Source organism: Stenotrophomonas sp. KH_029 (assembly GCF_057839765.1).
This window is the reverse complement of the sequence record NZ_CM174498.1, coordinates 2,914,687-2,971,144: the sequence shown is the minus strand read 5'-3', so window position 1 is coordinate 2,971,144 and position 56,458 is coordinate 2,914,687. Positions and strand designations below refer to the sequence as shown.

The following is a 56,458-nucleotide window of genomic DNA, read 5'->3' as shown; positions in this document are numbered from 1 at the left end:
GGGGATTGGGCCAGCCAGTGCAGCAGCACGGTCGAATCCAGCCCGCCACTGAAACCGACCAGGACCGGCGTGGGAGAAGCGGGGAAGGGCGGAAGCGGGCTGGTCATCGGGCCGGTAGGGAGGAGGGGGCGGGGAGTGCCGGCACTGGGCCGGCACCCGTTATCGCACCGACCCAGGGTCGGTGGCTACCCGCTGCCCGGGCGCCGCGGTCAGCGGGCGGCGGGGCTGCGTTCGAACGCGGCCGGCTTGGGCAGTTCCACCGGCACGCCCTTGGCATCGCAGGTGCCGGCCTGGCACAGGCGCTGGCGCAGGCGCGGGGTGGCCTGCACGATCAGGTGGTAGATCGCGTTCTGTTCCATGGTGCCACCGACCGCTTTGCTGCCCGGGCCGCGCGCCCAGATGCCGACGTCTTCGCCGCCATGGGTTTCACTCTTGCTCGGCACCAGCGCTTCCTGCATGTAGTCCTCGTCTTCGGTGTCGACGTGGCTCAGGTCCGGGCGGCCGGCGGCCGGGTCGAAGCTGCTGGGGTTGTGCGGGTAACGCTTGGGGCCGGCCGGCTGCTGGTTGCTGCTGCCGGTGTAACCGGGGCCGTTGGCGTAGGTCAGGGTGGTGTAAGGCAGGCCCAGGCCGTCGCGGGCCAGGTCCAGGGCGCCGGTGCCGTCTTCGCCGCCCTTGTCCTTGACCTTGCCCAGGATCGGGTTGCCGCGGGCCGGGTAGCCGACGAAGTTCAGGGTATGGGAGTGGTCGGCGGTTACGATGATCAGGGTGTCCTGGTCGGAGGTGGCCTCCACCGCGGCGCGCACCGCATCGGACAGCGCCACGGTATCGCTCAGCGCGCGGTAGGCGTTGCCGCTGTGGTTGGCATGGTCGATGCGGGCGCCTTCGACCATCAGCACGTAGCCTTCCTGGTGCCTGGCCAGGGTGCCGATCGCCGCACGGGTCAGCTCGGCCAGGCTGGGTTCGCCGGCCGGGTCGTCCTTGCGTTCGGCTTCGTAGCGCATGTGGTCCGGCTCGAACAGGCCCAGGATCGCCGGCGCATCGGCGGCGGCCTGCAGCTGTTTGGCGTTCCACACATAGGCGCCGCGCGGATGGGCCTGCTGCCATTCGCCGACCAGGTTGCGCCCGTCCAGGCGCTGGCCGACCTTGTCGTCGTACTCCGGATCGCGCTCCTGGACGGTGGTGAACTGGGCGCGGCCGCCGCCCAGGGCAACCAGCGGGCCGCGGCCGTAGCGCGAGGTGGACAGCAGCTGCTGGGCGATGTCCTTGCAGCCGGCGGCCTTGGCGGCCTCGGGCAGGTCGGCGTCGTTTTCCCAGTTGCGCTCGGGCGAGTGCGCATAGGTGGCCGCCGGGGTGGCGTGGGTCAGGCGCGCGGTGGAGACGATGCCGGTGGCCATGCCGGCGCTGTCGGCCAGCTGCAGCCAGGTCAGCAGTTCCTTGTTGAGGCTGTCGGCGCAGTCATTGCGGGTGCCGGCGCTGACGCCGATGGCGCCCATGTGGGTCTTCACGCCGGTGGTGATGGCGGTCATGGTCCCGGCCGAGTCGGGGGTCTGCGAATCGGTGTTGTAGGTCTTGCTGAATGCGGTAGCCGGGAAGCGTTCCCAGGACAGCAGGTTCTCTTCGCCGGGGTTGCCGTTGCGCTGGCCCTCGAAGATGCGGGCGGCGGCCACGGTGGTCAGGCTCATGCCGTCGCCGAGGAACAGGATGACGTTCTTTGCCTTGCCGTCCATGGCACCGTTGCCGGCGGCGCGGGCGGCGCCGCTGCGGTACCACCATTGCGGGGTTTCACCGGCCGGGTGGGCCACGGCGGGGACGTCGACCGCAACCGCGCCGGCGGCGCTGGGGGCGGGGGAAGTGCTGGCGCAGGCGCCCAGCAGCAGGGTGGTGGCGATGGCCGCCACCAGGGACGTGGTACGGGACATGGACAGGCATATCTCACAGGTGAAACGGGCGTTCATTATGCAGAAGGACGCAAGGCACGCCGATGACACGCTGATTTTCCGTGTGCGTCTCGTTCCGGGGGGCAAGGTTGGGCTAAGGTGCCTAGCTGTCGAATTCTCTCTGGAACGCTCATGAAGCTGGTCTCTGCCTGGTTGCGGATTCCGTTCTGGCAACGGGTGCTCGGCGGCTTCGTGCTGGGTGCGCTGGCCGGCTGGCTGCTCGGGCCGGCGGCGGAAACCTGGTTCGGTCCGCTCGGGGACCTGTACGTCACCCTGATCAAGATGATCGCGGTGCCGCTGGTGTTCTTCGCGGTGATCAATGCGATCTCCTCGCTGCACGGGCAGAAGTCGGTGGCCGCGCTGGGCGGGCGCACCTTCCTGTGGTTCATCATCACCGCCGCGCTGGCGGTCTGCGTGGGCCTGGCGGTGGGCACGCTGCTGCAGCCGGGCACCGGCAACCTGAGCCTGAGCATGGACCACGGCTACACGCCGCGCGAAGTGCCCAGCGTGATCAAGGTGCTGATGGATGTGGTGCCGTCCAACGTGTTCTATGCCTTGACCGGCATCGGTACCAAGCTCAACGCGGCCGGCGAGACGGTGCTGGTACCCGGGCGCGGTTCGATCCTGCCGGTGATCTTCTTTGCCGGGCTGCTGGGTTTTGCGATGGTCAAGCTGGGCGACAAGGTCGCCGAGGCGCGCAAGCTGACCGGGCAGCTGAGCGAGATCATGATCCAGGTCACCCGCTTCGTGCTGGAGATGACCCCGCTGGGTACCTTCGGCCTGATCGCCGGCCTGGTCGGCAGCTACGGCTTCGAGAAGCTGCTGCCGCTGGGCAGTTTCGTGCTGGCGCTGTACGTGGCATGCGCGTTCCACATCGTGGTGGTGTACGGCGGGCTGCTGTTGTCGCATGGCCTGAATCCGCTGAAGTTCTTCCGTGGCGCGGCGCCGGGCATGCAGGTGGCGTTCGTGAGTTCGTCGAGCTTTGCGGCGATGCCGGCGGCGATGCGTTCGATCACCCACAACCTGGGGGTGAACAAGGATTACGCTTCGTTCGCGGTGCCACTGGGCGCCAGCATCAAGATGGATGGCTGCGGTGCGATCTACCCGGCGCTGTGCGCGGTATTCATCGCCCAGTACACCGGCACGCCGCTCACCCCGGAGCAGTACATCGTGGTGTTGATCGCCTCGGTGCTGGGCAGTTTCGGCACGGCCGGCGTGCCGGGCACGGCGGTGGTGATGGCCACGGTGGTGTTGAGCGCGGCCAACCTGCCGCTGGAAACCATCGGCTACCTGTACGCGATCGACCGCATCCTGGACATGATGCGGACCATGACCAATGTCACCGGGCAGATGCTGGTGCCGGTGCTGGTGGCCAAGGAAACCGGGTTGCTGGATCAGTCGGTATACGACAATCCCTCGACCAACCTGGGGGTGGACGAGCTGGAGAAAAAAGCGTCCTGAGCGCAGCGGGTGCGCTCGATACCACGGGCCCGCCGATGCGGGCCTGTTCTGTATCCGGCAACCTGAGCAGGGGCTGTAACGGGTGTATCGACCGGTGCAACACCGGTGATACACCCCCCTGCCAGGCCAGCAAAAACGGGAGTGTGGCGGCAAGATGCGCTGGTTCAGCCGGCCGGTCGCCAACGGCGCTGTAACATCCCCGTTGCGCCATGAGCCCGGGCAGGCCCACCAAACCCGCGCCATTGCAGGGTTTGGCAGTTGGCACGATTGCTGCGTTACCCCTCGGCACGTTTCGAGGAGGGCGCCATGGACCGCATTGCCGCACATCGCACGACCCGCGCCGGCGTTTGCCTGCTGGCCGCGCTGGCGTTGCCGATGGCCGCGCAGGCCTCCGGCGCGCGCCAGGGGGTGAAGGCGCTGCCCGGTGAGATCGTGCTGCTGCGCGATGTCCCGGCACGGCCTGCCTACCGGCCGGCACCGCCGGGCATGGCGCTGATCGCCGATCCCTCGCCCAAGCGCGAAGTGGGGCAGGCGCTGGGTACCGCGACCGGTCTGGACGAACTCAGCGACGCCGACTACGCCGCGCTGGGCGCCAACCCCGGCGGCGGGGCCGGGCACGCCCCGACCACCATCGAACGCGCTACCGGTACCAACGTCACCGCCACCCTGGGCAAGGCCACCGATAACGGCATGCTGTCCGGCGGGCAACTGAGCAATGCGATCGGCGGGCCGATGGGCGCGGTGAGCGGGGCGACCCGCGGCATCGGCGACCAGGTGCGCGGCGCGCTGGCGCAGTTCCCGCTCGGCGCACCTGCGGGCGGGCCGGGCAAATGAAGCGCCTGCACCGACTGCTGCTGGCTACGGTCACGGCCATGGCATCGCCGCTGCCGCTGCAGGCGCAGCAGGCCGATGACTACTCCGGCATGCTGTCCTATCTCACTACCAGCCGCATCGACGGCCGCGCGCTGTCTGCGGCCGATGGCGCCATCACCGTCAACATGGCCGCCGGCGATCTGAACCAGCAGGCCAACCTGCTGGCCATCGCCAATGGCGGCAACGCGCATATCGCCATCAATGCCCGCCAGCAGCACCGCGCCAACCGGGTGCTGGGCGAGGGCGCGATGGATGCCAGCGCCAGTATCGGCGGGCAGGCACTGAACGGCGCCAGCGGCGTCGTCATGATCAACCAGGCCAGCGGCACCGGCAACGCGACGCTCAACGTCGTCGCTGCCACGCTGGCGCAACAGGGCATACGCGAGTCCAGCGACGAGGCCTTGGCCGCGTCGGGGGTGATCGCGTCAGCAGGGGGGCAGGGCACCGCCAACAGCGGCACGTCCGCTGGAACCCGCAGCGTGGCGGTGGAAGCCACCGCGCTGCAGGGCTTGGCCGGCGTCCTGCAACTCAATCAGATCGCGGGATCCGGCAACGCCACCGCCAATCAACTGAGCATTTCGGTGCAGTCCACCCCGTGAGCAGTCACATCCACCCGATTGTCTGTGATGAGAGAGAGGGCACCATGAATACCAACATGAAACGGACCGTACTGGCACTGGCCATCGCCGCCGCATCGGCCTCGGCCGGCGCCGATGGCTGGGGCGACAACCAGAACCAAAGCGCCAACATCAACCACGTGCACAACGTGACCGAAACGCGCACCAACACCGATACCGATACCAGTACCGACTCGCGCACCTGGAACCGCACCCGCAACACCACCACCAACAGCACCAGCAATTCCACCGTCAACAGCGATGTGACCCGCAACCGCAATGTGACGGTCAACGAGAACAGCAGCATCCAGGCCAACGAGCGCAAGGAAAAGAACAACCACGGCGTCGATGTGAATCTGGAAAAGGATCTGCGCCTGAGTTCGGACATCCGCTTCTCCGGCGACCCGGAAATCACCGGTTCGATCGACCTGGATTCGGCCGCGATCGCGGTGATCGACAACCGCCAGTCGATCAGCAACAACACCGCGGCCAACAGCCTGGTCACCAACAGCGCTTCGATCGCCGATGACGTCGGCACCGATGCGTCGGGCAACCTGGGCTTCAACGTAGCTGCCGGCGACAACAACGCGCAGGACAATGCCGCCTCGCTGTCGGCGGCCGACGCGTCCTTCAGCTTCGGCATGGCCGATGCCGAAGTGTTCGTCAACCAGTCCGGTACCGGCAACACCACGCTCAATGCCGGGGTGACCAATGCCGCCGGCCTGGGCGGGGCTGCCTTCAGCGGTGCGTCGGGCAACCTCGGGGTGAACATCGCCTCGGGTAACAACAACGAGCAGAAGAACGCGCTGGCTGCCTCGGTGGCCACCAGTGCCTATGCCACTTCCAGCATCAGCTCCAACCAGGTGTCCTCGGGCAACAGCGTGGCCAACGCCGGCTACCTGCGCTCGATGACCGACACCGTCGATGTCAGCCTGCGCGGCCGCGTGGCCGGCGGCACGCTGGCGGTGGGCGCGGGCACCTACAGCGGCAGCGGCAACGCCTACCAGAAGGACAACTACTACCTCGACACCTGGAATGGTGAGCTCGACCATCCCAGTGGCAGTGCCACCGGCCACATCGATATGGACAACGAGATCCAGAACGCAACGGCCAACCCGAACCGGGAAGGCGTGGGCGGTATCGCCTTCGATACCGATGAGAGCGGCACCAGCCGGTTCGTCGAACTGGGGGTGGCCGACCTGTACGCCAGCCTGAGCGGCACCGTCTCCACCACCCGCTGGGTGAACGTGGATGCGACCAACACCGCGGCACTGTCGGGCAGCGCGTTCTCCGGCGCCACCGGCAACATCGGGGTGAACGTCGCGGCCGGCACCGGCAACCTGCAGGCCAACAGCCTGGCGCTGGCCGTTGCCCAGCCGTCCACCGGCGGCGGTGGCGGTGGCCCGGAACAGTAAGTCTGTCCGGTTCCGCAGGCAACACGCGTTGAGCGCAACAAGCCCGGCCATCCGCCAATGACCGGGTTCCCGGGGGTCCCTGTCCCATCCTCCCCCTTTGGGGCAGGGGCTCCCACCTATCCGGAGCCACGCCGATGTTCAAGCACGCACTGTGCGGGTCGTTGTTGCTGCTGTTGCTGCCGTGTGGCGCCGTGCGCGCCGGCGAGATCGGTTTCAGCGGCGTGCTGCCCAATGGGGCGGTGCTTACCCGGCACGTGGAAAGCATGCAGGAGCGGCGCTTCCGCAACGTGGTGCGGCAACACACCGATTACAGCTGCGGCGCGGCCGCACTGGCCACCCTGCTGCGCCATGCCTACCACCTGGAGGCCGACGAAGGCACGGTGATCGAAGGCATGATGGGGGTGGCCGATCCGCAACTGGTCCACCAGCGCGGTTTTTCGCTGCTGGACGTCAAGCGTTACGTGGAATCGCTGGGCATGCGTGGGCGCGGCTACCGCGTCGATGAAGAGCGCCTGCGCTCGCTGCGCGTGCCCGGACTGGTGCTGATGGATGTGCGTGGCTTCCGCCATTTCGTGGTCCTCAAACAGGTCCGCGGCGATGTGGTGGATCTGGCCGACCCGATCCTGGGCAATCGCAGTATCCCCGTCAGCGAATTTCTCGCGGCATGGCCGTCGCGCGCCGTATTCGTCGTGATCGGCAGTGACTTCGATCGCAACACGGTGCTGCTGCAGCCCGGGCAACGGCCCAGTGCGCGTTCGCTGTATGCGCGACAGGGGCCGATCACCGAAGCGGAGCTGGTCGATTTCGGCTTCACCCATGCCGACTTGTTCTAGGAGGCACCATGAACATCGCACGCTGCACTCAAGGCGTACTGCTGCTGACCCTGTTGGGGGCTGCACCGGTGCATGCCCAGGAAGGACGGCCCGGCAAGGGTCTCAATGAAATCCCCGATCCCGAGTTGAGCCTGATGCGTGGGCGCTACGCGGTCAACGGCAGCAGTGTGGCCTGGTTCGGAGTGACCATGATCACCCAGTGGAACAGCGGTGGGCAGGCAGCCCGCAGCGCGCTGACCCTGGGCATGGATTTCCGTGCCGGCGGCACGCCAAAAGTGAGCTTCACCCCATCGGTGACGGTGACCGCCGTCGATGCGCCGCTGCCGGTCTTCACCGGCCGCAGCATCGATGCCAGCGGCCTGCAGAACGTGGCCGGGCTGACCCAGAGCATCCAGCTGGCCGGTGACGGCAACCTGGCCCACAACACCACCGCGCTCACCGTGCGCGATGGCGATGTGCCCGCCGCAGCGACGGCGCAGGGCCAGACGCTGGCCAGCGTGCAGCAGGGCCGGGTCAACGCGGTGGCGCAGCTGGACGGCAACAACGCCAGGGTGCAGCTGCAGATCGACGGCGTCGGTGCGGTGCAGCAGTGGATCCGCAGCGGCAGCGTCGGCCAGAGCATCGCGCTGGGCAGCGACGGCCAGGCCGCCAGCAACCGCATGCAGATCGATCTTGTCAGGCAGTCCCTGGCCAGCAACGTTCCGCTGAGCCAGAACGTGGCCCAGGCGATGACGCTGGTGCGGGGCGTGGGCATGGGGCCGGGCCAGTAATCCCAGGGCCGGGCAGGGGGCATGACAACACAACATGGACCAAGGCAATGCACACCTCGATACGGGCAACACCGCTGGCGCTGGCGGCGCTGGCACTGATCGCCGCCGCCGGCGCGCACGCGCAGGCGGCACCGGCCAATGAGGCCGACGTCAAGGCGCTGATCGCGCAGCTGGAAACCCTCAAGGCCAACTACGCCCAGGAAGTACGCCGGCTGCGCGAACTGGACATGCAGGTACAGGCGATGCAGGCCCGGCTGTCCGGCAGGACCGCCGCAGCGCCCGGCGGCACCACGCCGCCACCGCTGCCTGCCGCTGCACCGGCAGCAGCGGCCGGCAATGACGGCTACGCCAGCAGTGCCGAAGAGGCCCAGCAGGCCAGGCAGGCGTCGCGGCGCAGCGTCGACGACGTCAAGCAGCAGCAGGCGGCCTTGTTCAGCCGTCGCTTCACCCTCGAAAACAGCCTCACCTACGCGCGCTATGACCGCAAGCAGGTCACCCTCAACGGCTTCCTGGCACTGGATGCGATCTTCCTGGGCAACATCGCCATCGAGAACGTCGAATCGGACACGCTGACCTACAACCTGGCCGCGCGCTGGGGTGTCAGCCCACGGTTGACCCTGAACCTGGATGTGCCCTATCTGGCGCGCAAGACCGTGTTCCAGAAAGGCGGTGCCGGTGGCTCGGCCGCCGCCATCGCGCAGGAGGAAACCACCGGCACCGGCATCGGCGATGTCGGCCTGAGCGCCAACTACCGCCTGTTCGCCGAACACGGACGCTGGCCGGAGACGGTGCTTACCGTGGGTGCAACCGCGCCGACCGGACGGGCGCCGTATGGGCTGGACTGGACGGTGCTGGAGCGCGATGACGATGACTACATCCGGTTTGCCGTGCCCGAGCAGCAGCCCACCGGCAACGGCGTCTGGCAGGCCAATGTCGGGCTGTCGGCGGTCAAGACCGCCGACCCGGCGATCCTGTTCGCCAATATCGGCTACATCCACTCTTTCCCGCGCGGCTTCGACGACCTGGATGCCAACCCCGATACGGTCAACCCCGGCGAGGTGAAGCTGGGCGGGTCGTATTACTTCGGTGCGGGCGTGGCGTTTGCCTTCAACGAGCGCACCAGCCTGAGCATTTCCTTCAGCGACAAGCTCAGCAGCCGTGCATCCACCCGCTACCGCAACGGGCAGTGGTTCAAGGTGATCGGCAGCGACGCCAATGCCGGCACCCTCAACCTGGGCATCACCTATGCGCTCAACCGCAACACCACCCTGGTCAGCATGCTGGGCATCGGCCTGACCCCGGACGCGCCGGATTTCACGCTGGCCTTCAAGGTGCCGTACATGCTGTGAGCGTTGCCGCTCACAGCATGTACGGTGGAGCATTCCACCTAAACCCCCGCGCCTTCGGCGCGCCCCCCCTTCAACACGAAGGGGGGCTCCTTGTCGGATGGATTTTTGGATTGCCCGGGGCTGGGTGCTGGCGATGGATCAGCGCAGTTCGGGGAGGGCGAGCTGGTGCTTGCGGCACAGGCGGTAGATGGTGACGCGCGAGACCTGCATGTGGCGGGCGCAGGCGCTGATGTTGAAATCGGCCTGGCGCAGCGCACGCAGCAGGGTGTCGCGCTCGGCCAGGCGGCGCGCGTCGTGCAGCGGGTACGGGATAGCCGGTTGCGCCGGTTGCAGTTCCAGATCGCCGGCATCGATAAGTTCGCCTTCGGCGACGATCGCCGCGCGCTGTACCCGGTTGAGCAGTTCACGCACGTTGCCGGGCCAGGCAAAGCTCTCCAGCGCCCGGATCGCCTCGCCGGTGAAGCCGCGCGCGCGGGTTACGTGGCGGTCGCGGAAACTGGCCAGGAAGTGGCGCGCCAGCAGGGCGATGTCGCTGCCGCGGTCGCGCAGCGGCGGTAGCGGCAGGCGCAGCACGTTGAGCCGATAGAACAGGTCGCGACGGAACCGGCCCTGCGCCACCGCCTGTTCCAGGTCGACATGGGTGGCCGCCAGCACGCGTACGTCCACCGCCAGCGGCCGGTTGCTGCCGACCCGTTCGACGGTGCCTTCCTGCAGTACCCGCAACAGGTTGGTCTGCGCATCCAGCGGCAGGTCGCCGATCTCGTCCAGGAACACGGTGCCGCCGCTGGCCGTCTCGAACAGGCCCAATCGCCGGCTGGCCGCGCCGGTGAAGGCGCCGCGTTCGTGGCCGAACAGTTCCGACTGCACCAGCGCGGCGGGGATGGCCCCGCAGTTGATGGCCAGGAACGGGCGCGCATGGCGCGGCGACAACGCATGCAGGGCCTGGGCGGCCAGTTCCTTGCCGGTGCCGGTTTCGCCGGTGATCAGCACCGGCAGGTCGACCGGTGCGAATTTGCGGATGGCCTGGCGGGCGACCTGCAGCACCGCGCTTTCGCCGATCAGCGACGGCGCGCCGTGCACGGGCGTGCACTGGGCATCGCCGGCCAGCTGCTGCAGGCGGCTGACCATGCGGGCCAGGTCGAGCGGGGCGGCATAGGTTTCCAGGCAGCCGGCCAACAGCGGTTGCAGGGCCGGCAACGAGGGCGATGTTGCGGCCGGCAGGATCGCCAGCAGGGCCATGTGCCGGTGCTGGTCGAGCAGGGCCTGCAGGCGGGCGGGATTGTCCGGCACCGTGGTGCGCAGGTCGAGCAGCCCGACCACCTGGTCGCGGCCGCGCATGCCGATGGCCATGCAGTCGTCGGTGACCACCCCGCGCACCTGCCAGCCGGCCGCGGCCAGGGCGGCACGCTCGGCCGCCAACGGGTGCCCAAACCAGATTACACACCGGGCCGGAACATCAGGGACTGCCGCCATGCGTCACCGTGTCGACGAAGGGTTCGGGCGGTACCTGGGTCAGCGTGGGTGCCATGGACGTGCCGCCCCACGTCCGGGTCCGTCGCCCGCTGCCGTTCGGCCGCAGGCGCATCGTCGGCCGCCAATGGCTGGCAACGACTACAGGTACAACGCCGATTGGGACGCGCAGCGGCCATCAGTGCGGGCGACCGTGCGCCCACGCCCATCCCCGGGCAGGATGCGGCTGGCCAACGAAAAAGGCCGCTGCAGGGCAGCGGCCTTCAGGCAGGGGGCGTGCAGCCGGCCGTTACAGGTCGACGCGGCGGGCCTGCATGAACTTGCCGCTCCAGTAACCGCTCATCAGGCTGTCCACGCGCACGTCCTTGCCGGTGCTCGGGGCATGCAGGAAGCGGCCTTCGCCGACATAGATGCCGACATGGTCGACCCGGCCCTTGCGGCCGAAGAACACCAGATCGCCAGCGGCCAGCGCATTGCGGTCGTTGATCAGCTGGGCCTCGCCGTCGTGGGCCATCTCACGCGAGACGCGCGGCAGTTCGATGCCCAGGGCAGTGCGGAACACGTAGCCGACCAGGCCGCTGCAGTCGAAGCCGCTGTCCGGCGAGGTGCCGCCCCAGCGGTACGGCGTGCCCAGCAGGGTCATCGCGCGGCGCAGCAGGGACTGCACCTTGCCGTTGTCGGCCGCGCCACCGACCACCGCGCCATTGGCGGTGCTGGCGTCGTAGTTGGCGAGCAGGCGGCTGAGATCGCCGGCGAACATCGCCGAGCGGTCCATCAGCGGGATGGTGTCGTTGGCCGCCAGGTGCGGCAGCAGGGCGGCGAGGGTGGCGCTGGCAGCGGCATCGGCCTTGCTGCGGGCGGGGGCATCGGCTTTGGGCTTGGCCACCGCGGAGGATTCGGGGGTGCTGGCGCCAGCCGGAGCGGCGTCTACAGCGGTCGTCGGTGCGGTCTGGGCCCAGGCTGGAAGGCTGGACAGGCAAAGCGCAAGGGCGAGGAAAACGGGTCGGGTGCTACGCCTGGGGGCGGCGGTCTGGCCTTGATTTGGCAGGTCGGCTGTCGTCACGCGGCGGTCACTGAATAAAAACGATGGGTGATCATGCCGTGTAAGCCGGGTGATTAAGTACAAATTTCGTTAAATTTTCGTTTAGAAGCATGTGATGTCCATCACAAAATCGGACCTTACCCCTGTTCAGTTTAGTGCAGGACACGTTTCGCGCCGGTGTAGTGGTCCTTCCAGTACGACCCGCCCAGCGAATCCAGGCGGACCGTGCCGCCGGTGCTGGGGGCGTGCACGAAGCGCCCTTCGCCGACATAGATGCCCACGTGCGAAACATTGCCGCGGCTGCCGAAGAACACCAGGTCGCCCGGTGCCAGCCGCTGCGGGTCGATCTTCGGGCCCTGCACCGCCGCCAGGTCGCGCGAGGTGCGCGGCAGCTTCAGGTCGAGCATCTCGCGATAGACATAAGTCACCAACCCGCTGCAGTCGAAACCGGACTCGGGGGTGTTGCCGCCGTAGCGGTAGGGCGTACCGACCAGGCCGATGGCGCGCATCAGCACCGCGTTGGCCGCCTGCGGGTCGTTCGGGGCAACGCTGGGCCAGACCCGGGTGGAGGCCGGCGGTGCGGACGGGCGGCTGTTCTTGCCGCCACCGCAGGCGGCGAGCAGCAGCGTGGCGGCCAACAGGGACAGGCCGATGCAATGGCGGAGTGCGGTGGAAACTGGCGTCAGCTGCATGATGTCCGGATAATGCGCCATCTCAGGAGGCCGTCATGATGGCGGCGTATCCGGCGGGCGACAACCCGCCCCACCCGTCTGCCCCGGCAGCGACCACCCAGAGTTGCGCATGAAGATCGAAAAAGACCGCGTCGTCCGTTTCCATTACACCGTTGCCGAGCAGGGCCAGGAGCCGATCGAAAGCTCCAGGGACCGTGATCCGCTGGCGATCCTGATCGGCCACGGCAACATCATCCCGGGCCTGGAAAACGCCATGATGGATCAGGAAGCCGGCGCCAGCTTCGATGTCGATGTGAAGGCGGCCGACGCCTACGGCGAGCGCCGCGAGGGCCTGACCCAGCGCGTGCCGAAGAAGCATTTCGGCAATACCCGGTTGGTCCCGGGCCAGCAGGTAGTGCTGCAGACCAACTTCGGCCCGCGCGCGGTCACCGTGCAGAAGGTCGGCATGAGCGTGGTCGACGTCGACCTGAATCATCCGATGGCCGGCAAGGACCTGCATTTCGCGGTGGAGATCATCGACGTGCGCGAAGCGGCGGCCGAAGAACTCGAACACGGCCACGTGCACGGCGATGGCGGTCACCAGCATTGATTGATGCAGGTCCGGGCGTCGCCCGGGCCTGCCCCCGCGCGCTGGTAGGTCCGACCCACGGTCGGACACCAGCGGCGCAGGCAACGGCATAATGGCCGCCCCGGTCCGCGGATTGCCTGTGAACGCTGCTTCTCTTTCCCTGCAGCCAGTGGCTGCCGGCGACCGCATCGCGGTCCTGGATATCCTGCGCGCGGTGGCGCTGATCGGCATTCTGCTGATGAACATGGAGGCCTTCAGCGGACCGCTGGATCTGTCCTTCACCGGCATCGACCCGCACTGGCAGGGCTTGGACTATGCCGCCGACGCGCTGGTCTACGTGCTGGTGCAGGGCAAGTTCTTCACGCTGTTCTCGCTGCTGTTCGGTGCCGGGTTTTCGATCATGGCCCAGCGCGCCGAGGCGGCGCGGCGCGACTTCGCCCCGTTCTACCTGCGCCGCAGCGCCGCGCTGCTGCTGATCGGCCTGTGCCATGCGCTGCTGGTCTGGTCCGGCGACATCCTGATGATCTATGCGCTGATGTCGCTGCCGCTGCTGGCCTGCCGCGAGGCGCCCACGCGCTGGCTGCCGGCCATGGGCGTTCTGGTCTACCTGGCGGCGGCGGTGCTGATGCTGCTGCTGGGCGCGATGATGGGCCTGGCCGCGCATGTGGAGGTGGGCAACGCGCAACTGCGCGAGACGCTGGTGCAGGCCCAGCAGGTGATCGAACAACAGCGCCAGGCTTACGGCCATGGCAGCTACGCGCAGGCCGTGCTGCAACGCCTGCATGACCTGGGCGCCTCGTCCACCGCGATCGTGGTGGTCGGCCCGGAAGTGCTGGGCATGTTCCTGATCGGCAGCTGGTTCGGGCGCAGCGGTGCGCTGGCCCACCCCGAACGGTTTGAACGCCTGTACCGCCGTCTGCGCTGGATCGCCCTGCCACTGGGGCTGGCGTTGATGCTGGGCAGTGCGGCGTGGGTGCCGTATGTGGCGCCGGGCACGTTCACCCCGGTCAGCGGGGCCGCCTTTGCCCTGTCCTCGATCGCCTCGCTGCTGATGTGCCTGGGTTACCTGGCCTGGACCGTGCACGCGCGCCGGCGCCTGCAGTGGCTGGCGCCGATGGGGCAGATGGCCTTGACCCATTACATCGGCCAGTCGCTGGTCTGCACCCTGGTGTTCTATGGCTATGGCCTGGGGGCGTTCGAACAGCTGCCGCGCGCGTGGCAGCTGCCGTTCGCCCTGCTGCTGTGCGCCCTGCAGCTGGCGATCAGCCATGCCTGGCTGCGCGTTTTCCGCTTTGGCCCGCTGGAATGGCTGTGGCGCGCGATGACCTACCGGCAGTGGCCAGCGTTGCGGCGACCCGTGCAGGGGTGAGCGGCCGGCACCGATCGGTGCCGGGGTGGATCGCAGTGTTCGGCCCATCCTCACCTCTGCTGCGCACCTGCGCATGGCATGCTCGGGTTGGATATCGGGTCGATCGCCGACCCTGCACCTACCAAGCCGAGCGATGCCAATGACGATGCAATACGACTATGACCTGATCGTGCTGGGCGGTGGCTCCGGCGGATTGGCCGCGGCATTCCGCGCCGCCCAGCATGGGCAGCGGGTGGCGATGCTGGAGCCGGGCGAGCTGGGCGGCACCTGCGTGAACGTGGGCTGCGTGCCGAAGAAGGCGATGTGGCTGGCCGCCGACCTGGCCGAGCGGATCGGCATGGCCGCGGCGATGGGCTTTGATGTACCGCTGCGGCCGGCGCTGGACTGGAAGGAACTGGTGGTGCACCGCCAGGCGTATATCGCCAACATCCACGCCAGCTATCTCAAGCGCCTGGACGGCAGCAAGGTGGTGCGGGTACCCCGCCGCGGCCGGCTGGTCGATGCGCATACGGTGGAATGCAGCGATGGGGTGCGCATCAGCGCCGCGCACATCCTGATCGCCACCGGAGCCCACCCGCAGCGTCCGGACATTCCGGGCGCGGAACTGGGCTCGATCTCCGATGATTTCTTCAACCTGTGCGGGGCGCCCGAGCGGGTGGCGATCGTCGGTGGCGGCTACATCGCCGTCGAGCTTGCCGGACTGCTGCAGGCACTGGGCAGCAAGGTGTCCCTGCTGGTGCGCGGCGAACGCCTGCTGGAACGCTTCGATGCGGAACTCACCGCGCAGCTGGCCGAGAACCTGCGCGACCAGGGCGTGCAGCTGCACTTCGGATATCGCCTGCGCGAACTGCGTCGCGACGGCGACCATCTGTTGGCCTATGGCCACGACGGTCCGCATGACGGGCGCTTCGACCAGGTGTTCTTCGCCACCGGGCGCCGCGGCAACAGCGCCGGGCTGGGATTGGAAGCACTGGGCATCGTGGTGGGCGACAAGGGCGAGGTGGAGGTCGACAATTGGCAGACCACGGCCGTGCCCAGCGTGCATGCGGTCGGCGACATCGCCGGCAAGGTCGGCCTGACCCCGGTGGCGATCGCCGCGGCGCGCAAGCTGATGGACCGTCTGTTCGGTGGCAACCCACAGGCGAAGATGGACTACGACAACGTGGCCAGCGTGGTGTTCTCGCATCCGGCACTGGGCGCGGTCGGCCTGAGCGAGGAAGACGCGCGCCAACAGCACGACGACGTACGCGTGTACCGCAGCAACTTCCGCCCGATGCTGCAGGCGCTGTCCGACGGTACCCAGCGCAGCCTGTTCAAGCTGGTCTGCGTGGGCGAAGACGAGCGCGTGGTGGGCGTGCACCTGCTCGGCGATGCCGCCGATGAAATCCTGCAGGGCTTCGCGCTGGCGGTGAAGATGGGCGCGACCAAGGCGCAGTTCGACGACACCGTGGCGATCCATCCGACCTCCGCCGAGGAAGTCGTGCTGATGCGGTAGCAACGCGCATTCGCGCATCGCTCCCAAGGTTTGCGATGCAAACCTTGGGCCCCGTCTCACCATCACCCACATCCCCGCGCCTGTCGGCGCGCCCCCTTGACTCAAGGGGGCTGCTCCACCCGCCTGGAATCGGTGGGTGCCGAGCATGCGACAATTCCTGTTCCCCCGCTGCCCAGCCGCCTCCGTGCGGCTGTCCGCCGTCCTGATGTCTTCACCCGCTTCCTCGCTGCCCACCTCGTCCAGCCGCATCGCCGCCGGCGGCATCGTACTGGCCGCGGTCGGCGCCATTGCCGCCTCGGGCAAGGCGGTGATCGTCAAGCTGGCCTACCGGCACGGCGTGGATGCCACCACGCTGCTGGCGTTGCGCATGCTGATGGCGTTTCCGTTGTTCGCATTGCTGGCGCTGTGGTCGGCGCGGCGGGCCACGGCATTGTCCTGGGCCGATCGCGGCCGGGTGCTGTGGCTGGGCTTCACCGGCTACTACCTGTCCAGCCTGCTCGATTTCCAGGGCCTGCAATACATCAGCGTGACCCTGGAGCGGTTGATCCTCTACCTCAACCCGACCCTGGTGCTGCTGATCAGCCTGGTGCTGCTGAAAAAACGCCCCGGGCGCTGGCAGCTGGCCGCGCTGGGCCTGAGCTACCTGGGCGTGCTGCTGGCCTTCGGCCACGACCTGCAGCTGGAAGGCGGAAGCATCGTGCTGGGCAGCGCGCTGGTGCTGGGCAGTGCGCTGAGCTATGCGCTGTATCTGTTCGGCAGTGGCCAAGTGGTGGCGCGGATCGGTGCGATCCGGCTGACCGCCTATGCCAGCTGCGTGGCCTGCGTGCTGTGCGTGCTGCACTTCGCGCTGCTGCACCCGCTGGTTGCATTGGGCCAGGCACCGCCGCCGGTGTACTGGCTGTCGCTGCTCAATGCCACGGTCTGTACGGTGCTGCCGGTGCTGGCGATCATGCTGGCGGTCAAGCGGATCGGCTCGTCGTTGGCCGCGCAGGTGGGTATGCTCGGTCCGGTATCCACCATCGTGATGAGTCTATGGCTGCTCGACGAACCCATGGGGCCCTGGCAGATCCTGGGGACGACGCTGGTGCTGGTCGGCGTGCTGCTGGTCAGCCGCGTGCGCGGGTGACCGCGGCCGCTGGCGAAGACGCCGCCGCGCAGGCGCGCGAGCGCATCCTGGCGGTGATCCGGGCGATTCCGCGCGGGCAGGTGATGGGCTATGGCCAGGTGGCGGCCAAGGCCGGCCTGCCGGGCCGGGCGCGGTTGACCGCCCGCGTGCTGGGCATGAACGAGGATCCGGACCTGCCCTGGCACCGGGTGCTGCGCTCGGATGGTCGCATCGCCATGCCGGAGGGCTCGCGCGGCTGGCGCGAGCAGAGCCAGCGGCTGCGCGCCGAAGGCGTGGCGATCGAGCGCGGGCGGGTCAGGCAGATGCCGCGCAGCGGCGGCGACGACCTGGATGCGGCGCTATGGGGTCCTGGCTGACCCGGCGCATCATCCTGCGCGGGTGAATGCGACACGCCCGGTGGCCGCCAGGCCCGGGCACTGCCGCTATGATGGGCACGGTTCCAAAGGATGCCTCCATGTTTCCGCGACTGCCCACCGTCACCAAGGCACTGTTGATCGCCAACATCGTGCTGTTCCTGCTGCAGCAGCCGTTCCTGCTCGGCAACGGCACCTTTGAGCCGTTCATGCTGCAACCCCTGCGCGGCGGCTTCGATCCGTTCTCGCCCGGCGGCAACTTCCAGCCCTGGCAGCTGCTGACCTACGGTTTCCTGCATGGCGGCTTCAGCCATCTGTTCTTCAACATGCTGGCGCTGTTCATGTTTGGCGCGCCGCTGGAGCAGACCTGGGGCGAGAAGCGGTTCCTGACCTATTACCTGGTGTGCGTGGCTGGTGCGGGCGTGTGCCAGTTGCTGGTGGGCGCGATGATGACCGACCCGGCCACCGTGCTGGGCGCCTCGGGGGGCGTGTTCGGCCTGCTGTTGGCCTACGGCATGTTGTTCCCCAACCAGCGGGTGATGCTGCTGTTCCCGCCGATTCCGATGAAGGCGCGCACCTTCGTGATCGTGTTCGGTGCGATGGAGCTGGTGCTGGGCGCCACCGGTTGGCAGCCAGGCGTGGCGCACTTCGCGCACCTGGGCGGGATGCTGTTCGGCTGGCTGCTGATCCGCTACTGGCGCGGCCAACCGCCGTTCAACAAACGGCCGCCCGGTGGTCCGCGGCCGAACCACCTGCGCCGGGTGAAGTAGGCCGGCGCAACACTCGCAGGGACGCTGCATCGTGAAAGTACTGATCCTCGGCGGCTATGGGGTGTTCGGCGGGCGCCTGGCGCGGCTGCTGTCCGACCTGGCCGGCCTCGAACTGCTGATCTGCGGCCGCAACCTGGAGGCCGCCAGCGCGTTCTGCGCCAGCTACCACGGCCAGCCCGTGCTGCGCCCGCTCAAGGTGGACCGCCGGCACATCGATACGGTGTTGCTGGCCGAACAACCGGACCTGGTGGTGGATGCGTCCGGGCCCTTCCAGGACTATGGCGACCAGCCCTACGGGGTGGTCCAGGCCTGCATCGCGGCGCGGATTCCCTATCTGGATTTTGCCGACGCGGCCGATTTCGTGTTCGGGGTGGCGCAGTTCGATGCGCAGGCCAGGGCGGCGGGCATCTACGTGCTGTCCGGGGTCAGCAGCTTCCCGGTACTGACCGCGGCGGTGCTGCGGCAGATGGCCGGCAGCATGGACATCGTCAGCGTGGACGGCGGGATTGCGCCGTCGCCGTATGCCGGGATCGGGCTCAACGTGATGCGGGCGGTGGTCGGCTATGCCGGCGCGCCGGTGAAGCTGACCCGCAACGGGCAGGCGGCGCATGGACGTGGCCTGGCCGAAAGCCGGCGCTTCACCATTGCCGTGCCCGGCAAGCTGCCGTTGCGCAACCTGCATTTCTCCCTGGTCGACGTGCCCGACCTGCAGGTGATCCCGCCCGAACACCCGACCCTGACCGATATCTGGATCGGTGCCGGCCCGGTACCGGAACTGCTGCACCGCATCTTGAACCTGCTGGCCGGGGCCAGGGCACGTTTCGGCCTGCCGTCGCTGCTGCCGCTGGCGCGGCTGTTCTACACGGTTCTGAACCTGATGAAGTTCGGCGAGCACCGCGGCGGCATGTTCGTGCGCGCCAGCGGGCGGCGCGACGGGGTGCTGGTCGAACAGACCTGGCATCTGCTCGCCGAGGGCGATGACGGCCCGTATATTCCATCGATGGCGATCGAGGCGGTGATCCGCAAGCTGCTGGCCGGTGAGCGGCCTGCCGCAGGCGCGCGCCCGGCCACCCATGCGCTGGAACTGTCGGACTACCAGCGGTTGTTCGAAGGCCGCTCGATCCACTGCGGATTCCGCCACGAGCAGCCTGGCGCAAGCCTGTACCAGCAGTTGCTGGGCAGCGCCTACGGCGCGCTGCCGGCGCCGGTGCAGGCGCTGCATGCCGGTACGCACGCGCGCCGCTGGACCGGTGTGGCCGAGGTGCGCCGCGGCACGGGGTGGCTGGCGCGGATCGTCGGCGCGGTGTTCGGCTTCCCGCCGGCCGGCCGCGAGGTGCCGGTGAGCGTGGCCTTCGCCCCCGAACGCGGCGGCGAGCGCTGGACCCGCGATTTCGACGGCCGGACGTTCTCGTCCTGGCAGCGGCGCGGGCAGGGCAGGAACGCGTGGCTGCTGGTCGAGCGGTTCGGCATCGTGGATGTGGCGTTGGCACTGGTGCTGGAGGACGACCGCCTGCACCTGGTGGCGCGCCGCTGGTCGTGCCTGGGCATCCCGCTGCCGAAGGCGCTGCTGCCTGGCGGGCGCACCTTTGAAACCGGACGCGATGGCCGTTTCGTCTTCGACGTGGAGATCGCCGCGCCGCTGGTCGGTCTGATTGCCGCCTACCGCGGCACGCTGCAGGCCGATCCCGGGTAGGTAGGTACCCACCGTTGGTGGATACCAATGCGTTGGGCCCGCGAGGCAAGTACCCACCAACGGTAGGTACCTACGGCGCCAAAAAAAGGGCGCCCGGAGGGCGCCCTTTTCATTGCATCAACGCGGTCGACTCAGCGCCAGACCTTGATCTGCTCGCTGTCCACCCGCTGCATCGGCTGGCCCGGCTTGCAGTTGAAGGTGGCGCCGAAGGCCGGCAGGTTGGACAGCGCGCCGTTGGTGCGCCAGCGGCCCGGGGCGAGGACGTCGGAGGTCAGGCGCTGGGCGGCTTCGTTGGGCGAGAGCTGCTGCGCCCACAGGTTGGCCCAGGCGCGGAAGAAGCCCTGCTGGGCGGCAGGCTTGGCGCTGGGTTCGGCTGCCTTGTACGCCTCCCAGGCAAGTTCCAGCCCGGCCAGGTCGGCCAGGTTCTCCTCGCCGGTCAGCTCGCCGTTGACCTTGGCGCCCTTGATGCCGGGGAAATCGTAGCCGCTGTACTGCTTGGCCACGCCGGTACCGAGCAGGGTCCAGGCGGTCTTGTCGGCCGGAGTCCACCAGCTGCGCAGTTCGCCCTTGGCATCCACCAGTGCGCCCTTGGCGTCGATGGCGCGGGTCAGTTCATGGGCGACCAGCGCGCCGAAACTGCCGTACTTGTCGGCGGCATCGGCCTTGGCGTTGAACACCGGGCCCTGCAGTACCGCGGCGGTGACGATCAGGCGGTTCTGGGCGATGTCGTAGGCCAGCGCCGGCTGCTGCGGCAGCACGTCCCAGCGACGGTCGGCGTTGCCCTTGCCGATCCGCTTCATTTCTTCGCGGTGGCGCCAGGTCGAGGCGATCAGCATGTTGCCGCCGAAGCTGCCACGGCCCATCGGCTGCACGCTGTAGTCCAGGTCGCGCAGCGGGGTGCCGATCTCGATTTTCAGCGCGGCCAGCTTGGCCTGCGCCTCGGTCTTGGCTTCGGCGCTCAGCCAGGTGCTGCGCTTGACCGCATCGATCTGCACCTGGCGGATCCTGTCGACGATCACCGCCGCCTGGCGGCGGTCGTCGGCCGCCAAGTACCTGCTGGCGTATTCGCGGCCGAGCATCGGGCCGGCGGCGACGTTGATCGCATCCAGGGTCTGCTCCCAACGCGCCGGGGCGATGGTCTCGCCACGGATCACGCGGCCACGGAACTCGAATTCGGCATCGCGGTAGGCCTTGGACAGGTACGGCGCCATGGCATCGCCCACCCGCCAGCGCAGGTAGGCCTTCCACTGGTCCGGCTTGATCCGGCCGACCATGCTGTCGAGCTGCTTGAACAGGGCAGGGTCGGACAGCGAGACCAGGTCGTCGTTGACGCCCTGCGCCTTCAGGAACGCATCCAGCTGCAGGTTGCGGTAGCGGCTGTTGAGGTCCTTGGTGGAAATCGGCGCGTAGTTGTTGAACGGGTTGTTGATCCCGGCCAGCGACTGCGCGTTGCGCGCCAGTTCGGTCTCCAGCGCGATCACTGCCTGCGATTCGGCGTCCAGCTTGGCCGCCGGGGTGCCGGTCAGCGCCAGGATCTGCTTGACGTAATTGCGGTAACGGCCCATCAGCGCGACGGTGTCGGCATCGGTGCGGGTGTAGAAGGCCGGGTCCGGCAGGCCCATGCCGCCCTGCATGAAGTAGCCGATGTGGCGGTCCAGCGCCTTGAGGTCGACATCGGGGCCGAAATTGAAGGCCACCGGGATGCCGACCTGGTGCAGCGCGGCGATCGAGGCCGGTACGTCCTTGGCCTTCTTGATGGCGTTGATGCGGTTCAGCAGCGGGGCGATCGGGTTGGATCCATCGGCTTCCACCGCGGCCTCGTCCAGGCCGCTGGCCCAGAAGTCGCCGAGCAGCTTCTGCACGTTGCCCTGCGGGGTCTTCATCGACGCATCCAGCAGCTCACGCTGCTGCTGGCGGGTCCGTTCGGCCAGCTGCCCCAGCGCGGTGGTGGCGCCGGTCTGCGGGACCGGGTTGGCCTTCAGCCAGGCCGCATTGTTGGCATCGTAGAAGTCGCTGCACTGCGCGCTGACGGCCGGCGCACGGGCGGCCTTCTTCTTCGGCGCGGCATGCGCATCGTGGGCGATGACCAGGGAGGCCAGGCTCAGGCCCAGGGCAATGGCGAGCGGACGGAAGTTGGGCATGTAAAACAAATCCATCGAGGATTGAAGATCGCGCGAGTGTACCAAGCAAAGGGAAAAGTGCGTGATGGGAGGCGGCAAAGCCCGTTCGGCGGCAGCCCTCCGGGAGGTGGGGGCGCGGTTTCGCAGGACACGCCGCAGGTACGTCCAGCCAAGGGTTGGCGCGCAAGCAAAAAACAAAGGCCCGGGAAATCCCGGGCCTTTGCCTGCATCACATCACGCGTTGGCGCGATGGCTTACCAGATCACCACCTGCTGGTCGCCGGCGCGGACCATCGGCGAGCCGGCCTTGCACTGGAAGGCGGCGGCGAAGGTCGGCAGGTTCGACGGCGCGCCCATCGCGCGGAACTGCGCCGGGGCGTGCGGATCGGTGGCCAGGCGGACCTTGGCGTTCTCCGGGGTGTACTTGGTGCGCCACACGGTGGCCCAGTTGAAGTAGAACCGCTGGTCGCGGGTGAAGCCGTCGATCTTCGGATCTTCCTTGCCGGCCGAGGCCTTCTGCAGGGCGTCGTAGGCGGTGGCCACGCCACCCAGGTCGGCGATGTTCTCGCCCAGGGTCAACTTGCCGTTCACCGCCTGGCCGTCGACCTTGTAGCCGTCGAACTGCTTGATCAGCTTGCCGGTCAGGCCGCTGAAGTTCTTGGTGTCCGCCTCGCTCCACCAGTTCTCGAAGTTGCCGGTGGGCCCGAAGCGGCTGCCCTGGTCGTCGTAGCCATGGGTCATTTCATGGCCGATCACCGCACCGATGCCGCCGTAGTTCAGCGCGTCGTCGGCCTTGGGATCGAAGAACGGCGGCTGCAGGATGGCGGCCGGGAACACGATCTCGTTCTGCAGCGGGTTGTAGTAGGCATTGACCGTCTGCGGGGTCATGCCCCACTCGGTCTTGTCCACCGGCTTGCCGATCTTGGACAGGGCCCACTTGTAGTTGAACGCCTGGGCGGCGCGCACGTTGCCCAGGTAGCTGTCGCGGCCGGTGCTCAGGCCGTTCCAGTCGCGCCACTTGTCCGGGTAGCCGATCTTGGGGGTGAAGGTTTCCCACTTGGCGATCGCCTTGGCCTTGGTCTCATCGCTCATCCAGGTCAGGCCCTGGATGCGCTCCTTGAGCGCGGCGGCCAGGTTCTTGACCAGTTCTTCCATCTTGGCCTTGGCTTCCGGGGAGAAGGCGACCTTCACATACAGCTGGCCGAACGCATCGCCGGCATCGTTTTCGATGGTGCCCAGCACGCGCTTCCAGCGCGGCTTCTGTTCCTTCTGGCCGTTGAGGGTCTTGCCGTAGAAGTTGTAGTTCTCGTCCACGAACGCATCGGCCAGGTACGGCGAGGCGCTGTCCACGGTGTGGAAGCGCAGGTAGGCGCGCCACACGGCCGGGTCGGTGTCGCCCAGCGCCTTGCTCACTTCCTGGTGGAAGGAAGGAATGGCCAGCGAGAACTTCTCCGGCGCGGCGATGCCCTGGGCCTTGAAGAATTCGGTCCAGCTGAAGTTCGGGGTGAGCTTGTCGGCGTCGGCGACGCTGACCGGGTTGTAGTACAGCGACACATCGCGCGACAGCTCGACGCTGGACTTGGAGGCCTTGGCCAGGCGGGTTTCGAACGTGACCACGTCGGCAGCCTGCTTGGCCGCATCGGCGGCGGCCACGCCGGACAGTTCCAGCACCTTGGCCACGTGCGCCTGGTAGGCCTTGAGCTTGTCGGCGTTCTTGGCGTCGGTGTAGTAGGTGGTATCGGGCAGGCCCAGGCCGCCCTGGCTGGCGTAGGCGATGTTCATGCTGGAATTCTTGAAGTCCGCTTCCGGACCGAAGCCGAACAGCACGTTCTCGCCCTTGGCAGCGGTGCTGCGCAGGTAGCCGGCGATGGCGTCCTTGCTCTGCAGGCCATCGATCGCGGCCAGGTCGGCCTTGATCGGCTCGATGCCCTGGGCGTTGATCTTGGCTTCGTCCATGCCGGTGGCCCAGAAGTCGCCGACGATCTTTTCGATGCCGTTGGGGTTCTTCACGGCGGCGACCTGCTCGGCGAGCTGGTGCTGCACGGCGACCGAACGCTCGTCCAGGATGGTGAAGGCGCCCCAGCTGGTGCGGTCGGCCGGAATTTCATTGGCGGCCAGCCACTTGCTGTTGACGTAGTCGCCGAACGCGCCGCAGGCGTCCACGCTGGTGTCCAGGTCGGAGGGATGGAAGGCGTTGTAGGCCGGCAGCTTGCTTTCGTCGAGCTTGTACTCGGTGGCCGCGGCGGTGGCGGCGGGAGCCGGGGCGGCGGCGTTGTCGGCAGCCGGGGCGTCTTTCTTGCCGCAGCCGACCAGGGCGGCCGAGACGGCCAGGGTCAGCAGGACAATCTTGGGAGTGCGAGCGATCACTAGTTTGGCCTCCAGGCCGATAGGTCATGCGTGGGCGGGCCCCAGCGGGGCCGTGGGCCAGACGATACGCCGCCGGGCCGGCCCGCAAGGGTGTCGAAGGTCATGGCCGTTGGCAAGCCTGCCCCGCCCAGCGCAGGAGCCCGGCCCGGGCAAGCCGGATGCACCGGAACGGCAAAGCGGCCGCGACAGCGGCCCCGCTGCCGGTGTATACCTCGGGCATGGCAAACCCCTCTGCACGCGTGTGGGACGCGGTGATCATCGGTGCCGGCCACAACGGGCTGGTGTGCGCGGCCTACCTGGCCCGCGCCGGCCGGCGCGTGCGGGTGCTGGAGCGGCGCGGGGTGGTGGGCGGGGCGGCAGTCACCGAGGAATTCCATCCCGGTTTCCGCAATTCGGTGGCGTCCTATACGGTCTCGCTGCTGCAGCCCCAGGTGATCGAGGACCTGGAACTGGCCGCGCATGGCCTGCGCGTGGTGCCGCGGCGGGTCAACAATTTCCTGCCGCTGGACGGGGATTACCTGCTGGCGGGTGCCGGGCTGACCCGATCGGAAGTGGCGCGTTTCTCCGCGCGCGACGCCGAGCGCCTGCCGTTGTTCGAACAGCGCCTGGAAGCCTTTGCCGACGTACTGCGCGATTTGGCCCTGCAGGCGCCCCCGAACGTGGGCGAGGGCCATTGGCTGACCCAGCTGCCGGCGCTGTGGCAGGCCGGCCGGCTCGGCCGGCGCCTGCATGGCCTGGCGCCGGCGCTGCGCCAGGAGCTGCTGGACCTGTTCACCATTTCCGCGTCGGAATACCTGGACCGCTGGTTCGAGAGCGACCCGGTCAAGGCGCTGTTCGGGTTCGACGGCATCGTGGGCAACTATGCCAGTCCCGATGCCGCGGGGTCGGCCTACGTACTGCTGCACCATGCCTTCGGCCAGAGCAACGGGGTGAAGGGCGCCTGGGGCCATGCGATCGGTGGCATGGGCGCGATCACCCAGGCGATGGCGCGTTCGGCCAGCGCCGCCGGGGCGCAGATCGATGTCGATGCCGGCGTGCGCCGGGTGCTGGTCGAGCACGGCCGCGCCGTCGGCGTGGAAACGCTGCAGGGCGAGGTGGTCCGCGCGCGTGCGGTGGTCGCCAACGTCAACCCCAAGCTGCTCTACGAACAGCTGCTGGCACCTGGCCAGGTGCCGGCCGCCACGCGCGAGCGCATGGCCAACTGGCGCTGCGCGTCGGGCACCTTCCGGATGAACGTGGCGCTGTCGGCGCTGCCGTCCTTCACGGTGTTGCCCGGGGCAGGGGACCACCTCACCGCGGGCATCATCATCGCGCCGACGCTGGCCTACATGGCGCGCGCCTACAGCGATGCGCGCGAGCATGGCTGGTCGCGCGCGCCGATCGTGGAACTGCTCATTCCCAGTACGCTGGACGACTCGCTGGCGCCACCCGGGCAGCACGTGGCCAGCCTGTTCTGCCAGCACGTGGCGCCGGTGCTTTCCGCCGGGCGCAACTGGGATGACCATCGCGACGAAGTGGCCGATTTGATGATCGCCACGGTGGACAGGCACGCACCGGGGTTTGCCGGGCTGGTGCTGGGCCGGCAGGTGTTCAGCCCGCTCGACCTGGAGCGCACCTTCGGCCTGATCGGCGGCGACATCTTCCACGGCGCGCTCAGCCTCAACCAGCTGTTCAGCGCCCGACCGATGCTGGGCCAGGCCAACTACCGCGGGGCATTGCCGGGCCTGTATCTGTGCGGCGCCGGCACCCATCCCGGCGGCGGGGTAACCGGCGCCCCGGGGCATAACGCGGCCAAGGTGATCCTGGGCGGGTAGATCCGGGCCATGCCCGGATAGAACGGCGCCGGCGCGGGCATGCCCCGGCGCACGGTCAGGGTTTGTCGCTGGCCGGTTCCAGCGTGGGCATCTCGGTACCTGCGTCCGGTTCGGGCAGGTTCGGTAGCGGGGCCACCTCGGGAATGCGCGAGGCCTTGTCGAGCGGTTTGACCTGCTGCACGCTGCCGACATCGACGGTGGCGATGCGTGGTTTCATCCACACCGAGTCGTGCCAGGCCTGGTATTTGGCCGGGTTCCAATAGCGTTCGTCGTAGAACTTGGAACCGTCGATCTCTTCGGGGCCGGCCGGGCCCATCACCACAATGCGCAGGCTGCCCACCGCGCCGGTGCGGCTGCCGGTGGTGCCCTTGCGTTCGCGGCGCAGCACCGCGGCGATGCGCGGCTTGGCCGCCGCGTCGCCATAGCGGGCGTAGAGCGCCTCGCCTTCGGCGATGGCCCGCTCGCGCTGGGCCGGGTCCAGTTGGCTCCAGTAGCGTTCGCGCAGCTCGACGAAGCCTTCGTAGCCGCGTTCGGCGGCCAGGTCCATCCAGGCATAGGCCAGGGCGCGGTCCTGGGCGGTGCCGGTGCCGTTCCACAGCATTTCGGCCACCATCGCCTGCGATGGCTTGTCGGCGTACTGGGAGGCGTACTGGAAGAAGCGGAACGCGCCTTCGCGGTCGCCGGCCTTGTGTTTTTCCAGGCCGAGCAGGCGGAAGCGCAGGTCCGGATGACCGTTGAGGAAGCCGGCGCTCACCATCAGCCGGTCCTGGGTCGGGTCGGTCGGGCCGGGCGCTGCGGCGAGCGCGCCGGCGCCTGTGATCAGGCCAGCGAGCAGCGCGCTGGTTGCCATCCATTGCCGGTAATTCATTTGCAGGTTCCCGTCACGGTAGTGGTATCACCGGGGCAGGAGATGCCCCGGTCTGCATCGCAGCGCAAGTCCATCGCCGGGAACCGTGCCGGTCCCGGCGATGCCCGGCTCAGTCGCGGCCGGCCGGCGCGCTGCCGGCGCCGATGTGGCGGTCGAAGAACTTGAGCATTTCCGTGTACAGGTTGACCCGCGCATCCTCGCCGTAGAACCCGTGCATTTCACCGCTCTGGATGATCATGCCCTCCGGCTTGTTGCCGGCGGCGATCAGCGCCTTGTTCATCATCTCGGTCTGTTCGGGAACGGCGCGCACGTCGCGGGCACCGGCGGCCAGATAGACCGGGATCTTCACTTCGGCCGCACGCAGGGCCGGCGAGGCGCGGTTCCAGTCGACGCGGTCGGTGCCGTGGGTGCGGCGCAGGTAGCGCAGGCCAGAGTCGCGCTGGGGGATGTCGCCTTTCTTGAACAGCAGGTCCACGTCGTACACGCCGACATAGCCGAACGCGCACTTGAACAGGCCCGGTTCGCGGATCGGCGCCATCAGCGCCGAATAGCCGCCGAAGCTGCCGCCGTAGATGCAGATGCGGTCGCGGTTGATGTAACCGTTGTCGATCGCCCAATGGGTCGCTTCCAGGATGTCGTTCTGGATGCCCTGGTCCCACTGGCGGTGGCCGGCGTCCTGGAAGGCCTTGCCGTAACCGGCCGAGCCGCGGAAGTTGACCTGCAAGGTGGCATAGCCGCGGTTGGCGAACAGCTGCGCTTCGGGGTTGAAGCCCCAGTTGTCGCGCGGGCCGATCGGGCCGCCGTGCGGGTTGACGATCAGCGGCAGGTTCTTGCCGTTGGAGCCGTTGGGAAGGGTCAGGTAGCCGAACACCTTCTTGCCGTCACGGGTGGTGATGCTGAACGGCTTGATCGACGCCATGTTCTTCTTGTCGATCTGCGGCCGGCGCGACATCAGGAAACGGGCCTTGCCGTTGTCGCGGTCGTACAGGTACAGCTCGCCGGGATTGCTGTCGCTGTAGACGCTGACGATGATCTTGCGGCCGTCCTGGGTGTAGCTGGAAAAATCGACCATCTGCCCGTCGAAGGCCGCGGCCAGGGAGGCATACAGCTCGGCGTCGGGGTGGCTTTCATCGATCAGCTTGACCGCCGGCGCCGCCGCCTCGGTGACCACGCCGATCAGGGTGCTTTCGTCGGTGGACCAGATGTAGTTGGAGACTTCGGCGACCGGGTCCTGGAACAGGGACTTGAATGCACCGGTGGTGGTATCCAGGACGCCTACCGCGGCCGGGGCCTTCTCGTCGTTCTGTGTGGCGTAGACGGTGCCGTTGTTGGTGGTGGTGATCACGTCCAGGTGCCTGCCGTCGGCCTTGGAGGCATTGAGCAGGGTCCAGCCAGCGCCATCGCGGCGGTACAGCTCGCTGCGTTCCTCGTACTCGCCCTCCTCGTTCTTGCTCGAGCTGCACACCGCAAAGCGCGGCTCCTTGGCCGCATCCAGCGCAATGCTGCAGTTTTCCTTGGGCGCGCGTCCCAGCGAGGTGCGGCGGCCGCTGATGGTGTCCATGCGCACCACTTCGGTGTTGCCGCCTTCGGAGGAGCGCGCCGAGACCGCCTGCATGATCACGTTCTGGTCGTCGTTCTTGAGCGTATCGAGCAGCGAGAAGCTTTCGCGGCCCACTTCCTTGCCACGCTGGGTGGCATCGCGGGTGCCGTAGAAGATCAGCGGACGCGCCTGGCTGCCGTCGGCATTGACCGCGTACCACTCACCGGTGGACATCGGCGAGGCATAGCCGCCGAGCTTCTTGACCGCGTTGAACATCAGCCGGTTCGGGCTGGTCCAGTAGAACGAGCCGACGCTCTTCTTGTCCGGCAGCACATTGACCTTGATCGGCTTGAGGTCGCTGGTGCGGATCACGGTCAGCACGTCCTGGTCGCCCTGGTCGACGGTGATCGCCAGGTACTCGCCGGTGGGCGAGATCTTGACCGAGCTGTAGGCCGAATGGCCGACGAAATCCTTGACTGCTTGCTGGGGGGCGGCGGCGAGGGCGGGCGGAACAGCCGCCGACAGGACCATCGCCAGGAGGGGCAACATGCGCTTCATACGCATTCTCCGAATGAGTGAGTCAGATACAGGTACTCGACAAAGCGAAGAGCCCGGCAGGGCCGGGCTCTCCGTTGCGACGCGGGTGGATCAGTTCAGCTTGTACTCGAACTGCACGAAGATCTCGCGGCCGATCGCACTGTAGTTGTAGAAGAAGTACGGATACTCGTTGTAGGTGCTGTCCTTGGGTCGCAGCGTGTCGAAGACGTTGTTCACGTACAGGCCGATGGTGGCCTTGTTGGTGATCTTCTTCTGCACGTTGGCGTTCCAGATCACATACGAACCGATGCGGTCGGTTTCGCCCCAGTTCGGCAGCGAGCCCCAGCGGAAGCCGTACACGTTGGCCGCCCAGTCGTCACGCTCCCAGCCGGCAGTCCAGTTGATGCGGCTGCGGAAGTTGAAGAACTGCATGTGGTCGCGCACGTTGCGGGTCGGGCTGCCGGGGAACTCCTTGTCTTCCAGCTTCAGCACGTGGGTCCAGTTCAGGCCCAGGTTGTAGTCGCCCCAACGGTCGGTATCGATCTTGTACTTCCACGACACGTCCAGGCCCGAAGTGCGCTGGGTGGCCTGGTTGAACGGCACCGAGTGGTAGTCGATGATCTTCTCGTCTTCGTCAAGCGCCGGGTTGATGCCTTCGCGGCCGACCAGGCTGCGGAAGTAGTCGCAACCGGCCGACGTGCCGTCCACCGGTGCGCCGTCGCGGGTGCGGCCCAGGCGGCAGTCGGCTTCATTGCGCGCCAGGTAGCTGAAGGAAATGTCCTTGACCGCGCCTTCGAGGGTGATGTTGTAGTAATCCACGCTCAACGACATCTGATCCATCACGTCCCAGACGAAGCCCACGGTGGTGGACTTGCCGGTCTCTTCCTTGAGGTTGCGGTTGCCCTGGCGGTCGCCCTGGATGGAATAGTTGTAGTCGGTGCCCGCGCCGCAGTCGTCGGTATTGAGCGGATTGAGGCCGTCACGACGGCAGCGGTATTCGTCGGTGATGCCGTTGAGGAAGAAGCCGGACGGCTCGGCGAAGATGTAGTGCATGTCCGGGGCGCGGAAGCTGGTGGCATGCGAGGCACGCAGCAGCAGGCTCTCGAACGGGCGCCACTCCAGCCCGGCCATCCAGGTGGAGGCGGCATCGACCGAGCTGGCGTCGTCGTACTTGTCGTAGCGGCCGGCCAGGTTGGCCTTCAGCGTGCTGAAGATCGGCACGCTCAACTCCAGGCCCGCCGCGTAACGGCTGCGCTTGCCGCCACCGCCGGTGGCGGTGCGGCCCATCGGGCTTTCGGTGCCGGTGTAGTCCTGCTCCATGCGGAAGTCCGGCGAGATGTCGTACTTCTGCTTGGCCACTTCCAGCACGCTGGCCATCGCCAGCGGGCCGGCCGGCAGTTCGAACAGATCGCCGCTGAGGGTGAAGGTGCCCTGGCTGGCCTCCGACTCGGCGCTGCTGTTGTAGGTTTCGCTGAAGGAAGCGACCTGCTCGGGGGTCAGCGGGTTGAGCAGGCGATCCACGTTCATTCGGTAGATCGGCACGCCGTTCGGCCGGGTGCCCAGGCGCGGGCCAAAGAAGAAGTCGCGGACCCGGCTGGCCACCGGCCAGTTGAACTTCTGGTCGGCGGTATAGCGCGAGTGCGAAACGGTGGCGTCCCAGTCGAAGCGGTCGGCGATGTTGCCGCGCAGGCCGAAGGCCAGGTCGAAGGACTTTTCGGTGTAGTTGTTCTGCGCGCCCTGGCTGCCCACTTCGCTGGGGGTGAAGAAGCGGTTGATGTTGCCGACGGTGCCGCCGAACTGCGGATCGTAGTGGCTGGTGATGCCCAGTGCGCCACCGCTCTGGAAGAAGCGGGTGGCACTGGAAATCTTCGCCTTCGACTGCGACGCGCTCAGCTGGCCCCAGGCCTGCAGGCCGTCGTTGAAATCAAACGTGCCATACAGGTAGCCCGACTGCGAACTGTCGGAGTTGCGTACGGTCTGCGTGGCCGGGTAGCCGAAGTAACCGCAGCGGTTCGGTGCCGCGGCAGCGGGGGTGGACTTGAAGGTTTCGAAGTCCGGGAAGCGGCCGCAGATTTCTTCCATGCCCGGTGCCGGCCACTCGCGGATCGCGCCGGCGCCGCGGTTGACGGTGAAGCGCACGCCTTCGATGGCCGTCGCATCTTCCGGGTTGACCGACGGGTCATCGCGGTAGGAATCCATGAATTCGCGCTGGCTGGCGTAGATCGCCTCGCGTTCCATGGCTTCGAAGGCGTAGGTGACGCTCCAGTTGCTGCCGGTCTTGCCACCCACCCACTGCAGGCGGCCCGAGTCGCCACCGCCACGGGTGGTGGTGCCACCGCGCAGGGTGATGGTGTCGCCCTCGAAGTTGGTCTTCATGATCACGTTGACCACGCCGGCCACCGCATCCGAACCGTAGATCGCCGAGGCGCCGCCGGACAGGATTTCGATGCGGTCGATCGCCGCGGCCGGGATGTTGGCCAGGTTCACCGCGTTGGACTGGCTGTTGTAGGGCAGCGGGTAGTCGGCGGCGCGGCGGCCGTTGATCAGCACCAGCTGGTAACCCGGGCCGAGGCCGCGCAGGTTCAGGAAGCTGGCGTTCTGGGTGAAGCTGCCCGAGGACAGTTCGTTCTGGACCGAGCCGGTGAACTGGCTCAGGGTGTTCAGCGCGTCATAGACGGTGTTGAAGCCCTGCTTTTCGATGTCCTGGGAGGTCACCACGACGACCGGGGCCGGGCCTTCGACTTCGGCGCGCTTGATGCGCGAACCGGTCACGGTGACCTTGTCCAGCTGGGTGGCGCCGCGGGTGCTGGCGGCGGTGTCGGCCTGGGGCGCGCTGGCGTCCTGTGCGAAGGCGGGCGTGATGGCCGATACAACCAGTACCGAGGCCAGTGCAAAGCTCAGCGGGTTGCGGCTGGGCAGCTTGCGGTTCGTCATGAGTAAAAACCCCCTAGAAGTCATTTGTTTGCACCTGGCGTCTGCTGGGGCGTACCCGCGCCCGACATCCTTGTGCCCCATCGAGGCCGTCGATCATGGCCTCTGAATCAGCTTCACCAGCCGATGACTCGAGGTTAACACGGCCTTAACATGACCTGTCAACTGTTCATCAAGGGGTCATAAAGACACGATAGGCAAGGTTGTCGGCATTGGCGCAATGGCGTGTTCAAGTAATTGAAAAATAATAATATTTTATGGTTTCAGATGAGATTGATCGCATGGGTTCCGGCCACAAGCGTCAGCGGCGTCGTGAAGCGGGGAGCCAGGTGGCGTTCATTTTCGGAGGCGCTTGCCCTGGCGAGGGCTGCAATCCAGTCGGGACAGGACAGGACAACTTCCCGTCGGCAAACCGCAACTGGGCTCTGCGGAGCTGTCCGGATTGGCCCGCCGGCGCGGCGCAGGCGGTGGCCCTGCACGCACGCCGGCCGCCCAGGCCGTCCTGACGATGGTTGTATAGTGATGGGTTCACCGTCGCCGTTTTCCCGGAGTCCAGAGCAGTGAGCGCCAACCAGTCTCGTCGTCCCCATGCCAGCCAGGTGCAGAAGGGATTGACCCCGCATGCACGCATCCGCAACGTGATCGCGGTGGGGTCGGGCAAGGGCGGGGTGGGCAAGTCCACCACGGCGGTGAACCTGGCCGTGGCGCTGGCCAGGCTGGGCGCGCGGGTGGGCCTGCTGGATGCGGACATCTACGGCCCCAGCGTGCCGGCGATGCTGGGCCTGAGCGGCCGTCCGGAAAGCCCGGACAACAAGTCGATCGAGCCGATGCGTGCGTTCGGCGTGGAGACCATGTCCATCGGCTACCTGATCGAGGACGAGACACCGATGATCTGGCGCGGCCCGATGGCGACCTCGGCGATGACCCAGTTCTTCAACGACACCCTGTGGGACGACCTGGATTACCTGCTGATCGACCTGCCGCCGGGTACCGGCGACATCCAGCTGACCCTCACCCAGAAGATCCCGCTGGCCGGCGCGGTGATCGTCACCACCCCGCAGGACATCGCCACGCTGGATGCGCGCAAGGCGCTGAAGATGTTCGAGAAGGTGGAAGTGCCGGTGCTGGGCATCGTCGAGAACATGGCCGTGCACACCTGCAGCAACTGCGGGCAGGTCGAGCACCTGTTCGGGCAGGGCGGCGGCGAGCGCATGGCGGCCCAGTACGGCGTGCCGCTGCTGGGTTCGCTGCCGCTGGAGATCGGCATCCGCGAACAGGGCGATGCAGGCACCCCGATCACCGCCGCGGCGCCGGAATCGCTGGCCGCGCAGGCCTATCTCCATGCCGCGCAGCGGCTGGTCGAGGAAATCGGCAAGCGCCCGCGCGCCAGCATTCCGATCCTGTCATCGCTGATCTGAGCCGGTCTGCCGCAGTGCCCTCCAACAGGCCCGGCATTGCCGGGCCTGTTGCGTATCGGGCACCGGCCAGCCGCTGGCCAGGGCCCGGGCGGCTGCTAGAATCGTGCCCCGGGCGCCCCCGACCCCTTGCATCCCCCAGGACTGAGCATGAGCATCAAGAGTGACCGCTGGATCCGTCAGATGGCCGAACAGCAGGCCATGATCGAGCCGTTCGAAGCCGGCCAGGTCAAGCAGGCCAACGGCCAGCGCATCGTCAGCTACGGCACCTCCAGCTACGGCTACGACGTGCGTTGCTCGCGCGAGTTCAAGGTGTTCACCAACATCAATTCCACCATCGTCGATCCCAAGCATTTCGATCCGGGCAGCTTCGTGGATATCGTCGGCGATGAGTGCATCATCCCGCCCAACAGCTTCGCGCTGGCGCGTACCGTGGAGTACTTCCGCATTCCGCGCGACACCCTGGTGGTGTGCCTGGGCAAGAGCACCTACGCGCGCTGCGGGATCATCGTCAACGTGACCCCGCTGGAACCGGAGTGGGAAGGCCACGTCACCCTGGAATTCAGCAACACCACGCCGTTGCCGGCGCGCATCTACGCCAATGAGGGCGTGGCGCAGATGCTGTTCTTCCAGGCCGACAAGGACGACATCTGCGAAACCTCCTACCGCGACCGCGGCGGCAAGTACCAGGGCCAGACCGGCGTCACCCTGCCGCGTACCTGAGCCACCGTCCGGGTAGCGCCGGCCCACGCCCCGGGTAGTGCCGGCCGCTGGCTGGCAGCAGACAAGAAAAAAGCGCGGAGCGATCCGCGCTTTTTCCACATCTGCAGCAGGCCTGGCTGCCGGCCGGCGGCCTACTTGCGGCCGAACAACAGCCCGATGCCCACTGCCACCAGGATCACCGGCCACCAGGTGAGGATCAGCTTTCCCATGTTCATGTTGGTCCAGCCCAGGTTGCTGGCCAGCAGGAACAGGCCGACGAGGATCAGGACGATGGCGGCGATAAGGTTGGAGCGCATCAGGGGCAGGGTCCGCTAGGGCTGGGGCGAATATCCTAGCCGTTCCTTCCACAGCGCGACACGTTGCGCCAGCACGTCGGGGTCGTAGCGGTGGGCCTGGCCCTGGCCCCATACCGGGCCCGGCCAGGCCGGATCGCCCACATGGCGGCCGATCACGTGGAAATGCAGCTGCCGCACGATATTGCCCAGCGCGCCGATATTGATCTTCTCCACCCCATCGGTGCCCTTGAGCGCCTTGCAGGCCCGGTTCAATTCGGTGCGCAACTTGTCCTGCTGATCGCCATCCAGCTCGATCCATTCGGTGATCCCGGCCAGCCTCGGCACCAGGATCAGCCACGGGTAACGTTCGTCGTTCATCAACCGCACTTGCGACAGCGGCCCTTCGGCAACCAGTACGCTGTCATTGGCCAGACGTGAATCCAGTTCGAACTCGCTCATCCAAGATGCTCCGCAAAGAAGACCAGGGTGCGTTCCAGCGCCAGGGCGGCGCTGTCTGGATCATACCCATGTCCGACGCTGCGGTTGAAGGCGTGATCGGCCGGGTAGACGAAGGTGGCCATCTGCGGCAGCTTCTCGCGGTGGGCGGCGATCGCCTCCGGCGGGATGCTCTTGTCCTTCGCGCCGAAGTGGAACAGCACCGGCGCCTTGGCCGGTTCATCGAGGAACTGCACGTTGCGCGCCCCGTAGTAGCTCACCGACGGCAGGCCCAGGCGCAGCGCCGCAAGCAGGGCGATGCTGCCGCCCCAGCAATAGCCCACGGTGCCGACCTTGCCGGCCGGGGCCAGCCGCGAGGCGGCGGCGCGGACGATCTCCAGCGCCTTCTCCACGCCCAGCGCGTTGACGTGCTCCAGCCCCTGCTTCACCCCGTCGGCATCGTAGGCCAGGGCATCGGGGTCGGCTTCCGGGCCGTCGACCAGGTCGAAGAACGACGGTGCCAGCACCGCATAGCCCTGGGCCGCAAAGCCTTCGGCCACCTCGCGGATGTGCGCGTTGGCGCCGAAAATTTCCTGGATGACCACCAGCCCGCCGCGGGGCTTGCCGGCCGGTTCGGCCTGCCAGGCGCGGACCGGACCGTGATGCGTATCGAGCGTGACCCATTCACCCATGATGCGGAACTCCCATTGGTTCAGGCGTTCATTATCGGACCCCAATGGGTTAGCAGGGTGTCAGTGGCCGTGCCCGATCCGACCCCGCCGCCATGCACGGGTTCAGGGCCGGGCCGGCAACGCCGGTATACTTGCCGCCGTTTCCGGCCCCAGGTCCCCATGCCATTCCGGTGTGGGCCCAGGCCCCCAGAGTCCTGATCCATGTCCCAGCTGAACCCCAAAGTCGGCTTCGTCAGCCTTGGCTGCCCGAAGGCCCTGGTCGATTCCGAGCGCATCCTTACCCAGCTGCGCTCGGAGGGCTATGACATCGTGCCTTCCTATGATGCGGCCGACGTGGTGGTGGTCAACACCTGCGGCTTCATCGATTCGGCGGTGACAGAGTCGCTGGATGCGATCGGCGAGGCGATGAACGCCAACGGCAAGGTGATCGTCACCGGTTGCCTGGGCAAGCGCCCCGAGCAGATCCGCCAGGCCTACCCGAACGTGCTGGCGGTGTCCGGCCCGCAGGACTACCAGAGCGTGATGGAGGCCGTGCATGCCGCGCTGCCGCCCAAGCACGATCCGTTCGTGGACCTGGTGCCCGACTACGGCATCAAGCTGACCCCGCGTCATTACGCCTACCTGAAGATTTCCGAAGGCTGCAACCACAAGTGCAGCTTCTGCATCATTCCCTCGATGCGCGGCAAGCTGGTCTCGCGCCCGGTCGATGAAGTGCTGCGCGAAGCCGAGCGGCTGGTGCGTGGCGGGGTGAAGGAACTGCTGGTGGTGTCCCAGGACACCTCGGCCTATGGCGTGGACGTCAAGTACGCCGAGCGCATGTGGCGCGACAAGGCCTACCAGACCCGGCTCAAGGCGCTGTGCGAAGGCCTGTCCGAGCTGGATGCCTGGACCCGCATGCACTACGTGTACCCGTACCCGCACGTGGACGAGATCGTGCCGTTGATGGCCGAAAACCGGATCCTGCCGTACCTGGACATTCCGTTCCAGCACGCCAGCCCGCGCATCCTCAAGTTGATGAAGCGCCCCGGCGCGGTCGACAAGACCCTGGAGCGCGTACAGCGCTGGCGCCAGATCTGCCCGGACATCACCGTGCGTTCGACCTTCATCGTCGGCTTCCCGGGCGAGACCGAGGCCGAGTTCGAAGAGCTGTTGGAGTTCCTCGACGAGGCCCAGCTGGACCGTGTCGGCGCGTTTGCCTACTCGCCGGTCACCGGCGCCACCGCCAACGACCTGCCCGATGCGGTGCCCGAGGAAGTGAAGCAGGAGCGCCTGGCCCGCTTCATGGCGCGCCAGGCCGAGATTTCCGCCGCGCGCCTGGAAGCCAGGATCGGCACCGTGCAGCAATGCCTGGTCGATGCGATCGAAGACGGGATCGGGGTGGCCCGCTCCAAGGCCGATGCGCCGGAAATCGACGGGCTGGTACATATCCAGAACGCCGAGGAGGCACGCCTGCAGGTGGGCCAGTTCGTCGACGTGGAGATCACCGAAAGCGACGACCATGACCTGTACGGCGATGCCATCGTCGCCGCGCCGGTGCGCGCCGGGCTCGATCTCAAGGTGCTGTGACCGCAGCGGCCGCCGGTGGCGGCGCCCGTCGCCGTTTCGTCGCGCCGTTGCGCGGGGCCGTGGACCCGGGCTGCTTCGCGCAGCCCTTGTTCGTGCAGTACGCCAGCTTTGCTTCCCTGCTGACGGCGGCCCACTGGCCGGCCGTGGCGGCGCTGGATGCGCAGCTGTCGCTGCCGGGCAAGCGCCTGGTCGAACAGGACGACCTCCTGCTGGCCGATGGCCTGCATTACGAACAGCGCATCGCACGCGGCGGTATCGCCACCCGCGCCGACAACTGGCACGACCTGTTCAATGCACTGGTATGGGCGCGCCATCCGGCGATCAAACTGGCCTTGAACGCGCGGCAATGCCTGCATATCGATGCGATGGGGCCGGGCGAGCGCAATCGCGCACAGGCCGCGCTGACCCAGTTCGATGAAACCGGGGTGGTCGTGCGGGTGCGCGACCCTGCGTTGCTGCAGGCCTGGAACCGGCACGACTGGGCGGCGCTGTTCGTGGACGGCGCCGCGCATTGGCAGCAGGGCGATATTGCGGTGGTGGCAGTGATCGGCCACGCGCTGATGGAGCAGGCCCTGCTGCCCGGTCGGTTGCTGGTGGGCAAGAGCGTGGTGGTGCAGGGGGATGATGACGCGCAGGCGGTCGCCCACATGGCGCAGATGATCCAGGGCGGGCGCATCCTCAACGACCCGCTGGAGCTGCGGCCGTTGCCGTTGATGGGCATTCCCGGCTGGCATGCGCGCCAGGACGCGGCGTTTTACCGGCAGGCCGATTATTTCCGGCCGCTGCGGGCGGGCCGGGTATATCCCCCCGCGCGGCGGTAGATCCACGCCATGCGTGGATGCGTTGCGGTCCGACGCCGATAGCAGCGGCGATCGCATGCCGCGTCATCCACGCATGGCGTGGATCTACGGATACTCCACCGACAGGATCGCAAAGCCGTGGCGCCCGCTGGGCAGCTCCACCTCGAATTCATCGTCCACGCGCTTCTTCAACAACGCGCGCGCCAGCGGCGAGTCGATGCTGATCCAGCCGGTCGGCGCGGCGGTCTCGTCCGGGCCGACGATGCGGTAGCGGCTGATCTCGCCGCTGTCCACGTTTTCCAGTTCCACCCACGCCCCGAAGAACACCGCCTGCGCGTCGGTCGGCGGCTGGTCGACGATGCGCAGCGCGTCCAGGCGCTTGGTCAGGTAACGCACGCGGCGGTCGATCTCGCCCAACTGCTTCTTGCGGTAGGTGTACTCGGCATTCTCCGAACGGTCGCCTTCGGCCGCAGCGGCGGCCAGCGCTTTGACCACCTCCGGGCGGCGCACCCGCCACAGATCTTCCAGCTCCGCGCGCAGCCGCGCATGGCCCTGGGCGGTGATCAGGGCGGTGCTCTTCTCCGCCGGCGGGCGCCAGCGGCTCATTGCGGCAGGCGTTCCAGCGTGCTCTGCATGCCCGGGCTGGGCGTGCCATCGGCATTGAGTATTTCCAGGACATCGGCCGAGCGCACCCCGAACAGCAGGTCTTCGGGTTGCTGGTGGTCATGGTGCAGGCGCACCCGGGTACCGTCGGCTTCCAGCGACCAGGTGCTCTCGATACGGTCCCAGACCACCCCGCCCAGCATCAGGTAGCGGCCATTGGCCTTGAACTGGACGGTGCGGTGGTCGCTGCCGCCCACGCCGAACAGCCCCACCAGTTGCTGCTTGTCGATTCTTGCCGGTGCTGGTGCTGGTGTTGGTGCCGGTGCCGGTGCCGCCGCAGGCGCGGGCGCAGCGGCGGGCCCGGCGCTGGCTGCCGGACCGGACGCGGGTTGGCAGGCCGCCAGCAGCAGGCCGGTGAGCAGGCCGGTGGCGGTCTTCATTGCCGATGATCGGTCCATTCAGCGCTTGCCGCCGAACAGGCCGCCGAGGATGCCGCGCACGATCTGGTTGCCCAGTTTGCTGCCGACGGTACGGGTGGTCTGCTTGGCCATGGTTTCGATCATGCCCTGGCGGCGCTTGGTACCGAAGATGGCGTCCTTGATCGACTGGCCGAAGCCGCCTTCCTGTTCGTCATCCTGCGCACGGGTGCGCGCCTTGGGCGCGTCGGCCTGTTCCACCGTTTTCTGCGCGCGCTGGGCCAGCAGTTCGGTCGCCGACTCGCGGTTGACGGCGGTGTCGTAGCGGGTGCCAACCGGGCTGCCGGCACGCACCTGGGCGCGTTCGGCGTCGGTGATGGCGCCCATCCGGCAGCGCGGTGGCGCGATCTGGGTCTGCTGCACGGCCGAGGGAATGCCCTTGTCCTGCAGCGTGGACACCAGTGCCTCGCCGGTGCCCAGCTTGGCCAGGGTGGCGGCCACGTCCAGCTTGGGATTGGGCACGAAGGTTTCCGCGGCGACCTTGACCGCCTTCTGGTCGCGCGGGGTGAACGCGCGCAGGGCGTGCTGCACGCGGTTGCCCAGCTGGCCCAGGATGTTGGCCGGCACGTCGTCGGGGAACTGCGAGCAGAAGTACACGCCCACGCCCTTGGAGCGGATCAGCCGCACCACCTGCTCGATGCGCTGCACCAGCGCCGGCGGTGCATCGTCGAACAGCAGGTGGGCCTCGTCGAAGATGAAGACCAGCTTGGGCTTGTCCAGGTCGCCCACTTCGGGCAGCGTCTCGAACAGCTCCGACAGCAGCCACAGCAGGAAGGTGGAATACAGCCGCGGCTTGAGCACCAGCTGGTCAGCGGCCAGGATGCCGATCACGCCGCGGCCATCGTGGTTGACCCGCATGATGTCGGCCAGTTCCAGGGCCGGTTCGCCGAAGAAGGCTTCGCCGCCATCCTGGGCCAGGCGCAGCAGCGAACGCTGGATCGCCGCCACGGTCTGCGCGCTGACCAGGCCGTATTCGGTGGAGATGTCCTTGCGTTCGTCGGCGACCAGGCCGAGCAGGGCGCGCAGGTCGTCCAGGTCGAGCAGCAGCAGGCCGCGGTCGTCGGCCAGCTTGAATACGATGTCCAGCACGCCGGCCTGGGTATCGTTGAGTTCCAGGATGCGCGCCAGCAGGGTCGGGCCCATCTCGCTGACGGTGGTGCGCACCGGGTGGCCGAGCTTGCCGTACAGGTCCCAGAAGATCGTCGGGCTGGCCGCGGCGGCGTAGTCGGCCACGCCGATGTCGCGGGCACGCTGCAGCAGCGCCTCGGTGCCGGCGCCGGGCACGGCCAGGCCGGAAACGTCGCCCTTCACGTCGGCCAGGAACACCGGCACGCCGATCCGCGAGAAACCCTCGGCCAGGGTCATCAGGGTGACGGTCTTGCCGGTGCCGGTGGCGCCGGCCACCAGGCCGTGGCGGTTGCCCAGCCGTGGCAGCAGGGTCACAGCGATATCGTCGGTAATGCCTTTGCCCAGCAGGATCGGATCCATGGTCAACTCGCTGTGTGGTGTTGCTGTGTGAATGGGCAATATTCTAAACGTCGGCAGCTATCGGCCGGCGGCCCGGGTTGCCCCGATGCAAGCGGCACGGCTACTCTGCCCCATCTTTCACCCACAGTGCCAAAAATGCCCGTTCCTGTCTTGTTTGTCCGTGGTTGGCCGCTGTTGGCGCTTGCTGCGATGCTGTCGTTGGTGCCCGAGGCCCATGCCCAAAGGGTTTCGGCCCGCGACCGGGTGAAGATCGAGGCGCTGGAGCAGCGCATGGCCGCCGCCGAGAAGCGTTACAGCGCCGCGCTGGTGCTGGTCAACAACGCCGATCCCAAGGGCAAGAACGAGGGCGATGCCGCACTGGAGGACATGGAGGATGTGATCAGCGCCTGCGTGGCCCAGAAGGGCTGCCAGGTCAGCAACCTGCTGCCTACCTACAAGCGCCTGCTGAAGAACCGCGCCGACAGCCAGGACAGCGAGGGCGACGCGATCGCCAGCGATGGCGGCCTGCTCGAAGCCGACCCGGACCATGTGAGCCCGCTCACCGCCGATGTGCCCGAAGCGGCGCGCGCGGCGGCGTTGCTCAACGACAAGCGGCATGCCTTCGACAGCATGGTCGAATACAACCCGGCCGTGCAGGCCGGCATCCGCCGCTGGCTGACCGACATGCGCCCGGCGTTGATGACCACCTACGAGAACTACCAGAACCTGCGTGCGGTGATGTGGCCGGAGTGGGAAAAGCGCGGCCTGCCCGAGGCGTTGCTGTTCGGAATCATGGCCAAGGAGTCCAACGGCCGCGTGCATGCGTCCTCGCGCGCCGGCGCGGCCGGCCTGATGCAGTTCATGCCGGCCACCGGGCGTCGCTTCGGGCTGGGCCCGGACGGCACCGGCTTTGACACCCGCTTCGACGCGCGCAGCGCCGCCGAGGCCAGTGCCACCTACCTCAACGAACGCATGCGCGAGCTCAACGGCAACGTGGAGCTGTCGCTGGCCGGTTACAACGGCGGCGAAGGCCGCGCCGCGCGGGTGTTCAGGCAAAGCGGTGGCCAGGGCTTCTGGGTGGACAGCGTGTACAACCAGTTCCCCGGCGAAACCAAGGACTACGTGCCGATGGTGATCGCTGCGGCCTGGATCTTCCTGCACCCGCAACAGTACGGCGTGGAATTCCCGAAGCTCAACGCGCAGCAGGCCACCATCCGCCTGGCCAAGTCGACCACCATCTACGAGCTGACCATCTGCCTGGGCAGCGCCGGCACCCGTGACGGCTACATGCGCGCGCTGCGCAACCTCAACCCGCGCTACGAGGCCGATGGCTGGATCCCGGCCGGCACCACGATCAATGCCACCACCCGCATCGCCGGGCTGTACAACCGCTACTGCGTCAGCGGCCCGCGCGCGGACCTGGCCCGCACCCTGATCACCGCCGACCTCAATGCGGCGATCGTGCGCCCGGCCGTGGCCAGTTACACCGGCAACGTGGCGGTGGGCAGCGTGGTGCCGGTGGCGCAGGCGCAGGCCAGCGTCGTGGTGGCCACGCCGGTGGCCCCGGTGGCGGCCCCGGCGCCCAAGCCCAAGGCCAAGCCGGTACGCAGCCACAAGGTGGGCAAGGGCCAGACCTTGGGGGCGATCGCCGACAAGTTCCAGTGCGACGTGCGTGAGCTGGCACGGGCCAACGGCCTGAAGGCACCGGCCTATGCGCTCCGGCAGGGCCAGGTGCTCAAGCTGCAGGGCTGCGGAAAGTAACCGCACCCTCACGGCAACGCGGTAGGCTGCGCGCATCACGCCTGCTGCCGGCCCGCTGCAGCACGTCCATCACCGGCCGCCGCGTCTGCACGCGGCAGCCCCCAGGATCACGCAATCAAGGAAACAAGATGGATACCACCGCGATCAACGAGATGTTCGCCAACATCCGTGAAAACACCGACTGGGACCTCAACGGCCCGATGCTGTGGGGCTACTTCTTCGTCAACACCACGCCCGAACCGCTGCAGGCGCTGGGCGAGAAGCTCACCGCGCAGGGCTATACCCTGGTCGAGGTGTTCGAGCCGGATCTGGAAGAGGGTGAAGCGCCGTACCACGTGCTGCACGTGGAGCGCGCCGAGGTGCATACCGAGGCGTCGCTGGACGCGCGCAACCACGAACTGCAGGCGCTGGCCGAGCAGAACGGGGTGGAAGACTACGACGGCATGGACGTCGGCCCGGTCGAAGACTGAGCGGACATCGACAAGCGCCCCGGGAAACCGGGGCGTTTTCGTTGGATCCGTCGGTAGTGCCGGCCGCTGGCCGGCTCTGCAGAATGTCGGCAGCATCCGAGCATCCGGCCGCTGGCCGGCTCTGCAGAAATATCGGCAGCATCCCGGGCAGCCGGCCAGCGGCCGGCACTACCGGGCATCGGTCAGCGCAACGTCGCGAGCGCCGCGACGATGAGCGCCTCGCCACGCGCCATGATCAGCCCGCCCGAATCATTTCAGGGTAGCCAGCGGCTGCCCCAGCTGCACGGCATGCTCGGCATCCAGGTGCGGGGCGAAGTCGGCCACGCCCGGCGGCAGCAGGATGATCACGGTGGAGCCGTAGTTGAAGCGGGCCATCTCCGCAAACCGTTCCAACGTGATCCCCTTGCCGCGGTAATCCTTGCGCGTGATCGTATCGCCGTAGGCCGGAATCTCTTCACCGCCCCACACCGTTTCCACGCCGGACACCAGCAGCGCGCCGACCATCACCGACACCATCGGGCCGAAGTCGGTGTCGAAGTGGCAGACCAGGCGCTCGTTGCGGGCGAACAGGCCGGGCACGGTGTTGACCGCGGCCGGGCCGACGCTGAACAGCCGGCCGGGCACGTGCACGGTCTCGCGCAGGGTGCCGGTCCACGGCATGTGCACGCGGTGGTAGTCCTTGGGCGAGAGGTAGACGGTGGCGAACAGGCCGTGGTGGAAGACCTCGGCGTCGCCGGCATCGCCGAGCAGTTCGGCGGCGGTGAACGACTGGCCCTTGGCCTGGAAGATGCGACCGTCCTCGATCGCACCGAGCTGGCTGATGCGGCCATCGGCGGGCATCACCAGGGTGCGCGGGTCGGGCGCGGGCACGCGGGCGCCGGGTTTGAGGGCGCGGGTGAAGAACTGGTTGAAGGTGGCGTAGCTGCGCGGATCGGGGTTGGCCGCCTCGGCCAGGTTGACGCCGAACTTGGCGGTGACGGTGTCGATCAGCCAGCGCGAGATCCGCCGGTTGCTGGAATACGCGAGCCGGCGCGCCATGGAGGACAGCAGGCGGTGGGGCAGGACGTAGCTCAGCGTGGTGGTCAGGCTCATGGTGCGGATTTCTCGGTCAGCATCTGCAGGTCGCGGGCAATGGCCTGCGCATTGAAGGGGGGGCGGATCAGGCCGGCGAGCTTGCCGTCCGGGTCGAGCACGGCCAGGCTGGCCGAATGTTCGAGGGTGTAGTCCTCGGGATTTTCATCAAAATGCTTGCCGGGCACCTTCTGGAAGACGAAACCCAGCGAAGTGGCGAAGCGCTCCAGCGAGGGAATGTCGGCGGTGGCGGCCAGGGTGTCCTTGTGGAAGGCATGCACGTACTCGCCGAGCCGGGCGGGAGTGTCGCGTTCGGGGTCCACGGAGATGAACACCAGGCGCGGGCGCAGGCTTTCGGGCTGGGCCTCCCACTGCTTCTGGGCCTGGGCCAGGTCGGCCAGGGTGGTTGGGCAGACGTCCGGGCAGAAGGTGAAGCCCAGGAACACCAGGGTCCAGTGGCCCTTGAGTTCGCCCGGGATCAGGCGGGTGCCGTCGGACTGGCCGAGATTGAAGTCCGGCAGCGGCCGCGGCTGGGGGTAGAAGGTGATCGATTCGGTGGCCGGCCGGTCGCCGGCCGGCGCCGGGGCGAACACCTTCTGGGCCACGACCAGGCCCAGCCCGGCGGCCAGCGCGATGAGCAGGATGATGCCGACATTGCGATTGAACATGGAAAGCCCGTTCCCGGATGGGGCCACCATGATAGGGGTGGTGACGGCCTGGGTGGTTGTTTTGGGGGGGGGGGCGGGTTTCTTCTTCCAGGCCAAAGGCAAAGCTAAAGACAGGGGCAACGGCAACAACCGCTGACCTGTTGGCTCAGTTTGTGGCACCCGTACCGGCGCCCCCACAGGGTGCTGGTGCGCAACGGAGGGCAGGACTCTCCCGGGTGCGTGGGGGCTGCCTTGGTCCTTGGTCTGCACTTCCGTGCGTACCCACCCCCAGTACCCCCACCCATGGAAGACCGGGCAGCTGCTGTTGCTTTCAGGCTCTGGCTTCAGGCCCCCACCGCCTGTTTCTCCTGCAACCGATGCCGGGGGCCATGGGGTCGCCTATAATCGGGGGCCACTTTGTCTGTTGCCTTGCCATGACTGCCGAAACGGCCGCCGAACTCCACACGATCATCGACCTGATCCGCTACGGCACCAGCCGTTTCAACGCCGCCGGGCTGACCTTCGGGCACAGCTACGACAATGCCCTGGACGAAGCTACCCAGCTGGTGCTGCACAGCCTGCACCTGCCGCATGACCTCGGCCCGGCCTATGGCGCGGCCCGCGTCACCACCCCGGAAAAGGCCGACGTGCTGGCCCTGTTCGAGCGCCGCATCAACGAACGCCTGCCCGCCGCCTACCTCACCGGCGAGGCCTGGTTCGCCGGCCTCAGCTTCAAGAGCGACCGCCGCGCGCTGGTGCCGCGCTCGCCGATCGCCGAGCTGATCGAAACCGGTTTCGAGCCCTGGCTGGCCGGCCGTGACGTGCATCGCGCGCTGGACCTGTGCACCGGCTCGGGCTGCATCGCCATCGCCATCGGCCACTACTACCCCAACTGGGAAGTGGACGGCGTGGACCTCAGCGACGATGCCCTGGTCCTGGCGCAGGAGAACAAGGAACGCCTGCAGGCGCACAACGTCACCCTGCTCAAGTCCGACCTGTTCAACGGCCTCACCGGCCGCCACTACGACCTGATCGTCACCAATCCGCCCTACGTCACCAACGATGAGACCGACGCCCTGCCGCAGGAATACTCCTACGAGCCGGACATGGGCCTGCGTGCCGGTCCCGATGGCCTGGACCTGGTCCTGAAGATCCTGCGCGACGCCCCGCTGCACCTCAGCGAAGACGGCCTGCTGATCTGCGAAGTGGGCGAATCCGAACAGCACCTGATCAAGCTGCTGCCGGAAATCGACTTCGCCTGGATCGAGTTCAAGGTCGGCCAGATGGGCATCTTCGCGGTCGAATGCCGCGAACTGATCGCCCACAGCGCCCGCATCACCGAGCTGGCGGCGCAGCGGCCGTGAGTTCCAACAGTTTCGGCAGACTGCTGACCGTCACCACCTTCGGCGAATCGCACGGTCCGGCGATCGGCTGCGTGATCGACGGCTGCCCGCCGGGGCTGGAGATCGGCGCCGACGAGTTCGCCCACGACCTGCAGCGCCGCGCCACCGGCAAGAGCCGGCATACCTCGGCACGGCGCGAAGCGGACGAGATCGAAATCCTGTCCGGCGTCTACGAAGGGCGCACCACCGGTACCCCGATCGCGCTGCTGATCCGCAACACCGACCAGCGCAGCAAGGATTACAGCAACATCGCCCAGCAGTTCCGCCCGGGCCATGCCGATTACAGCTACTGGCAGAAGTACGGCATCCGCGACCCGCGCGGTGGCGGCCGCTCCTCGGCCCGCGAAACCACCATGCGCGTGGCCGCCGGGGTGATCGCCAAGAAGTGGCTGCAGCAGCGTCATGGCGTGAGCGTGCGCGGTTACCTCGCCCAGCTGGGCAGCATCACCCCGACCGGGCACGACTGGTCGGCGGTGGAGGACAACCCGTTCTTCTGGCCGGTCGCCGCACAGGTGCCCGCGCTGGAAAGCTATATGGACGCGCTGCGCAAGTCCGGCGACTCGGTCGGCGCGCGCGTCAACGTGGTCGCCGACGGCGTGCCGCCCGGCTGGGGCGAACCGATCTACGGCAAGCTCGATGGCGAACTGGCCGCCGCGCTGATGAGCATCAACGCGGTCAAGGGCGTGGAGATCGGCGATGGCTTTGCCAGCGTCGCCCAACGCGGCACCGAGCACCGCGACCTGATCAGCCCGGCAGGCTTTGCCAGCAACCACGCCGGCGGCATCCTCGGCGGCATCTCCACCGGCCAGCAGGTCACCGCCTCGATCGTGCTCAAGCCCACCTCCAGCCTGCGCCTGCCCGGCGCCACGGTGGACGCCAGCGGCGCGGCGGTGGAGGTGGTCACCACCGGCCGCCACGACCCCTGCGTGGGCATCCGCGCCACCCCGATCGCCGAGGCGATGATGGCCCTGGTGCTGATGGACCAGGCGCTGCGCCATCGCGCGCAGTGCGGCGATGTCGGTGAGATCAGCCCGCGCATCCCGGGCAGCACCAATGGGTGATCGGCGCCCCAGGGTCTGGGTCAGCCAACCGCTGTTCGACGACGTCGTCGAACAGCTCGGGCAGCATTTCGACCTGGCCACCACCGGTGAGGTCACCGCTTACACCCCGCAGCAGCTGGCCGAGCAACTGGCCGATGTCGATGGCGCGTTGATCACCCTCAACGAACGCATCGGCGCGCCCGAAATCGCCGCGGCCCCGCGGCTGCGCGCGATTGCCAACGTCGGCGTGGGCTACAACAACCTGGATGTCGACGCGCTCAGCGCCGCCGGCATCCTGGCCAGCAACACCCCCGACGTGCTGACCGACACCACCGCCGATCTCGGCTTTGCGCTGCTGATGGCCACCGCCCGGCGCATCACCGAGGCCGAACGCTGGCTGCGCGAAGGGCAGTGGGGCCAGTGGTCGTTCCAGACCATGCTCGGCGCCGATATCCACGGCAGCACGCTGGGCATCCTCGGCATGGGCCGGATCGGGCAGGGCATCGCCCGCCGCGGCGCGCTGGGCTTCGGCATGCGCGTGCTGTACCACAACCGCTCGCGCCTGCCGCAGGCCACCGAGGCCGAGGTCGGCGCGCAGTACGTGGACCTGGACACCCTGCTGGCCCAGGCAGACCACCTGCTGCTGGTGCTGCCCTACAACGCCAGCTCGCACCACATCATCGATGCCGCCGCACTGGCCCGGATGAAGCCCACCGCCACCCTGGTCAACATCGCCCGTGGCGGCATCGTCGACGAGCTGGCGCTGGCCGATGCGCTGGCCAACGGCCGCCTGGCCGCAGCCGGCCTGGACGTGTTCGAAGGCGAACCGAACGTGCGCCCGGCGCTGCTGGCCCTGCGCAACATCGTGCTGACCCCGCATATCGGCAGTGCCAGCCAGGCCACGCGCCGGGCGATGGTGCAGCTGGCGGTGGACAACCTGACCGCCGCGTTGGGCAAGGGCCCCGATGCCGGCAACCCACCGAGCGCGATCAATGCCGACGCCGTGAAAGCCGCCCTGGCCGGCGCTGCGGGCGCGGTCGCCAAGAAAACCGACGACGCAAAACGATAGGGAACCGCGCCCCCGTTGCGAGGTTCCCCGAACCCAGCCCGTGGCAGGTACCAACCGTTGGTTGGCAGACACGCATTCCGGTACCCACCGTTGGTGGGTACACACGCAATCAGATTTCGGCAGGTACCCACCGTTGGTGGGTACACATCCACAAGGCACGGCCGCTACCGACCGCTGGTCGGTACCCCCCAACAAGAGGTTCCCATGAACAATCCAGATCGTCGTTTCCACGTCGCTGTCGTCGGTGCCACCGGCGCGGTAGGCGAAACCATGCTGGCCATCCTGGCCGAGCGCAACTTCCCGATTGGCACCCTGACCGTGCTGGCCTCCTCGCGTTCGGCTGGCGGTGAGATCGACTACCAGGGCAGCAAGATCAAGGTGCAGGACCTGGCCGATTTCGACCCGGCCGGCGTGGACATCGCGCTGTTCTCCGCTGGCGGCAGCGTGTCCAAGGAATTCGCCCCGAAGTTCGCCGCCGCCGGTGCGGTGGTGATCGACAACTCCTCGGCGTTCCGTTACGACGATGACGTGCCGCTGGTGGTCTCCGAAGTGAACCCGGAGGCGATCAGCAAGCGTCCGCGCGGGATCATCGCCAACCCGAACTGCTCGACCATGCAGATGCTGGTGGCGCTGGCGCCGCTGCACCGCCAGTACGGCATCGTGCGCATCAACGTGGCCACCTACCAGTCGGTGTCCGGTGGCGGGCGTTCGGCGCTGGAGGAACTGGGCAAGCAGACCGGCCAGCTGCTCAGCTTCCAGCAGATCGACCCGCAGCGTTTCCCGGTGCAGATCGCCTTCAACCTGATCCCGCACATCGACGACTTCCTGGACAACGGCTTCACCAAGGAAGAAATGAAGCTGGTCTGGGAGACCCGCAAGATCCTCGGCGACGACAGCATCCTGGTGAACCCCACCGCCGTGCGCGTGCCGGTGTTCTACGGCCATTCCGAAGCGGTCACCATCGAAACCCGCGACAAGGTCACCCCCGATGCCGCGCGCGAACTGCTGTCGCGCTCGCCGGGCGTGGAAGTGGTGGACAGGCACGAGGCCGGTGGTTACCCGACCCCGGTCACCCATGCCTCCGGCAACGATGCGGTGTACGTCGGCCGCATCCGCGAGGATCTCTCGCACCCGCATGGCCTGAACCTGTGGATCGTCTCGGACAACATCCGCAAGGGTGCCGCGCTCAACGCCGTGCAGCTGGCCGAACTGGTCGCCGCCGAAGGCTGATCGCCGCGCGCCGATGGCATGGGGATGCCATCGGCGCCTGCATTCAATCATCGCCGATCACGGGGGGAGCCGTTATATTGGCCGCCATGAACAACCGGGCTCCGGGCGCCATGCGCCCGCTCAAGTATGTGTCGACCCTGCTGCTGGCCCTGGCCAGCAGCTCGGCCATGGCCCTGGGCCTGGGCGATATCCGGGTCCTGTCCAAACCTGGCCAGCCGTTGCTGGCCGAAATTCCGGTGATCTCGGCCGATCCGTCCGAGCTGGAAAACCTGCGGGTGGCCCTGGCCTCGCCGGTCACCTTTGCCCGGGTCGGGCTGGAGCGCCCGGCCGGCCTGGTCAGTGAGCTGCAGTTCGAACTCACCCGCAATGCGCAGGGCAGGGCGGTGGTGCGGGTCAGTACCCAGGCGCCGGTCACCACGCCGTCGCTGAATTTCCTGATCGAAGCCGACTGGGGCCAAGGCCGCCTGGTCCGCGAATATTCGGCCCTGATCGATGCGCCCAACAGCGCGCTGGCCGTGGCCGAACCTGAGATCGTCGCCCCGGCCGGGGCGATGTCCAATGCCATCGTGCGCGAGCCCGAACCTGCCCCGGCCGCGGCGCCAGCCGATGCAGCCGTGGCCGAAGCCACGCCAGCCCCGGCCGTACCGGCGGCACCGCGCAACAGCGCGCCACGCGCACCGGCACCGCCACCGGCGGCAAACGTGGCGGCCGATGGCAGCGTCACCGTGCAGCGCGGACAGACCCTGTCCCAGCTGGCCGGCGGCCTGGCGCGCGAGCAGGGCATCAACCGCAACCAGGCGATGATCGCGCTGCTGCGGGCCAACCCGGAGGCGTTCATCCGCGGCAACGTCAACCTGCTCAAGCAGGGCGCGGTGCTGCGCAGCCCCGGCAGTGCCGATGCCGCGGCGATCGATGCCGGCGAAGCGGCGGCGATGGTACGCGAACACACCGCGCAGTGGCGCCAGGCGCGCACCGCGATTCCGCAGCCGGCCAGCAGCGGCGTGGCCGCCAGCCCCGGCCCGGCCACTGCGCCGGCCGCAGCCAACGGTGCACGGCTGGAGATCGCCCCGGCGGTCGCGGCCACCGACAACAATGCAGGGACAACCACCGGCACCGCCGCCGGCAGTGAGGGTGACATGCTGGGCAACGAACAACTGCGCCAGGCCAAGGAAGACCTGGCCACCCGCGATGCCGAGATCCAGGAACTGCGTGGCCGCGTGTCCGAGCTGGAGAAGCTGCAACAGCAGCAGCAATCGCTGATCGCCATGAAGGACAGCGACCTGGCCGCCGCGCAGCAGCGCCTGGGCCAGGCCCCGGCCGCACGCGATGCCGGGGGCGGCTGGTACTGGCTGGGCCTGGGCGTGTTGTTGCTGCTGGTGGCTGGTTGGGCCCTGCTGCGCCGGCGCAAGCCCTCGCCGTTGCCACCGCTGCGCCGCGATGGGCTCGATGCCGCCAGCCTGGCCGCCGCCGTGCCGGCCGCCGATTTCATCGACGAACTGGCCGCCCAGCAGGAGCCGGCCGCCCACACCGACACCGACAGCGATCTGGATGTGGGCAGCGCAGCGGACGAGCCGGCCGCGTGGTCTGCCGAGGGCCTGCGCCGCGAGCCGCTGTTCAACCTCGAACCGCAGCCCGGCCAGCCGGCGGCGCAGGCCGTACACCCCGACACCGAGCACGATGCCCGGGCGGCCGCACCGGCAGCCTACGACGCGCCGCCGGCGCATGCCCTGCAGGCTGCCGCACAGCCGTCCTACCGTGGCGTGTTCGAATACCCCGCCGATGCCGCCGATGCGCCGGTCCAGGCACAAGCCGCCGAACATCCTGCCGCCCAGGCGCAGGCTGCCGATGCCCTGCAGCCCACCCCGGGCCGCGACCGGCTGGAGCTGGCGATCGCCTACCTGGACCTGGGCGATGCCGAAACCGCACGTACCCTGCTGCTGGAAGTGATCGGCAGCGCCGACCCGCACAGCCAGGCCCAGGCGCGCGAACTGCTCGGGCGGTTGGGATGAGCGCCAGCCCGGCCAACCGTGAGCGGCGCCTGGACTACGTGGAGTTCGCCTCCACCGATCCGGCCGCCAGCCGCGCGTTCTTCAGCAGTGTGTTCGGCTGGTCGTTCGTCGACTACGGCCCGGATTACACCGCCTTCGACGATGGCCGCCTGCAGGGCGGATTCTTCCGCGGCACGCCCGGCACCAGCGCGGCCGGTGCGCCGCTGCTGGTGATCTACGCCCAGGACCTGGCCCCGCTGCTGGCGGCCGTCGGTGCCCACGGTGGGCGCGTGCTCAAACCGGTGTTCTCCTTCCCTGGCGGCAGCCGCTTCCAGTTCCTCGAACCGGGCGGCAATGAACTGGCGGTGTGGTCCGAGCGCGACCCGGCCTGATGCCCCGACCGGCCCGGCCGGTTTCTTCCGACTTACAGAGGTTGACCATGCGCTACGCACTGGGCGTGGAATACGACGGCAGCGAATACAAGGGCTGGCAGCAGCTGGGCGACAGCGGTTGCCCCAGCGTGCAGGCCAGCCTGCAGCAGGCGCTGTCCTCGGTGGCCGATGCGCCGATCCAGGTGACCTGCGCCGGGCGTACCGATGCCGGCGTGCATGGGCAATGCCAGGTGGTGCACTTCGACACCGATGCCGTGCGCGATCCGCGCGGCTGGACCCTGGGCACCACCACCCGCCTGCCGCGTTCGATCGCGGTGCGCTGGTGCGTGCCGGTGGCCGAGGATTTCCATGCGCGCTTCTCGGCCCGGGCCCGGCGCTACCGCTACCGCCTGCTCAACCGCCAGGTGCGGCCGGCCTTGAACCGCCAGACCCTGAGCTGGGAGCGGCGCCCGCTGGATGCGGCCTTGATGCATGCCGCCGGCCAGGCGCTGCTCGGCGAGCATGATTTCAGCGCTTTCCGCAGCATCCAGTGCGAGGCCCGGCACGCCCGCCGCGACCTGCAGGCCATCCAGGTCACCCGCCAGGACGAGGTGGTGGAGGTCTGCGTTCAGGCCAATGCATTCCTTCATCACATGGTGCGCAATATCGTCGGTTCACTGATCCTGGTCGGATGTGGGGACAAACCGGTGTCGTGGATGGCCCAGCTGTTGGCCGGCCGCGACCGCACCGTGGCCGGACCGACCGCGCCTCCGCAGGGATTGGTATTCGTTGGACCCTTGTACCCCGACAACTGGCAACTGCCCGCCGAGGTCACCTTATGAGCCGCTCTTTCTATCGCACCCGTATCAAGTTCTGCGGCATGACCCGCGCCGGCGATGTGCGCCTGGCCGGCGAACTGGGCGTGGATGCGGTCGGTTTCATCTTCGCGCGCGACAGCAAGCGGCGGGTGGCGCCGGCCGAGGCCCGCGCGATGCGCCAGGCGATCGCGCCGATGGTCGATGTGGTCGCGCTGTTCCGCGACAACGGCAAGGAGGAGGTGCGCGAAGTGCTGCGCACGGTGCGGCCGACCCTGCTGCAGTTCCATGGCGAGGAGGACGAGTCGTTCTGCCGCAGCTTCAACATGCCCTACCTGAAGGCGGTGGCGATGGGCGGCCGCGACGAGGTCAATGCCCGCCAGCTGCAGGTGCGCTTCCCCAGCGCGGCCGGATTCCTGTTCGACAGCCATGCCCCCGGGGGCGGTGGCGGTACCGGGGTCGCCTTCGACTGGACCCGCCTGCCGACCGGCCTGCACCGGCCGTTCCTGCTGGCCGGCGGGATCACCCCGGACAACGTGTTCGACGCGATCGTGGCGACCCTGCCCTGGGGCGTGGACGTGTCCAGCGGGATCGAGACCGAGCCGGGCATCAAGGACGGCTACAAAATGCGCAAGTTCGTCGAAGAAGTCCGCCGCGCCGACTGCCACGAAGCCGGGTAGCTGCCCGCCGTAGGCCCGGCCAAGCCGTTGCCGACAGCCTGCCGGCCTTGCCGCACAAAGGCTGGAGGTGCGGCTATGGGCGCACGGCTGGATTTCACGTAGCATCCACAGGACAGGGCGCGGCCGGTGAGGCGCGCAGTCGCGGGAAGCCGGAGCGCTTCCCACAGGAGGCGGCCGGCACGGCTGGCCGCCATTGCAGGGAAGACACGGCATGAATGAATTCCTCACTGTCGCGCTGACGTTCCCCACGCTGCCCTACAGCATCGTGCTGGCATTTTCCGTGCTGTACTGGCTTCTGGCCGCGCTGGGCGTGGTCGACCACGGCAGCGGCGGGCATGGCCTGGACCTGCAGCTTGGCGATGATGGCCTGCACGGCATTTCCGGCATGTTCTCGCGGCTGGGCCTGGGCGGTGCGCCGGTCATGCTGGTGATCGCGCTGCTGGCCTTCTTTGGCTGGACCGTCACCTATTTCGTCCACCTGCTGCTGTTGCAGCCATTGCCGGCCACGCTGCGCTGGCTGGCCGGCAGCGCCACCGCCGTACTGGCCCTGCTGCCTGCGATCCCGTTGACCATCCTGGTGCTGCGCCCGGTGCGGCGCCTGCTGCTGCGTCTGCGCCCGGTGGCCCAGGCCTCGCTGCTGGGCCGGGTCGGCGTGGTCGCCTCGCCGCAGGTCACCGCACAGGTTGGCCACGCCAACGTCGATGACGGCGGCGCCGGGTTGATCCTGCAGGTGCGCATCGGTGGCGGTGAGCCGCTGGCCCGCGGTGAGCGGGTGGTGCTGCTGGATTACCTGCCCCAACACAATCATTACCTGGTGGCCCGCGAACAGGACCACCCCGCGCTTTCGTTCCACGCCAGCCTGATTCCGGGCGATAAGGAGATCCAACGATGAGTTTTGCGACCTTGGCCCCGTTCGTGATCGGGGTCGGCATTCTGCTGGTCCTGCTGCTTGGCCTGGCCGGACTGTTCAAGGCCTTCTACCGCAAGGTCGACCAGGGCGTGGCGCTGATCGTCAACGACATGAGTTCCCAGCCCAAGGTGCACTTCACCGGTGCGCTGATCATCCCGGTGCTGTACCGCGCCGAGCTGATGCGGATCAGCCTGATCACCATGCAGATCGACCGCCGTGGCAAGGAAGGTCTGATCTGCCGAGACAACATGCGCGCCGACATCGCCGTGGCGTTCTACCTGCGGGTCAATGAAACCCAGGCCGACGTACTGCGCGTGGCCAAGGCGATCGGCGCCGACCGCGCCTCGGACAAGCATGCGGTCGATGAGCTGTTCAATGCCAAGTTCTCCGAAGCGTTGAAGACGGTCGGCAAGAAGTTCGACTTCACCGAACTGTTCGAAAAACGCCAGGAATTCCGCGACGAGATCATCGCGGTGATCGGCAACGACCTCAATGGCTATGCGCTGGAAGACGTGGCCATCGACTACCTGGAGCAGACCCCCAAGTCGCTGCTGGACCAGAACAACATCCTCGATGCCCAGGGCATCCGCAAGATCACCGAGTTGACCGCCACCCAGAACGTGGTGACCAACGAGCTGGAACAGAACGAAAAGCTGGCCATCACCAAGAAGAACGTCGAGGCGCGCGAGGCGTTGCTGGCGCTGGAACGCCAGCAGGCCGAGGCCGAGGCGCGGCAGAAGCGCGAGATCGAAACCATCCGGGCGCGCGAGGAAGCCGAGACCGCCAAGGTCCAGGAAGAGCAGCGCCTGGTGTCCGAGCAGGCGCGCATCGAAGCGCAGGAAGTGATCGAAATCCGCGAGCAGAACCGCATGCGCGAAGTCGAAGTGGCCGAGCAGAACCGCCAGCGCGCGGTGGCCATCGAATCCGAACGGGTCGAGCGCGCGCGCCAGCTGGAGCAGGTCACCACCCAGCGCGAAGTGCAGCTGCAGGGCGTGGAGCGCGACAAGGTGGTCGAGTCCGGCAAGATGGACGTGGCCAACATCACCCGCGAGCGCATCGCCATCGACAAGACCGTGGCGCAGGAAGAAGAACGCATCAAGGAAGTGCGTGAGGTTTCCGAGGCCGACCGCCTCAAGCAGGTGTTGATCCTGGATGCCGAAGGCAAGGCGCAGGAACTGCTGGTGCGCCAGGTCAAGCAGGCCCTGGCCGGCGAAACCGCGGCCAAGCACCGCGCGGTGGAAATCACCACGCTGGCCCAGGCCGAACACGAAGCGGCCGGCAAGCAGGCCGAAGCCAAGCGCCTGCTCGCCGACGGTACCCGTGCCGAGCAGGCCGCCCCGGGCCTGGCCGAAGCGCAGGTGCGCGAAGCCTCCGCGCTGGCGATCGAAAAGGTCGGCATCGCCGAGGCAAGGGTGATCGAAGCCAAGGCCGAGGCCCACCTCAAGCAGGGCACCAACGAGGCGCGGGTGCTGGCCGAGAACCTGCAGGCGCAGGCCAAGGGCGAAGAGCAGATGGGCCTTGCCCGTGCCACTGCGACCGAATCGCTCGGCGGCGCCGAGGCCGGCGTGGTGCAGAAGAAGCTGCTCGCCGAAGCCGAAGGCCTGGTCCGCAAGTTCGAGGCGATCGCCTCGCTCAGTGACAGCGCACGCGGCCACGAAGAGTTCCGCATGATGCTCGACAACAGCCTCAAGCAGGCGCTGGCCTCGATCGAAGCCGGCAAGGAAGTCTCGCGCGAGAACGCCGGGGTGATCGCCAGCGCGCTGGCCAATGCCGATATCGACCTGGTCGGAGGCGACGGTGGCATGTTCGAGAACCTGATCAAGGCCGTCTCGCTGGGCAAGTCGATCGAGGGCCTGGCCGACAAGAGCCCGATCGTGCAGGACCTGATGCAGCGCTACCTGGGCGTGACGGCGCGCCAGGACAGCCCACGCAAGCTCACCGAACAGCCTGCCGAGGCGGTGCCGACGGTGACCGCCGCCGTGGTCGAAACGCGCTGAATCCAGCGTCCCGAACAGGCGGTGGCTGCTGGCCGCCGCCGCGTCATCACCGGCCGGCTCGCCCGGCCGGTTGTCCGTGAGCCGGAAGGAAGCCGATGTCCGATACCGCCAACCATCCCGACCCGTCCGCCGCCGATGCCGCCAGCGTCGACCAGGCTGTCGCCCAGGGCGGCGCCTATGAAGTACTGCGCCGCCGCCTGGTCGAGCAGGGCAGCGGCCTGCGCGGCATTGCCGATGCACTGAACCGGCAGCGCCTGGTCGAGTTCGGCGACAGCCGGCTGGAAGTCACCGGTCGCTTCCGCATCCGCAGCGAGAACAACTGCGTTGGCCGCGACATCGTGCAGGTCGGCCCGGACCTGCTGCTGTTCGGCTACAACGTGTTCATCGGCCTGAAAACCCAGACCCGGGTCGAGGACGTGTTCGGCCTGTACCGGCTGGTGCAGGCCGGGGACGGCTATGACGTGGTGCCGGTCGAGGCCAAGGGCAGCTTCCTGGCCCAGCCGGCCTTCGTGCACGACTTCGGCGAGCTGTATGCCTATTACAAG

50 protein-coding genes (2 of these 50 running past the window's edge) are annotated in these 56,458 nt (G+C 67.8%); 32 read left to right on the top strand and 18 right to left on the bottom strand.

Annotation, left to right across the window (positions count from 1 at the left end):
- Together tilS and AC3ITM_RS13455 are read right to left on the bottom strand one after the other, a co-directional pair.
- Positions 1–107: the 5' portion of a tRNA lysidine(34) synthetase TilS gene (gene tilS, locus AC3ITM_RS13460; RefSeq protein ID WP_489265669.1), read on the bottom strand. 1,180 nt of this gene lie to the left of the window's left edge; 107 of the gene's 1,287 nt are visible here — the first part of the coding sequence; its start codon is at positions 105–107; the stop codon falls past the left edge of the window.
- 102 nt (positions 108–209) lie between these two features.
- On the bottom strand, positions 210–1,919 hold the full coding sequence (locus AC3ITM_RS13455; protein ID WP_489265667.1) for an alkaline phosphatase: 1,710 nt from the start codon (positions 1,917–1,919) through the stop codon (positions 210–212).
- 150 nt (positions 1,920–2,069) lie between these two features.
- On the opposite strand from AC3ITM_RS13455, the gene AC3ITM_RS13450 reads away from it, so the two are divergent.
- The 7 genes from AC3ITM_RS13450 (at position 2,070) to AC3ITM_RS13420 (ending at position 9,255) form a co-directional block, all read left to right on the top strand.
- The gene (locus AC3ITM_RS13450; protein ID WP_489265665.1) at positions 2,070–3,398 is read left to right on the top strand and encodes a dicarboxylate/amino acid:cation symporter; all 1,329 of its coding nucleotides are present in this window, start codon (positions 2,070–2,072) and stop codon (positions 3,396–3,398) included.
- 306 nt (positions 3,399–3,704) lie between these two features.
- A complete protein-coding gene (locus AC3ITM_RS13445; RefSeq protein ID WP_489265663.1) occupies positions 3,705–4,232 on the top strand; it encodes a hypothetical protein in 528 nt (175 codons plus the stop codon).
- The gene (locus tag AC3ITM_RS13440) at positions 4,229–4,870 is read left to right on the top strand and encodes a hypothetical protein (RefSeq protein ID WP_489265661.1); all 642 of its coding nucleotides are present in this window, start codon (positions 4,229–4,231) and stop codon (positions 4,868–4,870) included. Before AC3ITM_RS13445 ends, AC3ITM_RS13440 begins: the two co-directional genes overlap by 4 nt.
- A 44-nt stretch (positions 4,871–4,914) precedes the next feature.
- On the top strand, positions 4,915–6,303 hold the full coding sequence (locus tag AC3ITM_RS13435; RefSeq protein WP_489265659.1) for an adhesin: 1,389 nt from the start codon (positions 4,915–4,917) through the stop codon (positions 6,301–6,303).
- 134 nt (positions 6,304–6,437) lie between these two features.
- Positions 6,438–7,136 carry a C39 family peptidase gene (locus AC3ITM_RS13430; protein WP_489265657.1) on the top strand — a complete coding sequence of 233 codons (699 nt, stop codon included), beginning with the start codon at positions 6,438–6,440 and terminating at the stop codon, positions 7,134–7,136.
- 8 nt (positions 7,137–7,144) lie between these two features.
- The gene (locus AC3ITM_RS13425) at positions 7,145–7,906 is read left to right on the top strand and encodes a hypothetical protein (protein WP_489265655.1); all 762 of its coding nucleotides are present in this window, start codon (positions 7,145–7,147) and stop codon (positions 7,904–7,906) included.
- 47 nt (positions 7,907–7,953) lie between these two features.
- Positions 7,954–9,255, top strand: a complete 1,302-nt coding sequence (locus AC3ITM_RS13420; protein ID WP_489265653.1) for a hypothetical protein — start codon at positions 7,954–7,956, stop codon at positions 9,253–9,255.
- A 138-nt stretch (positions 9,256–9,393) separates the two neighbouring features.
- Here AC3ITM_RS13420 and AC3ITM_RS13415 read toward each other — a convergent pair whose 3' ends face one another.
- The 3 genes from AC3ITM_RS13415 to AC3ITM_RS13405 all read right to left on the bottom strand — a co-directional run bounded on the left by AC3ITM_RS13415 (position 9,394) and on the right by AC3ITM_RS13405 (position 12,459).
- Positions 9,394–10,728: a sigma-54 interaction domain-containing protein gene (locus tag AC3ITM_RS13415; protein ID WP_489265651.1), complete on the bottom strand. Its 1,335-nt coding sequence runs from the start codon at positions 10,726–10,728 to the stop codon at positions 9,394–9,396.
- A 286-nt stretch (positions 10,729–11,014) separates the two neighbouring features.
- A complete protein-coding gene (locus AC3ITM_RS13410) occupies positions 11,015–11,788 on the bottom strand; it encodes a C40 family peptidase (RefSeq protein ID WP_489265649.1) in 774 nt (257 codons plus the stop codon).
- A gap of 131 nt (positions 11,789–11,919) precedes the next feature.
- On the bottom strand, positions 11,920–12,459 hold the full coding sequence (locus AC3ITM_RS13405) for a C40 family peptidase (RefSeq protein ID WP_489270108.1): 540 nt from the start codon (positions 12,457–12,459) through the stop codon (positions 11,920–11,922).
- Between the two features lie 109 nt (positions 12,460–12,568).
- On the opposite strand from AC3ITM_RS13405, the gene AC3ITM_RS13400 reads away from it, so the two are divergent.
- From AC3ITM_RS13400 to AC3ITM_RS13370, 7 genes are all read left to right on the top strand, one after another.
- Positions 12,569–13,048: an FKBP-type peptidyl-prolyl cis-trans isomerase gene (locus AC3ITM_RS13400; RefSeq protein WP_228884331.1), complete on the top strand. Its 480-nt coding sequence runs from the start codon at positions 12,569–12,571 to the stop codon at positions 13,046–13,048.
- Positions 13,049–13,139: 91 nt separating this feature from the next.
- The gene (locus AC3ITM_RS13395; RefSeq protein WP_489265647.1) at positions 13,140–14,396 is read left to right on the top strand and encodes a DUF418 domain-containing protein; all 1,257 of its coding nucleotides are present in this window, start codon (positions 13,140–13,142) and stop codon (positions 14,394–14,396) included.
- A gap of 139 nt (positions 14,397–14,535) precedes the next feature.
- Complete coding sequence (gene gorA, locus AC3ITM_RS13390) at positions 14,536–15,891, top strand: glutathione-disulfide reductase (protein ID WP_489265645.1); 1,356 nt, start codon at positions 14,536–14,538, stop codon at positions 15,889–15,891.
- A 205-nt stretch (positions 15,892–16,096) separates the two neighbouring features.
- Positions 16,097–17,017 (top strand): DMT family transporter, encoded by a 921-nt coding sequence (locus tag AC3ITM_RS13385; RefSeq protein WP_489265643.1) that lies wholly within the window; start codon positions 16,097–16,099, stop codon positions 17,015–17,017.
- Positions 17,014–17,373, top strand: coding sequence for an MGMT family protein (locus tag AC3ITM_RS13380; RefSeq protein WP_489265641.1), 360 nt, complete (start codon positions 17,014–17,016; stop codon positions 17,371–17,373). Before AC3ITM_RS13385 ends, AC3ITM_RS13380 begins: the two co-directional genes overlap by 4 nt.
- 98 nt (positions 17,374–17,471) lie before the next feature.
- Complete coding sequence (locus AC3ITM_RS13375) at positions 17,472–18,140, top strand: rhomboid family intramembrane serine protease (RefSeq protein ID WP_489265639.1); 669 nt, start codon at positions 17,472–17,474, stop codon at positions 18,138–18,140.
- A 31-nt stretch (positions 18,141–18,171) separates the two neighbouring features.
- Positions 18,172–19,833 (top strand): saccharopine dehydrogenase family protein, encoded by a 1,662-nt coding sequence (locus tag AC3ITM_RS13370; protein WP_489265637.1) that lies wholly within the window; start codon positions 18,172–18,174, stop codon positions 19,831–19,833.
- A gap of 131 nt (positions 19,834–19,964) precedes the next feature.
- On the opposite strand, the gene AC3ITM_RS13365 is transcribed toward AC3ITM_RS13370, so the two are convergent.
- Complete coding sequence (locus AC3ITM_RS13365) at positions 19,965–21,974, bottom strand: M13 family metallopeptidase (RefSeq protein WP_489265635.1); 2,010 nt, start codon at positions 21,972–21,974, stop codon at positions 19,965–19,967.
- A 233-nt stretch (positions 21,975–22,207) separates the two neighbouring features.
- A complete protein-coding gene (locus tag AC3ITM_RS13360; protein WP_489270107.1) occupies positions 22,208–24,316 on the bottom strand; it encodes a M13 family metallopeptidase in 2,109 nt (702 codons plus the stop codon).
- Between the two features lie 221 nt (positions 24,317–24,537).
- Here AC3ITM_RS13360 and AC3ITM_RS13355 point away from each other — a divergent pair, with 221 nt between their 5' ends.
- Positions 24,538–26,133 (top strand): phytoene desaturase family protein, encoded by a 1,596-nt coding sequence (locus tag AC3ITM_RS13355; RefSeq protein WP_489265634.1) that lies wholly within the window; start codon positions 24,538–24,540, stop codon positions 26,131–26,133.
- Between the two features lie 55 nt (positions 26,134–26,188).
- Here AC3ITM_RS13355 and AC3ITM_RS13350 read toward each other — a convergent pair whose 3' ends face one another.
- The 3 genes from AC3ITM_RS13350 to AC3ITM_RS13340 all read right to left on the bottom strand — a co-directional run bounded on the left by AC3ITM_RS13350 (position 26,189) and on the right by AC3ITM_RS13340 (position 32,012).
- Positions 26,189–27,001 carry an SEL1-like repeat protein gene (locus AC3ITM_RS13350; protein WP_489265632.1) on the bottom strand — a complete coding sequence of 271 codons (813 nt, stop codon included), beginning with the start codon at positions 26,999–27,001 and terminating at the stop codon, positions 26,189–26,191.
- A 109-nt stretch (positions 27,002–27,110) separates the two neighbouring features.
- On the bottom strand, positions 27,111–29,090 hold the full coding sequence (locus AC3ITM_RS13345; RefSeq protein ID WP_489265631.1) for an alpha/beta hydrolase family protein: 1,980 nt from the start codon (positions 29,088–29,090) through the stop codon (positions 27,111–27,113).
- 99 nt (positions 29,091–29,189) lie between these two features.
- Complete coding sequence (locus AC3ITM_RS13340) at positions 29,190–32,012, bottom strand: TonB-dependent receptor plug domain-containing protein (RefSeq protein WP_489265629.1); 2,823 nt, start codon at positions 32,010–32,012, stop codon at positions 29,190–29,192.
- A 557-nt stretch (positions 32,013–32,569) separates the two neighbouring features.
- Here AC3ITM_RS13340 and apbC point away from each other — a divergent pair.
- Entirely contained in the window at positions 32,570–33,427 is an 858-nt protein-coding gene (gene apbC, locus AC3ITM_RS13335; RefSeq protein WP_489265627.1) for an iron-sulfur cluster carrier protein ApbC, read from the top strand.
- 147 nt (positions 33,428–33,574) lie between these two features.
- A complete protein-coding gene (gene dcd, locus AC3ITM_RS13330; protein WP_228884345.1) occupies positions 33,575–34,147 on the top strand; it encodes a dCTP deaminase in 573 nt (190 codons plus the stop codon).
- A 131-nt stretch (positions 34,148–34,278) separates the two neighbouring features.
- Here dcd and AC3ITM_RS13325 read toward each other — a convergent pair whose 3' ends face one another.
- The 3 genes from AC3ITM_RS13325 to AC3ITM_RS13315 are packed head-to-tail and all read right to left on the bottom strand — an operon-like array spanning position 34,279 to position 35,549.
- Complete coding sequence (locus tag AC3ITM_RS13325) at positions 34,279–34,443, bottom strand: LiaI-LiaF-like domain-containing protein (RefSeq protein ID WP_228884346.1); 165 nt, start codon at positions 34,441–34,443, stop codon at positions 34,279–34,281.
- A 15-nt stretch (positions 34,444–34,458) separates the two neighbouring features.
- The gene (locus AC3ITM_RS13320; protein WP_489265624.1) at positions 34,459–34,881 is read right to left on the bottom strand and encodes an HIT domain-containing protein; all 423 of its coding nucleotides are present in this window, start codon (positions 34,879–34,881) and stop codon (positions 34,459–34,461) included.
- Entirely contained in the window at positions 34,878–35,549 is a 672-nt protein-coding gene (locus AC3ITM_RS13315; protein ID WP_228884348.1) for a dienelactone hydrolase family protein, read from the bottom strand. The genes AC3ITM_RS13320 and AC3ITM_RS13315 overlap by 4 nt, the downstream gene beginning before the upstream one ends.
- 201 nt (positions 35,550–35,750) lie before the next feature.
- Here AC3ITM_RS13315 and rimO point away from each other — a divergent pair, with 201 nt between their 5' ends.
- Together rimO and AC3ITM_RS13305 are read left to right on the top strand one after the other, a co-directional pair.
- Complete coding sequence (gene rimO, locus AC3ITM_RS13310; protein WP_489265622.1) at positions 35,751–37,115, top strand: 30S ribosomal protein S12 methylthiotransferase RimO; 1,365 nt, start codon at positions 35,751–35,753, stop codon at positions 37,113–37,115.
- On the top strand, positions 37,112–37,936 hold the full coding sequence (locus tag AC3ITM_RS13305; RefSeq protein ID WP_489265621.1) for a DUF3025 domain-containing protein: 825 nt from the start codon (positions 37,112–37,114) through the stop codon (positions 37,934–37,936). Before rimO ends, AC3ITM_RS13305 begins: the two co-directional genes overlap by 4 nt.
- 84 nt (positions 37,937–38,020) lie before the next feature.
- Here the strand turns inward: AC3ITM_RS13305 and greB are convergent, their stop codons facing one another.
- From greB to AC3ITM_RS13290, 3 genes are read right to left on the bottom strand one after another with little or no spacing between them, the layout of a single operon-like run.
- On the bottom strand, positions 38,021–38,521 hold the full coding sequence (greB, locus tag AC3ITM_RS13300) for a transcription elongation factor GreB (RefSeq protein WP_489265619.1): 501 nt from the start codon (positions 38,519–38,521) through the stop codon (positions 38,021–38,023).
- On the bottom strand, positions 38,518–38,958 hold the full coding sequence (locus tag AC3ITM_RS13295; RefSeq protein ID WP_489265617.1) for a hypothetical protein: 441 nt from the start codon (positions 38,956–38,958) through the stop codon (positions 38,518–38,520). The genes greB and AC3ITM_RS13295 overlap by 4 nt, the downstream gene beginning before the upstream one ends.
- Positions 38,959–38,976: 18 nt before the next feature.
- The gene (locus AC3ITM_RS13290) at positions 38,977–40,482 is read right to left on the bottom strand and encodes a helicase HerA-like domain-containing protein (RefSeq protein WP_489265616.1); all 1,506 of its coding nucleotides are present in this window, start codon (positions 40,480–40,482) and stop codon (positions 38,977–38,979) included.
- Between the two features lie 135 nt (positions 40,483–40,617).
- On the opposite strand from AC3ITM_RS13290, the gene AC3ITM_RS13285 reads away from it, so the two are divergent.
- Together AC3ITM_RS13285 and AC3ITM_RS13280 are read left to right on the top strand one after the other, a co-directional pair.
- On the top strand, positions 40,618–42,222 hold the full coding sequence (locus AC3ITM_RS13285) for a transglycosylase SLT domain-containing protein (protein WP_489265614.1): 1,605 nt from the start codon (positions 40,618–40,620) through the stop codon (positions 42,220–42,222).
- Between the two features lie 128 nt (positions 42,223–42,350).
- Positions 42,351–42,692 carry a ribonuclease E inhibitor RraB gene (locus AC3ITM_RS13280; protein WP_489265612.1) on the top strand — a complete coding sequence of 114 codons (342 nt, stop codon included), beginning with the start codon at positions 42,351–42,353 and terminating at the stop codon, positions 42,690–42,692.
- Positions 42,693–42,941: 249 nt separating this feature from the next.
- On the opposite strand, the gene asd is transcribed toward AC3ITM_RS13280, so the two are convergent.
- Positions 42,942–43,784: an archaetidylserine decarboxylase gene (gene asd / locus AC3ITM_RS13275; RefSeq protein ID WP_489265610.1), complete on the bottom strand. Its 843-nt coding sequence runs from the start codon at positions 43,782–43,784 to the stop codon at positions 42,942–42,944.
- Positions 43,781–44,431: an SCO family protein gene (locus tag AC3ITM_RS13270; RefSeq protein ID WP_489265608.1), complete on the bottom strand. Its 651-nt coding sequence runs from the start codon at positions 44,429–44,431 to the stop codon at positions 43,781–43,783. Before AC3ITM_RS13270 ends, asd begins: the two co-directional genes overlap by 4 nt.
- A 413-nt stretch (positions 44,432–44,844) precedes the next feature.
- On the opposite strand from AC3ITM_RS13270, the gene prmB reads away from it, so the two are divergent.
- The 11 genes from prmB to AC3ITM_RS13215 all read left to right on the top strand — a co-directional run.
- Positions 44,845–45,774 (top strand): 50S ribosomal protein L3 N(5)-glutamine methyltransferase, encoded by a 930-nt coding sequence (gene prmB / locus AC3ITM_RS13265; protein WP_489265606.1) that lies wholly within the window; start codon positions 44,845–44,847, stop codon positions 45,772–45,774.
- Positions 45,771–46,874 (top strand): chorismate synthase, encoded by a 1,104-nt coding sequence (gene aroC / locus AC3ITM_RS13260; protein WP_489265604.1) that lies wholly within the window; start codon positions 45,771–45,773, stop codon positions 46,872–46,874. The genes prmB and aroC overlap by 4 nt, the downstream gene beginning before the upstream one ends.
- Positions 46,867–47,922, top strand: a complete 1,056-nt coding sequence (locus AC3ITM_RS13255; RefSeq protein ID WP_489265602.1) for a 2-hydroxyacid dehydrogenase — start codon at positions 46,867–46,869, stop codon at positions 47,920–47,922. Before aroC ends, AC3ITM_RS13255 begins: the two co-directional genes overlap by 8 nt.
- A gap of 204 nt (positions 47,923–48,126) precedes the next feature.
- Positions 48,127–49,152: an aspartate-semialdehyde dehydrogenase gene (locus tag AC3ITM_RS13250; protein ID WP_489265600.1), complete on the top strand. Its 1,026-nt coding sequence runs from the start codon at positions 48,127–48,129 to the stop codon at positions 49,150–49,152.
- 86 nt (positions 49,153–49,238) lie between these two features.
- Complete coding sequence (locus AC3ITM_RS13245; protein WP_489265598.1) at positions 49,239–51,161, top strand: FimV/HubP family polar landmark protein; 1,923 nt, start codon at positions 49,239–49,241, stop codon at positions 51,159–51,161.
- Positions 51,158–51,532, top strand: a complete 375-nt coding sequence (locus AC3ITM_RS13240; RefSeq protein WP_489265596.1) for a VOC family protein — start codon at positions 51,158–51,160, stop codon at positions 51,530–51,532. Before AC3ITM_RS13245 ends, AC3ITM_RS13240 begins: the two co-directional genes overlap by 4 nt.
- A gap of 47 nt (positions 51,533–51,579) precedes the next feature.
- Positions 51,580–52,353 (top strand): tRNA pseudouridine(38-40) synthase TruA, encoded by a 774-nt coding sequence (gene truA / locus AC3ITM_RS13235; protein ID WP_489265594.1) that lies wholly within the window; start codon positions 51,580–51,582, stop codon positions 52,351–52,353.
- The gene (locus AC3ITM_RS13230) at positions 52,350–53,006 is read left to right on the top strand and encodes a phosphoribosylanthranilate isomerase (protein ID WP_228884364.1); all 657 of its coding nucleotides are present in this window, start codon (positions 52,350–52,352) and stop codon (positions 53,004–53,006) included. Before truA ends, AC3ITM_RS13230 begins: the two co-directional genes overlap by 4 nt.
- A gap of 211 nt (positions 53,007–53,217) precedes the next feature.
- Positions 53,218–53,898: a hypothetical protein gene (locus AC3ITM_RS13225; protein ID WP_489265592.1), complete on the top strand. Its 681-nt coding sequence runs from the start codon at positions 53,218–53,220 to the stop codon at positions 53,896–53,898.
- On the top strand, positions 53,895–55,913 hold the full coding sequence (locus tag AC3ITM_RS13220) for a flotillin family protein (RefSeq protein WP_489265590.1): 2,019 nt from the start codon (positions 53,895–53,897) through the stop codon (positions 55,911–55,913). Before AC3ITM_RS13225 ends, AC3ITM_RS13220 begins: the two co-directional genes overlap by 4 nt.
- A 95-nt stretch (positions 55,914–56,008) precedes the next feature.
- A protein-coding gene (locus tag AC3ITM_RS13215; RefSeq protein WP_489265588.1) for a DNA repair ATPase crosses the window boundary here: on the top strand, positions 56,009–56,458 show its 5' portion. 4,887 nt of this gene lie beyond the right edge of the window; only the first 450 of its 5,337 coding nucleotides appear in the window; its start codon is at positions 56,009–56,011; the stop codon falls past the right edge of the window.

Excerpts from the sequence above, each read along its gene's own strand:
- prmB (WP_489265606.1), top strand. The coding sequence starts at position 44,845 with ATGACTGCCGAAACGGCCGCCGAACTCCACACGATCATCGACCTGATC.
- AC3ITM_RS13450 (WP_489265665.1), top strand. The coding sequence starts at position 2,070 with ATGAAGCTGGTCTCTGCCTGGTTGCGGATTCCGTTCTGGCAACGGGTG.
- AC3ITM_RS13225 (WP_489265592.1), top strand. The coding sequence starts at position 53,218 with ATGAATGAATTCCTCACTGTCGCGCTGACGTTCCCCACGCTGCCCTAC.
- asd (WP_489265610.1), bottom strand. The coding sequence starts at position 43,784 with ATGAGCCTGACCACCACGCTGAGCTACGTCCTGCCCCACCGCCTGCTG.
- AC3ITM_RS13325 (WP_228884346.1), bottom strand. The coding sequence starts at position 34,443 with ATGCGCTCCAACCTTATCGCCGCCATCGTCCTGATCCTCGTCGGCCTG.
- AC3ITM_RS13365 (WP_489265635.1), bottom strand. The coding sequence starts at position 21,974 with ATGCCCAACTTCCGTCCGCTCGCCATTGCCCTGGGCCTGAGCCTGGCC.
- AC3ITM_RS13420 (WP_489265653.1), top strand. The coding sequence starts at position 7,954 with ATGCACACCTCGATACGGGCAACACCGCTGGCGCTGGCGGCGCTGGCA.
- AC3ITM_RS13315 (WP_228884348.1), bottom strand. The coding sequence starts at position 35,549 with ATGGGTGAATGGGTCACGCTCGATACGCATCACGGTCCGGTCCGCGCC.
- AC3ITM_RS13440 (WP_489265661.1), top strand. The coding sequence starts at position 4,229 with ATGAAGCGCCTGCACCGACTGCTGCTGGCTACGGTCACGGCCATGGCA.
- AC3ITM_RS13255 (WP_489265602.1), top strand. The coding sequence starts at position 46,867 with ATGGGTGATCGGCGCCCCAGGGTCTGGGTCAGCCAACCGCTGTTCGAC.
- AC3ITM_RS13295 (WP_489265617.1), bottom strand. The coding sequence starts at position 38,958 with ATGAAGACCGCCACCGGCCTGCTCACCGGCCTGCTGCTGGCGGCCTGC.
- AC3ITM_RS13245 (WP_489265598.1), top strand. The coding sequence starts at position 49,239 with ATGAACAACCGGGCTCCGGGCGCCATGCGCCCGCTCAAGTATGTGTCG.
- AC3ITM_RS13375 (WP_489265639.1), top strand. The coding sequence starts at position 17,472 with ATGTTTCCGCGACTGCCCACCGTCACCAAGGCACTGTTGATCGCCAAC.
- gorA (WP_489265645.1), top strand. The coding sequence starts at position 14,536 with ATGACGATGCAATACGACTATGACCTGATCGTGCTGGGCGGTGGCTCC.
- AC3ITM_RS13455 (WP_489265667.1), bottom strand. The coding sequence starts at position 1,919 with ATGTCCCGTACCACGTCCCTGGTGGCGGCCATCGCCACCACCCTGCTG.
- AC3ITM_RS13435 (WP_489265659.1), top strand. The coding sequence starts at position 4,915 with ATGAATACCAACATGAAACGGACCGTACTGGCACTGGCCATCGCCGCC.
- AC3ITM_RS13355 (WP_489265634.1), top strand. The coding sequence starts at position 24,538 with ATGGCAAACCCCTCTGCACGCGTGTGGGACGCGGTGATCATCGGTGCC.
- AC3ITM_RS13415 (WP_489265651.1), bottom strand. The coding sequence starts at position 10,728 with ATGGCGGCAGTCCCTGATGTTCCGGCCCGGTGTGTAATCTGGTTTGGG.
- AC3ITM_RS13270 (WP_489265608.1), bottom strand. The coding sequence starts at position 44,431 with ATGTTCAATCGCAATGTCGGCATCATCCTGCTCATCGCGCTGGCCGCC.
- rimO (WP_489265622.1), top strand. The coding sequence starts at position 35,751 with ATGTCCCAGCTGAACCCCAAAGTCGGCTTCGTCAGCCTTGGCTGCCCG.
- AC3ITM_RS13445 (WP_489265663.1), top strand. The coding sequence starts at position 3,705 with ATGGACCGCATTGCCGCACATCGCACGACCCGCGCCGGCGTTTGCCTG.
- greB (WP_489265619.1), bottom strand. The coding sequence starts at position 38,521 with ATGAGCCGCTGGCGCCCGCCGGCGGAGAAGAGCACCGCCCTGATCACC.
- AC3ITM_RS13285 (WP_489265614.1), top strand. The coding sequence starts at position 40,618 with ATGCCCGTTCCTGTCTTGTTTGTCCGTGGTTGGCCGCTGTTGGCGCTT.
- AC3ITM_RS13405 (WP_489270108.1), bottom strand. The coding sequence starts at position 12,459 with ATGCAGCTGACGCCAGTTTCCACCGCACTCCGCCATTGCATCGGCCTG.
- AC3ITM_RS13345 (WP_489265631.1), bottom strand. The coding sequence starts at position 29,090 with ATGTTGCCCCTCCTGGCGATGGTCCTGTCGGCGGCTGTTCCGCCCGCC.
- dcd (WP_228884345.1), top strand. The coding sequence starts at position 33,575 with ATGAGCATCAAGAGTGACCGCTGGATCCGTCAGATGGCCGAACAGCAG.
- AC3ITM_RS13340 (WP_489265629.1), bottom strand. The coding sequence starts at position 32,012 with ATGACGAACCGCAAGCTGCCCAGCCGCAACCCGCTGAGCTTTGCACTG.
- AC3ITM_RS13220 (WP_489265590.1), top strand. The coding sequence starts at position 53,895 with ATGAGTTTTGCGACCTTGGCCCCGTTCGTGATCGGGGTCGGCATTCTG.
- AC3ITM_RS13290 (WP_489265616.1), bottom strand. The coding sequence starts at position 40,482 with ATGGATCCGATCCTGCTGGGCAAAGGCATTACCGACGATATCGCTGTG.
- AC3ITM_RS13320 (WP_489265624.1), bottom strand. The coding sequence starts at position 34,881 with ATGAGCGAGTTCGAACTGGATTCACGTCTGGCCAATGACAGCGTACTG.
- AC3ITM_RS13385 (WP_489265643.1), top strand. The coding sequence starts at position 16,097 with ATGTCTTCACCCGCTTCCTCGCTGCCCACCTCGTCCAGCCGCATCGCC.
- AC3ITM_RS13230 (WP_228884364.1), top strand. The coding sequence starts at position 52,350 with ATGAGCCGCTCTTTCTATCGCACCCGTATCAAGTTCTGCGGCATGACC.
- AC3ITM_RS13430 (WP_489265657.1), top strand. The coding sequence starts at position 6,438 with ATGTTCAAGCACGCACTGTGCGGGTCGTTGTTGCTGCTGTTGCTGCCG.
- AC3ITM_RS13240 (WP_489265596.1), top strand. The coding sequence starts at position 51,158 with ATGAGCGCCAGCCCGGCCAACCGTGAGCGGCGCCTGGACTACGTGGAG.
- AC3ITM_RS13350 (WP_489265632.1), bottom strand. The coding sequence starts at position 27,001 with ATGAATTACCGGCAATGGATGGCAACCAGCGCGCTGCTCGCTGGCCTG.
- truA (WP_489265594.1), top strand. The coding sequence starts at position 51,580 with ATGCGCTACGCACTGGGCGTGGAATACGACGGCAGCGAATACAAGGGC.
- AC3ITM_RS13280 (WP_489265612.1), top strand. The coding sequence starts at position 42,351 with ATGGATACCACCGCGATCAACGAGATGTTCGCCAACATCCGTGAAAAC.
- AC3ITM_RS13425 (WP_489265655.1), top strand. The coding sequence starts at position 7,145 with ATGAACATCGCACGCTGCACTCAAGGCGTACTGCTGCTGACCCTGTTG.
- AC3ITM_RS13400 (WP_228884331.1), top strand. The coding sequence starts at position 12,569 with ATGAAGATCGAAAAAGACCGCGTCGTCCGTTTCCATTACACCGTTGCC.
- AC3ITM_RS13395 (WP_489265647.1), top strand. The coding sequence starts at position 13,140 with ATGGCCGCCCCGGTCCGCGGATTGCCTGTGAACGCTGCTTCTCTTTCC.
- AC3ITM_RS13250 (WP_489265600.1), top strand. The coding sequence starts at position 48,127 with ATGAACAATCCAGATCGTCGTTTCCACGTCGCTGTCGTCGGTGCCACC.